General features: G+C 49.2%; 46 protein-coding genes and 1 pseudogene. 23 read left to right on the top strand and 24 right to left on the bottom strand.

Annotation, left to right across the window (positions count from 1 at the left end):
- Positions 1–1030, top strand: a 1030-nt coding sequence (prsK, locus tag P0Y67_RS13645) for an XrtA/PEP-CTERM system histidine kinase PrsK (protein WP_342392286.1), incomplete at its 5' end; no start/stop codon positions are given.
- 38 nt (positions 1031–1068) lie between these two features.
- The gene (gene prsR / locus P0Y67_RS13650; RefSeq protein WP_342392287.1) at positions 1069–2415 is read left to right on the top strand and encodes a PEP-CTERM-box response regulator transcription factor; all 1347 of its coding nucleotides are present in this window, start codon (positions 1069–1071) and stop codon (positions 2413–2415) included.
- A 318-nt stretch (positions 2416–2733) separates the two neighbouring features.
- Here prsR and P0Y67_RS13655 read toward each other — a convergent pair whose 3' ends face one another.
- From P0Y67_RS13655 to P0Y67_RS13685, 7 genes are all read right to left on the bottom strand, one after another.
- Complete coding sequence (locus P0Y67_RS13655; protein WP_342392288.1) at positions 2734–3831, bottom strand: Fic family protein; 1098 nt, start codon at positions 3829–3831, stop codon at positions 2734–2736.
- A 767-nt stretch (positions 3832–4598) separates the two neighbouring features.
- Positions 4599–5114: a lipocalin family protein gene (locus P0Y67_RS13660; RefSeq protein WP_342392289.1), complete on the bottom strand. Its 516-nt coding sequence runs from the start codon at positions 5112–5114 to the stop codon at positions 4599–4601.
- 265 nt (positions 5115–5379) lie between these two features.
- On the bottom strand, positions 5380–5781 hold the full coding sequence (locus P0Y67_RS13665) for a hypothetical protein (protein ID WP_342392290.1): 402 nt from the start codon (positions 5779–5781) through the stop codon (positions 5380–5382).
- A 226-nt stretch (positions 5782–6007) separates the two neighbouring features.
- Positions 6008–6478, bottom strand: a complete 471-nt coding sequence (locus P0Y67_RS13670) for a Dps family protein (RefSeq protein WP_342392291.1) — start codon at positions 6476–6478, stop codon at positions 6008–6010.
- A gap of 436 nt (positions 6479–6914) precedes the next feature.
- The gene (locus P0Y67_RS13675; protein WP_342392292.1) at positions 6915–7412 is read right to left on the bottom strand and encodes a hypothetical protein; all 498 of its coding nucleotides are present in this window, start codon (positions 7410–7412) and stop codon (positions 6915–6917) included.
- A gap of 249 nt (positions 7413–7661) precedes the next feature.
- Positions 7662–8213 carry a restriction endonuclease gene (locus P0Y67_RS13680; RefSeq protein WP_342392293.1) on the bottom strand — a complete coding sequence of 184 codons (552 nt, stop codon included), beginning with the start codon at positions 8211–8213 and terminating at the stop codon, positions 7662–7664.
- The gene (locus P0Y67_RS13685; RefSeq protein WP_342392294.1) at positions 8213–8602 is read right to left on the bottom strand and encodes a hypothetical protein; all 390 of its coding nucleotides are present in this window, start codon (positions 8600–8602) and stop codon (positions 8213–8215) included. Before P0Y67_RS13685 ends, P0Y67_RS13680 begins: the two co-directional genes overlap by 1 nt.
- Before the next feature lie 153 nt (positions 8603–8755).
- On the opposite strand from P0Y67_RS13685, the pseudogene P0Y67_RS13690 reads away from it, so the two are divergent.
- Positions 8756–9769: pseudogene (locus P0Y67_RS13690) on the top strand (IS110 family transposase).
- Between the two features lie 319 nt (positions 9770–10088).
- On the opposite strand, the gene P0Y67_RS13695 reads toward P0Y67_RS13690, so the two are convergent.
- The 10 genes from P0Y67_RS13695 to P0Y67_RS13740 all read right to left on the bottom strand — a co-directional run bounded on the left by P0Y67_RS13695 (position 10089) and on the right by P0Y67_RS13740 (position 20162).
- Positions 10089–11411: a hypothetical protein gene (locus tag P0Y67_RS13695; RefSeq protein ID WP_342392295.1), complete on the bottom strand. Its 1323-nt coding sequence runs from the start codon at positions 11409–11411 to the stop codon at positions 10089–10091.
- Between the two features lie 96 nt (positions 11412–11507).
- Positions 11508–11708 carry a hypothetical protein gene (locus P0Y67_RS13700; RefSeq protein WP_342392296.1) on the bottom strand — a complete coding sequence of 67 codons (201 nt, stop codon included), beginning with the start codon at positions 11706–11708 and terminating at the stop codon, positions 11508–11510.
- Positions 11709–11732: 24 nt separating this feature from the next.
- The gene (locus P0Y67_RS13705; RefSeq protein ID WP_342392297.1) at positions 11733–11945 is read right to left on the bottom strand and encodes a hypothetical protein; all 213 of its coding nucleotides are present in this window, start codon (positions 11943–11945) and stop codon (positions 11733–11735) included.
- Positions 11946–12034: 89 nt separating this feature from the next.
- Positions 12035–12997, bottom strand: coding sequence for a hypothetical protein (locus P0Y67_RS13710; RefSeq protein WP_342392298.1), 963 nt, complete (start codon positions 12995–12997; stop codon positions 12035–12037).
- 130 nt (positions 12998–13127) lie between these two features.
- Positions 13128–13436 (bottom strand): hypothetical protein, encoded by a 309-nt coding sequence (locus P0Y67_RS13715; protein WP_342392299.1) that lies wholly within the window; start codon positions 13434–13436, stop codon positions 13128–13130.
- Positions 13437–14347: 911 nt separating this feature from the next.
- Positions 14348–15514: an XrtA/PEP-CTERM system-associated ATPase gene (locus P0Y67_RS13720; RefSeq protein WP_342392300.1), complete on the bottom strand. Its 1167-nt coding sequence runs from the start codon at positions 15512–15514 to the stop codon at positions 14348–14350.
- A gap of 2 nt (positions 15515–15516) precedes the next feature.
- Positions 15517–16890, bottom strand: a complete 1374-nt coding sequence (locus P0Y67_RS13725; RefSeq protein ID WP_342392301.1) for a TIGR03016 family PEP-CTERM system-associated outer membrane protein — start codon at positions 16888–16890, stop codon at positions 15517–15519.
- Between the two features lie 55 nt (positions 16891–16945).
- Positions 16946–17953 (bottom strand): XrtA-associated tyrosine autokinase, encoded by a 1008-nt coding sequence (locus P0Y67_RS13730; protein WP_342392302.1) that lies wholly within the window; start codon positions 17951–17953, stop codon positions 16946–16948.
- Positions 17950–19506: an XrtA system polysaccharide chain length determinant gene (locus P0Y67_RS13735; RefSeq protein WP_342392303.1), complete on the bottom strand. Its 1557-nt coding sequence runs from the start codon at positions 19504–19506 to the stop codon at positions 17950–17952. Before P0Y67_RS13735 ends, P0Y67_RS13730 begins: the two co-directional genes overlap by 4 nt.
- Positions 19507–19517: 11 nt before the next feature.
- Positions 19518–20162, bottom strand: a complete 645-nt coding sequence (locus P0Y67_RS13740; RefSeq protein ID WP_342392304.1) for an XrtA/PEP-CTERM system exopolysaccharide export protein — start codon at positions 20160–20162, stop codon at positions 19518–19520.
- 210 nt (positions 20163–20372) lie between these two features.
- On the opposite strand from P0Y67_RS13740, the gene P0Y67_RS13745 reads away from it, so the two are divergent.
- The 8 genes from P0Y67_RS13745 to P0Y67_RS13780 are packed head-to-tail and all read left to right on the top strand — an operon-like array spanning position 20373 to position 30661.
- A complete protein-coding gene (locus tag P0Y67_RS13745) occupies positions 20373–21773 on the top strand; it encodes a TIGR03013 family XrtA/PEP-CTERM system glycosyltransferase (protein WP_342392305.1) in 1401 nt (466 codons plus the stop codon).
- 1 nt (position 21774) lies between these two features.
- Positions 21775–22710 (top strand): XrtA system polysaccharide deacetylase, encoded by a 936-nt coding sequence (locus P0Y67_RS13750; RefSeq protein ID WP_342392306.1) that lies wholly within the window; start codon positions 21775–21777, stop codon positions 22708–22710.
- The gene (locus P0Y67_RS13755) at positions 22643–23686 is read left to right on the top strand and encodes a FemAB family XrtA/PEP-CTERM system-associated protein (protein WP_342392307.1); all 1044 of its coding nucleotides are present in this window, start codon (positions 22643–22645) and stop codon (positions 23684–23686) included. Before P0Y67_RS13750 ends, P0Y67_RS13755 begins: the two co-directional genes overlap by 68 nt.
- 19 nt (positions 23687–23705) lie before the next feature.
- Positions 23706–24965 (top strand): TIGR03087 family PEP-CTERM/XrtA system glycosyltransferase, encoded by a 1260-nt coding sequence (locus P0Y67_RS13760; RefSeq protein ID WP_342392308.1) that lies wholly within the window; start codon positions 23706–23708, stop codon positions 24963–24965.
- On the top strand, positions 24958–26403 hold the full coding sequence (gene xrtA / locus P0Y67_RS13765) for an exosortase A (protein WP_342392309.1): 1446 nt from the start codon (positions 24958–24960) through the stop codon (positions 26401–26403). Before P0Y67_RS13760 ends, xrtA begins: the two co-directional genes overlap by 8 nt.
- A gap of 24 nt (positions 26404–26427) precedes the next feature.
- Positions 26428–28311, top strand: coding sequence for an XrtA/PEP-CTERM system amidotransferase (locus P0Y67_RS13770; protein ID WP_342392310.1), 1884 nt, complete (start codon positions 26428–26430; stop codon positions 28309–28311).
- Entirely contained in the window at positions 28311–29501 is a 1191-nt protein-coding gene (locus tag P0Y67_RS13775) for a glycosyltransferase family 4 protein (RefSeq protein ID WP_342392311.1), read from the top strand. The genes P0Y67_RS13770 and P0Y67_RS13775 overlap by 1 nt, the downstream gene beginning before the upstream one ends.
- Positions 29498–30661, top strand: coding sequence for a glycosyltransferase family 4 protein (locus P0Y67_RS13780; protein ID WP_342392312.1), 1164 nt, complete (start codon positions 29498–29500; stop codon positions 30659–30661). The genes P0Y67_RS13775 and P0Y67_RS13780 overlap by 4 nt, the downstream gene beginning before the upstream one ends.
- Before the next feature lie 56 nt (positions 30662–30717).
- Here the strand turns inward: P0Y67_RS13780 and P0Y67_RS13785 are convergent, their stop codons facing one another.
- From P0Y67_RS13785 to P0Y67_RS13795, 3 genes are all read right to left on the bottom strand, one after another.
- Complete coding sequence (locus P0Y67_RS13785; RefSeq protein ID WP_342392313.1) at positions 30718–32058, bottom strand: putative O-glycosylation ligase, exosortase A system-associated; 1341 nt, start codon at positions 32056–32058, stop codon at positions 30718–30720.
- A gap of 402 nt (positions 32059–32460) precedes the next feature.
- Entirely contained in the window at positions 32461–33927 is a 1467-nt protein-coding gene (locus P0Y67_RS13790; protein ID WP_342392314.1) for an oligosaccharide flippase family protein, read from the bottom strand.
- A gap of 12 nt (positions 33928–33939) precedes the next feature.
- Positions 33940–34899 (bottom strand): hypothetical protein, encoded by a 960-nt coding sequence (locus tag P0Y67_RS13795; RefSeq protein WP_342392315.1) that lies wholly within the window; start codon positions 34897–34899, stop codon positions 33940–33942.
- Positions 34900–35463: 564 nt separating this feature from the next.
- Between P0Y67_RS13795 and P0Y67_RS13800 the strand changes: the two genes are divergently transcribed.
- Positions 35464–37002, top strand: a complete 1539-nt coding sequence (locus tag P0Y67_RS13800; protein WP_342392316.1) for a chondroitinase-B domain-containing protein — start codon at positions 35464–35466, stop codon at positions 37000–37002.
- On the opposite strand, the gene P0Y67_RS13805 is transcribed toward P0Y67_RS13800, so the two are convergent.
- Positions 36932–38140: a GNAT family N-acetyltransferase gene (locus tag P0Y67_RS13805; RefSeq protein ID WP_342392317.1), complete on the bottom strand. Its 1209-nt coding sequence runs from the start codon at positions 38138–38140 to the stop codon at positions 36932–36934. The genes P0Y67_RS13800 and P0Y67_RS13805 overlap by 71 nt on opposite strands.
- 199 nt (positions 38141–38339) lie before the next feature.
- On the opposite strand from P0Y67_RS13805, the gene prsT reads away from it, so the two are divergent.
- The 5 genes from prsT (at position 38340) to P0Y67_RS13830 (ending at position 44928) form a co-directional block, all read left to right on the top strand.
- Complete coding sequence (gene prsT, locus P0Y67_RS13810; RefSeq protein WP_342392318.1) at positions 38340–41108, top strand: XrtA/PEP-CTERM system TPR-repeat protein PrsT; 2769 nt, start codon at positions 38340–38342, stop codon at positions 41106–41108.
- A 69-nt stretch (positions 41109–41177) separates the two neighbouring features.
- On the top strand, positions 41178–41966 hold the full coding sequence (locus P0Y67_RS13815) for a S1 family peptidase (protein ID WP_342392319.1): 789 nt from the start codon (positions 41178–41180) through the stop codon (positions 41964–41966).
- Positions 41963–42403 carry a VanZ family protein gene (locus P0Y67_RS13820; RefSeq protein ID WP_342392320.1) on the top strand — a complete coding sequence of 147 codons (441 nt, stop codon included), beginning with the start codon at positions 41963–41965 and terminating at the stop codon, positions 42401–42403. The genes P0Y67_RS13815 and P0Y67_RS13820 overlap by 4 nt, the downstream gene beginning before the upstream one ends.
- 82 nt (positions 42404–42485) lie before the next feature.
- On the top strand, positions 42486–42968 hold the full coding sequence (locus P0Y67_RS13825; protein WP_342392321.1) for a CreA family protein: 483 nt from the start codon (positions 42486–42488) through the stop codon (positions 42966–42968).
- A gap of 307 nt (positions 42969–43275) precedes the next feature.
- Positions 43276–44928, top strand: coding sequence for an AMP-binding protein (locus P0Y67_RS13830; protein WP_342392322.1), 1653 nt, complete (start codon positions 43276–43278; stop codon positions 44926–44928).
- 101 nt (positions 44929–45029) lie between these two features.
- On the opposite strand, the gene P0Y67_RS13835 is transcribed toward P0Y67_RS13830, so the two are convergent.
- On the bottom strand, positions 45030–46874 hold the full coding sequence (locus tag P0Y67_RS13835; protein ID WP_342392323.1) for a beta-ketoacyl synthase: 1845 nt from the start codon (positions 46872–46874) through the stop codon (positions 45030–45032).
- A 210-nt stretch (positions 46875–47084) separates the two neighbouring features.
- Here P0Y67_RS13835 and P0Y67_RS13840 point away from each other — a divergent pair, with 210 nt between their 5' ends.
- On the top strand, positions 47085–48062 hold the full coding sequence (locus P0Y67_RS13840; protein ID WP_342392324.1) for a GlxA family transcriptional regulator: 978 nt from the start codon (positions 47085–47087) through the stop codon (positions 48060–48062).
- A 171-nt stretch (positions 48063–48233) separates the two neighbouring features.
- On the top strand, positions 48234–48776 hold the full coding sequence (locus tag P0Y67_RS13845) for a hypothetical protein (protein WP_342392325.1): 543 nt from the start codon (positions 48234–48236) through the stop codon (positions 48774–48776).
- Between the two features lie 104 nt (positions 48777–48880).
- Here the strand turns inward: P0Y67_RS13845 and P0Y67_RS13850 are convergent, their stop codons facing one another.
- Complete coding sequence (locus tag P0Y67_RS13850) at positions 48881–49108, bottom strand: hypothetical protein (RefSeq protein ID WP_027250975.1); 228 nt, start codon at positions 49106–49108, stop codon at positions 48881–48883.
- A gap of 285 nt (positions 49109–49393) precedes the next feature.
- Here P0Y67_RS13850 and P0Y67_RS13855 point away from each other — a divergent pair, with 285 nt between their 5' ends.
- Genes P0Y67_RS13855 through P0Y67_RS13870 form a run of 4 tightly spaced genes read left to right on the top strand, consistent with a single transcriptional unit; the run spans position 49394 to position 54042 of the window.
- Entirely contained in the window at positions 49394–50923 is a 1530-nt protein-coding gene (locus P0Y67_RS13855; RefSeq protein ID WP_342392326.1) for an ABC transporter substrate-binding protein, read from the top strand.
- A complete protein-coding gene (locus P0Y67_RS13860) occupies positions 50916–51869 on the top strand; it encodes an ABC transporter permease (protein WP_342392327.1) in 954 nt (317 codons plus the stop codon). The genes P0Y67_RS13855 and P0Y67_RS13860 overlap by 8 nt, the downstream gene beginning before the upstream one ends.
- Positions 51866–52663: an ABC transporter permease gene (locus P0Y67_RS13865; protein ID WP_342392328.1), complete on the top strand. Its 798-nt coding sequence runs from the start codon at positions 51866–51868 to the stop codon at positions 52661–52663. The genes P0Y67_RS13860 and P0Y67_RS13865 overlap by 4 nt, the downstream gene beginning before the upstream one ends.
- Positions 52660–54042 carry an ABC transporter ATP-binding protein gene (locus P0Y67_RS13870; protein ID WP_342392329.1) on the top strand — a complete coding sequence of 461 codons (1383 nt, stop codon included), beginning with the start codon at positions 52660–52662 and terminating at the stop codon, positions 54040–54042. The genes P0Y67_RS13865 and P0Y67_RS13870 overlap by 4 nt, the downstream gene beginning before the upstream one ends.
- Before the next feature lie 124 nt (positions 54043–54166).
- Here P0Y67_RS13870 and secF read toward each other — a convergent pair whose 3' ends face one another.
- Positions 54167–55081 (bottom strand): protein translocase subunit SecF, encoded by a 915-nt coding sequence (secF, locus tag P0Y67_RS13875; RefSeq protein ID WP_027250970.1) that lies wholly within the window; start codon positions 55079–55081, stop codon positions 54167–54169.
- Positions 55082–55118 lie beyond the last annotated feature (37 nt).

The following is a 55118-nucleotide window of genomic DNA, read 5'->3' on the forward strand; positions in this document are numbered from 1 at the left end:
ACAAGGCCCGAACATGAAAGTGCGGGCCTGCCACAATATTGACAGCCAGCATCCGGATATTCAGATTTTACTCAGCTCAGCCGCGCTACCGGCTATTGAGCATCAGTGGATTGTTGATGTAGACGCCGCCCGGCAAGACAAAGAGCCCGCCCCCTTCCGGTTAGATGCAAGCGCACTTTCCCCTGTGGCAGAATTGTCTTATATCGTGCCTTTGTCGAGCAGCAGCGGAACCCTGGGCGTGTGCCTGCTTTCCAGGCCCACGTCGACAGAAAAAGTCAACTGGGAAGACCGTGATTTAATGAAAGCGATCAGCCGTCAGCTTTCTGTCTATCTCAATGTTTTTGAAACCAATCAGAAACTTGCTGAAAGCCAGCAATTCGATACCTTTAACCGTATGTCTGCCTTTCTGGTACATGACCTGAAAAACGTGTTAGCGCAACTGCAACTTCTCAGCAAAAATGCGACAAAACACCGGGATAACCCTGACTTTATCAGCGATGCCTTTGATACTGTCGATTCGGCCGCTCACCGGCTGACGAAAGTGCTGAACCAGCTCAATAATAAGCGGGTTGAAAGTCAATCTGAAGAAGAGATCAACATTGAAGATCTGATACGACAAGTCTGCGACACCCGCGCCGTCCGAACGCCTCCACCGCAATTTATTGAGCAGGCCGACTTGCCATTTACTCTCAAAACGGACAAAGAACGCTTCAGCAATATGCTGTCTCATCTGGTTCAGAACGCGCAGGAATCCACCAGTGAAAACGGTTATGTGCATGTGTCGACGACACGCAAAAATCACTACTACCTGATCACCATTTCTGACAATGGCAGCGGCATGAGCAGCGATTTTATCGAGCACAGATTATTCAAGCCCTTTGATACCACCAAAGGCAACGCAGGCATGGGGATTGGTGCCTATGACGCAAAAAACCTGATTGAGCAATTAGGCGGATATATAGACGTGGAATCGGAACCGGACAAAGGAACGACCCTGTATATTCACCTGCCTGTCAGTGTGCCAGCCTAATCCTCCGGGACAAAGAATTTGCCAGAAAGGAAAGCGATATGGATACATTACTTGTCATTGAAGATGATCCGGGTATTCAAAAACAGCTGAAATGGTGCTTCCCGCAGTACGAAGTCGTTATGGCCGCTGATCGAAAATCGGCCATTACTGCGTTGCGACGTTACGAGCCCAAAGTCATTACCTTAGACCTCGGACTCCCGCCTGATGAAGCCAATGCATCAGAAGGGCTCGCCATATTGCAGGAAATTCTGGCACTGGCGCCTTACACTAAAATCATCGTCATTACCGGCAATGATGACAAAGCCAATGCACTGAAAGCCATTGAACTGGGCGCGCACGATTTCTATCACAAACCAATAGATGATGACATTCTGGCCGTGATTATCGACCGGGCATTTGTGGTGGCCAAGCTGGAATCGGAAAACATCAATCTGCGCCAGTCCTCGCTGGAAGCCAATGGGTTCATCGGAAACAGCCCGCAAATACAGCAAGTGTGCCGGATGATAGAGCGCATCGCGCCTACTGAAATCACCACTTTGATCCTGGGTGAAAGCGGCACGGGCAAAGAAGTGATCGCCCGCGCCATTCATGCAAAAGGGCCAAGAGCGGATAAACCTTTCATCGCCATTAACTGCGCCTCTATTCCGGAACATCTGCTTGAAAGTGAACTGTTTGGATTTGAAAAAGGCGCCTTTACCGGCGCGCACAAAACCACGGCCGGCAAAATCGAATGTGCCGACGGCGGCACGCTGTTCCTCGATGAAATCGGTGACATGCCCTATCCGCTGCAAGCCAAAATACTCCGCTTCCTGCAAGAAAAAGTGATTGAACGTGTCGGTGGCCGCCATGAAATTCCGGTGGATGTCAAAATCATCTGCGCTACCCATCAAAACCTCGAACAAATGATGACAGATAAAACGTTTCGGGAAGATCTGTTCTACCGTATCAGTGAAATTACCATTCAGAACCCGCCCCTGCGCGATCGTGACCAGGACATTCTCATCCTGGCCCGCTATTTTTTACAGCAGGCCAATCAGCAGTCACCGCGAAAAATCAGCGGTTTCACCGACGATGCCATACGCGCAATGCTGCAGCACAGCTGGCCCGGTAATATCCGTGAGCTGCAAAACAAGGTGAAATCGGCGGTGATCATGTCGGACAACAAATTCATCAGCTCGCTCGATTTGGCGCTTCAACCTATCGAAGACGGCCCCGAGCCCATGGCGTTAAATTTACGCCAGGTCAGAGAAACCGCTGAGAAGCAGGCGATAGCGAAAGCGCTGTCACTCAGTAACGGGAATATGTCTCACACCGCCAATATACTGGGGATTACGCGGCCAACACTGTACTCGCTGATGGATAAGTACACGGTGAAGAATGGGTGAATCGGTGTGATCGTATGTCTGGGTGTGATGGTGTGTCTGAGTGTGGTGGTATGTCGCGCTTGAGTCCGGTGATTCACTTGCCATTGTCGGACGCGCGCCAGTGACTCTTTGCTGGCACAAATAGTCACCAGAAATGCCTTTGGGTTCTTTGCTGTGGTCCGGGGCGGTTGTAGGCGCTCCCGGCGCCGACAACCTAAAAATTCGTCCTGAATTTTTTCCTGGGATAGTGTCACCAATCTACATTCTCAAGCCGTCATTTCCGCGACAGGCGGGAATCCATACAGTGAGCTGGCACTATGTATGGTCCACCGATGCTTCTTATGGCAGGTGGTAGCGAGTGCTTCGTCCGCCTGACTCTGACTTCACCAGACACTTTAGTTCAACCAATGCAGCTAAGTGCCGGGTGGCTGTTGGTTTACTCACTTTCGCCACTTTATGGTACTGGCCTGCGCTGATTCCCTGTTCAAAATCGCCATCCAGCATGCGGTTAAGTACCTTAACCTGCTCGGCAGTCAGCTTTGTCTGGTCTACCGCCCGCCAGAAATTCGTCTTATAAATGGTTTGATCGATTTCTTTGAGCACCTGTGAGAAGGTTTCATCCAGGATATTGAAAAACCACTGTAACCAGGGGGTAATATCCAGTTCACCTTTCTGGGTTTGCTCTAATATTTCATAGTAACTGCTTCGATTAGCCAGAATTGCCACAGACATAGCATAAAAACGCACTGACTGCTGTTCCGCCTGAGCCAGTGCTAAATCTGTCAGTAATCGGGTGATACGACCATTCCCGTCGTCTAACGGGTGCAGCGTGACAAACCATAGATGCGTAATTGCGGCTCTTAATAAGGGATCAAGGGAAGGATCTGCTTTGGATACATTGAACCATTCAATAAACTGAGCAAGCTCCCCTTCCAGTACTTGCCTGCCGGGCGCTTCAAAGTGAACCACCGGGCGATCAATCCTGCCGGAAACAACCTGCATCGGCGCCTCTCCCCTTAGCCGGCCACCAATCACAGGGTTGAACATCGTGTAACCTTCGGGAAACAGTCTGTCGTGCCAATGTAAGATACGCGCCAACGTAAGCGGAGCGTCTGGATTCTCGACGGCATCGAGCATGATTTCAGCGAATCCGTCAGTCTGCTCTGTGGTCGGAAATGGCCTTTCCTCATTAATCCCCAGCCTATTGGCTAACGATGAGCGAACAGATAATGCGTTGAGTTTCTCCCCTTCTATCGCGCTGGAGTGAAGGATATTGGCTAACAGCGTGTCGAGCAGAGTTTGAGTGCTGTCTTGCGACTGGCTCATCATCTTGCCCAGCAAGATCCCCTGGTTCAGGCGAACCTCTCTGAGACGCGGTTCAATGAGGCTTTTATCCCACGTAAAATTCGGCCAGTCGGGTTGTTGCCATATCCACATCTGTCACTCCATGATGCAATAAAACACCTTAATCGACTCAAATTATGATTCATTTAAGGAGTGCAATCAAATCGCAAGGTGATTTGAATGGGGGTGCGTAATCGTATCATTGTGCTTTGAGAGGATGTCTGGGTTTGATGGTGTGCCTGAGTTTCGTGGTATGTCTGAGTCTCGTGGTATGTCGCGCTTGAGTTCGGTGATTCTCTCATCATTGTCTGACGCGCGCCAGTTACTCTTTGCTGGCACAAACAGTAACCAGAAATGCCTTTTTGTTCTCTGGTGTGGTCCGGGGCGGTTGTAGGCGCTCCCGGCGCCAACAACCTAAAAATTCGTCCTGAATTTTTCCCTGGGTTGCAGATCTCTTTGCGTTTCAGGATTGCTGTAAGACAAAACCGACCTTGGCGTATTCGTTACCCGGTCATTACTGCGGGTTAGGTTACGCGTTGCTATGTCTGAGTTTGATGGTATGTCGCGCTTGAGTCTGATGATTCTCTTGGCTGTATCTGATGCGCGCCAGTGACTCTTTGCTGGCACAAACAGTCACCAGAAATGCCTTTTGTTCTCTGGTGTGGTCCGGGCCGGTTGTAGGCGCTCCCGGCGCCGACAACCTAAAAATTCGTCCTGAATTTTTACCCTGAGTTGCGGATATCTTTACGTTTCGGGTTCGTTGCTTTGATCTTCATTTTGCTCTGAAGGCATAACGCCACCAGCAGTGGCAAAGTCAAAGCATCACGCTTTGCGAATCCATATTAAAGTGCCTGTGTTATTTATTGCTGCTGAACATAAATCAGTCGATTTGTATCAAATCCCCGCTCAGACGACATTTGAATGAATTTTTCCATCACCGCCGGTTCGACTGTTGGCGTTCGTGAAAGTAACCATAGATAGTCAGTATTAGGGCCAGACACAAAAGCATAACTGTAATTTTTACGATCCAATTCAAACACAACGTAAGAACCGTAAAATGGACCAAAAAATGAGACTTTGAGATAACCATCGGTTGGGCTGTTCACAAAATAAGCTTTGCCTTCCGCCTCTTTCCATTCGTTATCAGCTTCTGAATAACCCCGATTGAGTACCGAAACACCACCATCTTCTCGCATACTGTACTCAGCCGTGACCTGACTTAGCCCTCTTTCGAATGAATGGTCAAGGCGTGCCACCTCATACCATTTACCCAGATAATTATTCAGTTCAAACCCCGACACAGGTTTTACTGAGTCGGGCATACCCATACAGCCACTCAACAAAGCTGCACATATAATCAACAAGGTTACTCTCAAAATGCCTCCGAATACTTAGATGAATGATAAGGACTCGTCTTTCTCAGCTTTAGCCGCATTTGATATGTGATTCCACACACACCGGAGACCCTATTACCATCTGTCTATCATATTGATTTAGCAAAACTTAGATACAGTATCCATGACAATAATCAGCAAGACAAAATATTGATCCAAAAAATAACATGCTCGAAAGTTATCTCAGCTTTCCCCCCCACACTTCGCCAGCCAGCAGGTGCCGCCGTGACGGGCCTGGTTAGACGCATTACACCCATCCTCGCAGCCAGGCAGCGATGTATGGCGCAAAGAACGTTGTTGCAAGAACAACAGGCCAGATGTTGCCCCCCTTGAATGTGTAGGCCTCGAGCAACTCGGACAACGATTTGCCTTGCCAAAGCCCGAACGAAAACTCAAAAGCGAGTGTAAGAACAAGCCAGACCGCCCCGACAGTATAGAGTTCGAATGGCCGACGAACATGCAACCATGGCAGGGAAAAGTACGCCACGCCTATGATTAAAGCTGAGAGCAGCATACCGCTAAGCACGAGCGCGACTGGCGTGCCGAACCTGGGTACAAGTACCGATTCGCGCATTACGCCATTGGCAACAGCCAGAGCCAGGATGCCAACCCAAATGACCAGTGCCTTGAAAACGACTACCGTCAGCATTACCTGCTCCCATCGCGCCTGACAAATGACATGGCTGCCCCTTCAGGCTTCGCCAAATTTAGTCAGCCTGATTTCATTCTGGCCGGAGGTCACCATGTCACAATGTCTATGGCGTTGATTTAGCCAAACACGCGTAATACGTGACATGGTCATGATGTCAACCATACTGCGCAGCCTGACGCTATCGCAGTGGAGCACCCATTTACCGAACAGGATCCGGATGCACTTACTTCCTGATGGCCCGTAACATCCATGATGTTTTTTCATGTATCCGCATGCGATCCGAGACTAACGCTGCCGTTGATTCATCATCTGCAGACTGCGCCAACTTTAAGACCTCTCGTGAGGTTTTCACAACCTGCTCATGACCTTTTGTTAACAGGTCCACCATTTCTTCTGAACTCGGCACGCCTTCCACTTCCTTGATTGAGCTGAGTCTCGAAAACTCTTTGTAAGTGCCCGGAGCAGGTACATCTAAAGTTCGAATGCGCTCAGCGATATCATCTACAGCCGTTGCCAATTCGGTGTAATGTTCTTCAAACATCAGATGTAATTCGCGGAACTGAGGTCCGGTCACATTCCAGTGAAAATTATGTGTCTGTAAATACAAGGTATATGAGTCAGCCAAAAGGCGTTTTAAGCCTTCCGCGATTTTCTGTCTATCTTCAGCATTTATTCCAATATCAATGCTAGTCATCCGATTTTCCTCGCTTGGTGTCAAAGTTCGTCTATGACATTGATTTAACCAAACATAACTTTAGTACCCACGGCGAGGATCACCAAGGTGAGGGGTTGATCTACAGCAGCGATTTGAAGGACATCATCTGTTGCGGGTTGGTTGTCGGCGATCCCGGGACCGAAAAGCGGGAATCCATTCAACGAGTGCGATTTTTAAGGCTGAGTAAGTTTGTCGCGCTTGAGTTCTGTGTTTTTCTCAGCACTGTTGATGCGCGCCAGTTACTCTTTGCTGGCACAAACAGTAACCAGAAATGCCTTTGTTTCTCTGGTGTTGTTCGGGTCGGTTGTAGGCGCTCCCAGCGCCGACAACCTAAAAATACATCCATGTATTTTTACCCTGCTCTGTGAATAGCCAGATAAAGCGTCGGCTGTGAGACACATATCCTTATTTGCTATCACTCACTATCGTCTAGTGTAAAGTTGGTTGAAACTTTCTTGACTGTGTACTTGTTTCCAGAGTCAATGTTCTGATATTCAAAGCTTTCTTTTGTTAACCTTGTGATATTGTACGCGTCATAATTATACGGATCGCTTGGGTTAGACGGGTAAAACTGACCGTTGTCGATTGCCCCACGATACATAGAAAAGTAGATATCTCCTGCAACCCCCCAATGACCGGCTTCCGAAGATTGTTGTGTCGTGCCATCGTTCTTCGTGATCAGAAAGTCAATTCTGTATGTTCCGTCTGTCGAACGTTCGATTGTCCATTGCTTACGTCCACCTTCTTTGGTCGGCAGATCCCCATACCACTTACCGAGCATCATTAAACGCTGCTCTACTTTAGTTTCAGGTAAATCGGGCTTCGCTTCCGTTACCAGACTACTTTCGTCTTTTGCTACAACGGAACATCCAGCCAACAAGACAAAAGCCAATATTATTGCGAGATTTTTCATTTTAATCCTTGTGATTTATAACAAATGAGGAACCGCAACCGCGTCGGTATCAGGTCAAAGCAACAAAACCAGTAAACAGAGTGAATACAGAGCGGTTGTCCCAAACCTTGCATTACCTGACGCTGTTGTTGACAACCAGGGGAGTCCATGTAGCCAAGCTAAGCTGTGAGTGAACGTGTGCCAAAATAGAGCGAAGCGAAAATGGCACACGTTCACGAATTAGACTTAAGCGCCTTGTTATACCCGACGTTACGATAACTTATGGAGAGCCTTTCTTATTTCAGTGGCATTTTTTGCAGTGAATAACTTGACTTGGCTAGAATTATTATTTTCTTTCAGCCAACGATTAACAGATTTATCATACCCTGACTTTGAAATCACAATTGCTTTTGACTCATTCTGACGTGCATGCTTAATTAACTTTTCAATTGCATGTCTACTTAAAGGTTTAGAATTAGCTTTGGCCTCAACAAAATAATTATCTGAGAGGGTTTTCAAATAAAAATCGTACCCCAACTCATGCTTGCTATTTCTTATAACCTCTGCTGAATCTACCCTATTCAGATATTTTTCAACTAACCTTTCATACTCAATGTTTTCTGCGATTATTTTCGATATATCACTTTGTGACGTAGATTTACTTAATGTCACTTCTCTACTTTCACCGTTTTTCGATTTCACAAGGTATGTTTTCTCACTATTTTCATTTGATGCGAAAGCTTTTTTCGTAATGTAAAAGGTTACGACTGACACAATACTACCTAATGCGCCTACAGCGATAGACACTAGTTCAATACTCATTACACAGCCTCCTTTATAGCGCACAACCCAATACTTACTACATACATTATAGATCCAACCACTACATGGGTTGGAAAATCAGCAATAGACTGTCCACTTGAATTGATCGACAACGTACATACCCAAAACCAACTAAGCAAGCCTATCAGAAGCATAAGCCATACAAAATAAACGAACCTAGAATCTCTTTTTGATACTTTGATCCACTCTTTACCATCCGCTTCTAGAAGTTCCTCCTTAAGCTTAGTCAGCGGTACAACAAATGAAATTGCTGCTGCGGCCAATGTAGGACCCACAAACCCAAATGTATCAATATTAGCAATTGAACGGAGTAACCACTCAAAAGCAACCAATATCATTGGAAAACCAAATACTATAATCGAATGCATAACCAGATGAATTAATTAAAGAAAACTATGTGCATGATATCATACATAGAGAAATTTCCGCCACTAGTAGTGGTATAACGAATGACATGGACTCCCCCTCATCAGGCTCTGCCACACTTGGTAAGTCTTATCCTGTAACTACCGGAGACCACCATGTCACAATTTGTCTATGGCATTGATTTAGCCAAACATAGCTTTGGTATCCACGGTGAAGATCACCAAGGCAAGGTGTTGATCCACAAAACAATAACGCGGTCAAAAGTCCTTGAGACGTTTGCCAATATCCCACCCGCTATTATCGGGATGGAAGCTTGCGGTGCCTCTCATTACTGGGCCCGAGAACTGACTAAGCTCTGCCATACGCCAAAGATCATGGCATCAAAATATGTGGCACCTTTCAGGACGGGTGCCAAAAACGATCTCAATGACGCCGTTGCCATTTGCACAACTGTCATCCGTTCTTCAACGCGCTTCGTCCGGATCAAATCGGCCGACCAGCAAGCGATTTTGCTCCTGCATCGTGCGCGTGATCGTTGGGTCCATGAACGGACGGCATTGCTGAATCAGATCCGTGCCATGCTGGCCGAGTTCGGCATCATCGCCCCTGTCGGCCGCCATGCTCTCCAGCGCGCAATACCTGATGCGCTTGAAGATGCAGATAATCAACTACCTGATCTTGCCAGAGCGATCATTTCTGATTGTTTTGAACACTTACTCAACCTGAATCAATGGATTGCATATCAAGAACAGTGCTTCGATATGCTGGTTTCCCGAAGCCGCCAAGTCAAGAAAATTATGAAAGTGGCAGGCATTGGGCCAATTACAGCGACAGCCGTCATCGCCAGCATTGGCAGGGGTGAACAGTTCGATAAAGGACGGGATTTCGCCGCCTGGCTCGGGTTGGTTCCCAGCCAGTATTCAACTGGTGGTAAGCCAAGGCTTGGGTGAATTACCAAAAAAGGCGACCGATATCTGCGGACACTCTTTGTTCATGGTGCACGTGCTGTGATCGCCAGTCTCGGCGATAAAACTGACCGACTCAGCTTGTGGTGCAAAAGTCTGGTCGAACGCCGTGGCTTTAAACGGGCGATTGTCGCACTGGCGGCAAAGAATGCTCGGATCACTTGGTCGCTGCTGAGAAATGATACTGAGTACCAAACGATTTAAAACGGAACATTTTTTCAACGAAGTCACTTGCTTCACTGGGTCATTGCAATAGCCACTGATGGTGTAAGGTTCAGACCTTTTGCAGGAAAACCTGATAGCGCGTCGGGCACTTTCGATGCAGTCTACCGAATGAGGAACCGCAACCGCGTCATGTCATCAGGGTCATGGCATGAATGCCAGTTAACAGACCGAATGTAGAGCGGCAGTCCCAAACCTTGCATTACCTGACGCTGTTGTTGACAACCGGAGGAGTCCATGTAGCCGCGCTCTGCGGCAAATTTGGAGCGCAGCGGAAAATTTGTCCAACAGCAGCGCTTTGTTAAATGCTTGATATCAGGAGTTTGAGATCAAACCCATTAAACTTATGATTTGGCCAATGCTCTACAACCAAGGCGATTGTTTTACCCTCAACTTTCTCAGAATATGAATTGCAACCTGAAATAGCACTTTTCATCTCATCGGATAAAGGTAGGTTTAAACTAGAGATACTCAAGGCTTCTGCCATAGCTTCTAACTTTTCACAGGCATGATGGGTTCTGGAAGCATCATTCACGTTCACTTTAAGCTTCAGTCCTTTTGCAACGTCTTCAGAACCTTCAACATAATAAGCGATATTATCAGGGATAATACCATCGCTAAATTCCTTCATTGGGGACGATGCAAACCATTCTTCTTCGAAATATCTATTATAGAATCCAGTGCTCAACCCTTCGTTTACGAGAAATTCTTTGGCTTCGTAGGGGCTCCAACCTTGCTCTTTTGGTACTTCCTTTGGATTTTTCTCAGAATGTCTCACTTTAAATATATATTTAAAGGTATCAACCAGATCCGAGTGTGATTCTATGTTTACTTTGGCAACTTGAAATGACCACCGTTCAAGCAGACTGAGCCGAAAATTAAACAATATAAATGCATAGAGTTTAGCCGCATATCTATGGAACCGGCTCTTTATTGAAAACCTTAGACGAACAAAGACCTGCTCATATGTTGAATAAACCAACATAAAGAAAAAAAATGGTAAGTAACAGAGAGTCAACAATGGTGGAACAAAGAAGTCGTATGCAGTTTTTTCTTTCCCAAACTCACCAAAATCGGTTATTAACATGTACAAAGTGTAAACGATTAAGACTACCCCGAAAAAAGACAGGCAATACTCTAGAAAAACCTTTACCTGATGATGTTTTTTGTCCGTTTCAGCAATAGCCAGCACAGCTCCCAATAATGCTAAAACCGGAACTAGCAGTACCTCGACCAAAACAGAGAAAGTATATACACCAACGACAAATTGAAGAATCGCTAGTAGTTTCAAGTTACCTAAAACTGAGTGCTTGAAAAAATTATTATCTTTTTTGATTTTTTCAAGATTAAATAACGATATTAAACCAACAGAAACGCACCAAAAAATAGTATTTTTTAGCTGTTCAAAACCCCATAGTTCCAACTCAGAAAGCCAGTAAATGACAATCGCCATGTAAGCAATCATTAAACAAAGGACAGTCATTATTTTTGTAACAAATAAAGATGCTAGGAAACCTTTGAAGGCATTTCTGACCTCTGCCATTTTCGAGGAAGAAAAAATGTAAATCGAAATTGCCAGAAGCCATAACGCAATTGAAATTTCTCGATCATTTAGAATATCCACGAACTTCCTTGGGCATTTAACGCCTCAAGCAGAGGCATATTTTGCGTTTTGAGCGCAGCGATGCAAAATATGCCCTACTGCCTTGGATTGTTAGGTCTATTGTTCACGCCATGCAGTTATCGGCTGTGAGGGCATGGCTTTTTTAAGCATTTCTACCGCATCAGCCATTGCATGTTCATGACTAAAATAAATTGGTTTCCCTACCACAATAGGTAAATCACCGTCCTTTTGGTAGAGCTCAATGAAGTACCGATTGGAAGTTTCGTCATATACTGTTTCAACTCTGAATTGAGCCATTAGGAATCTCCACATTAATTGAGATTATTGAAAAGTTACTTTTTCTGGTGCTGCTTGAGCTATAGCAATTAACTCAAGCTTTGTTTTAGACTGGCAATTTTCTAATGTAAGACTACAGCGCTCCGTAATTGCTTTAGCAATAGCAACTAATTCAAGCTTGGTAAATTTCGAGGAATCTAATATCAAGCTTGCTCCAGCTCCGGCGATTGCTATTAACTCCAACTTAGTTTTATTCATTTTTCTCTCCTTACGTAAATGTGAGCCTTATCCACTATAAGACCTAACGCCCCAATCAGCCGTCGCAGGCGGTTGGCTGGATTGACTTGTTAAATTTCTTTTACTCGAAACTGAGCATTCCACTGCCTTGCTTTGACGCTAGTTTCTTTGAAATTTATCTCTGGATAATTTTGGTGAATAAAGTTTGTAAAGTCTTGGAAAATGGTTCGGAACTCCCGGTACAGTACAACCAAATGTTCATAGAGATCATTCTCTTCCTGATTCCTACAAAAATCCATTGGCATAGGAAAAATGAGACGGTTTGTATTCCATTGGTAATCATAGATAAAACGGCCTGCACAAATAATTTCATACCACTTGTCAAGCCACGAATGAAGCTTTAAACTCAATGTTTCATCGTGTATGTAAAAAGACGGATTTGCCCTTATTGAATTGAAGGTATCAGATTCGCAAAGAAAATCAGCATCTACTGATTTTGGAGCCATCTCGATCGCATAAGGAATACTCTCTACATCAATATACTCTAAGAGACATCTTAGATTATCGATATCTCTCTGCCTTAAATCTAAAGGAGCAGGCTGAGAGTGTCCTGATGCTGGAAACATCTGAGGGTAATGGCGCGTAACGGCATTTATGTCTTTTGTGAGGTCCTGTAAGATATCCGTCCAGAAAAGTATGCCAACAGAGAATTTTCCTTTCTGTGCTCTGTCCATTGACAATGCCCGAACATATTGTTGCAGCTTTACATCTGAAGGAGATGTTGTAGCTATAAATAAAGTGGAAATAGCTGGCTGAAAGCCCTCTGCATTTGAAACCTCTGTATTTATTAACGACTCGTTTATTGGGTTTGTAGTCAATTTACATTGAATTCCAACCAAACGGGCAAGGTCATCCCTTCCGTAAATATCGACGCCATTTTGCTTTTGTCCCTGCCGCCCATGCATTGTCAGATCACTTGTTCTCCACCTTAACTCCAAGGCACTTTTTACAATACTCTCAAATTCTTCCCAGCCGTTTGGGGGTGGAATCATCATATTTTCCAAAGTAGGCAATTTTTACTCCATTTACTCGTCATGCTGAAGTCGTTTAGAAATTTAACGCCCCGCTAAACGGCGAGCGTTAGCGAGTCCAGTGGAGGCCACGCTTTTTGTGGCCGTAACGTGTTTGAGCGGATTGTTATATTTATTTCTTGCTAAAAACATATGCAGCGACTGCTGAGCCGACAGCCAAAACTCCAAGAAATGCGCCTTTAACAAAACCTGCTTCGTGGCCTCTCTTGTATCCTTTTTCTTCGCCAGCCGCATAACCTTTTAAGTCTGCGCTGCTATCGTTCGACCAGATATATTTATTAGCTTCCTCAGAAACTTCCGGTTTTTCAAGTAATCGCTGAAGTATTTCTTTAGCCGCCATAGTTGCCAGATTATTCAACTCCGCAAACTCCTCTAGTTTGGCAGGATCATTGAGGATTTTTTGAATATCTTTTGAGTTCATTGGATTCCCTGTAAGCTTGCTTAAGAAATATAAAATTTTATTCAACGACATCATGTCGCATAACACTGTCATGTAACCATTTCAGACAACCAATCTAGCCAATTGATTTTATATAATTAAATATACATACCAGATAAACCCATCAGTTAGATATACGACACCATGTCGTGTATCGTACTCGATCTGTTTCTGCTAACCAACTGATATTCTGTACTTTTCTTATATTTTATGACTGACCCCAAAAATCAGCGACGCATAAGCTTGTAAGAAAAGCGACATCGGTCACTGACCCAGCACAAACAAGCCTCAGCATACCCACCCAGCTACAGAAACTGCACTTGTTGTATGGATTGCCGCCTGCGCGGCAATGACAGAAGTGAATAATGAATGTCTGGCTGAAAACACACTGTACAACAACAACCACAAGATCCCAGAAATCCTCTCCCCCAAGGAAAAATTCAGGACGAATTTTTAGGTTGTCGGCGCCGGGAGCGCCTACAACCGCCCCGGACCACACCAAAGAACAACAAGGCATTTCTGGGTACTCTTTTTGCCTCAAAAGAGTACCTGGCGCGCATCAACCAATGTCAAATAAGCCACAAAACCCAATGCGCGACATACCCACCAAACCACAAATGACACTAGCGATTAGCGTGAGCAGATATGCTGTAAGGCACGACCCAGGGAAAAATTCAGGACGAATTTTTAGGTTGTCGGCGCCGGGAGCGCCTACAACCGCCCCGGACCACACCAAAGAACAGCAAGGCATTTCTGGGTACTCTTTTTGCCTCAAAAGAGTACCTGGCGCGTATCAACCCATGTCAAATGAGTCACGAAACTAAATGCGCGACATACCTCCGCTGCACCAGATTCCCCAGCCACAAAAATGACACCCGCTGAATGAAATCCCCCTAGTCAGAAGACTCCATCAACTTCCTCACCCAATACTTCTCCCTCAGCCCCGGCGGATAATCCTCATTCAGGATCAGCTCGTCATCAATGCCCTCTTCGCCCGACTGTAACAGCATTTTCCGCTTGTTGATCAACAGCTGATCCAGCTTGCGGATGGTGGCTATCTTACGTTCAATCACATTATCCAGCACTTTCTCAATATCATTCAGCGCCTGAAAGGCGTGGGTGGTTTCAGACTGTCTGTCTGCATCAAAATGATTTTTATAAGGCGCGGAATACCCGCGTGACGGGTCGGGCTGAATGGGCGGATGATCACCGTCCAAATTGGCTGATGTTTTGCTTCTTGGTGCTTCTCCGGGGAGTTCTTCGCTCATCTCAGCGATGACATGTTCAACATTGATGGTATTGATGGCCGTCAGGCCTTCCATGCAGGCATAAAGAAAAATCCTGTCGGCAAGAATATTGATTTTTCGCGGTACGCCTTTGGTGTATCGGGTAATGGCTTCAAACACGCCGTCACTCAGGGTTGGATTTCCCCGCCAATTGACGCACTGTAAGCGGTGCAGCATGTAGCTTTTCACCTGATCGGGCGTGAGTGGCTGTAAATGGCAGGAGGCGATAATACGTTGCCGTAACTGTTCCATTTCAGGCAGACGGATAATACCTTTCAGCTCCTCCTGGCCTAACAGAAAGCTTTGCAGTAACGGCTTGTCATTGAACTGAAAATTAGACAGCATTCTCAGCTCTTCGATTGTTTCCGGGGGCAGGTTCTGCGCCTCATCGACCAGCAACACGGCGCGTCGGCCTTGTTGTCTCATTCCATAAAGATGTTGTTCAAACCGCTTCAGTATGTCGGCTTTACTCAGCCCTTCGGTGGGAATGTTGAATTTAGCAGCAACCAATTTCACCAGCTCGTCTGGTGAAAGCCGGGTGGTGGCAATTTGGACCGCAGTAACCGATTCATCCAGACTGGACATTAACCGATGAACAAGAATGGTTTTCCCTGTGCCTATCGGGCCTGAGACCACAATGAAGCCTTCTTCTAAAGACAGCCCGTATTGCAGATAGGACAGCGCTTTCTCATGATGAGGACTTGCGAAGAAAAAGCGTGGGTCAGGACTTAACTTAAACGGTTTATCCGTAAATCCAAAATGCGCTTCATACATAGTTAAAACTCCACCCTTACATCGATGAAAATCCGGGTTTCATCGTAATCATTTACCGAGTCCGACGATGAACGCGTGTAATATTCCACCCCTGTCTGAGCGATCAACTCAGGTCGGAAAAAATACGTCGTGTCCAGGCTGAACGAATGATAATCATCACTTTCATCACCGGTTGAAATATACGTAAAGTCATAACGCTCATAGGCATAACCAATATGGCCGGATAACACACGGGACAGCTGGTGATCCACATCCAGCTCGACACCCCGGGAGTTGTCGTCTGTCAGATCAGACAACGACTCCAGCGTTTCCCTGTCTATCTGGTAGAGAGAAAAACTGTACAGTGTGCGACGAAGCGTCAGTTCAGACAGCCAGCGCGCTTCTTTTCTCAGATAGATTTCATCAATACGTCCGCCCTCGACAAACCTGTCCCTTTCATAGCTGTCTGGTGATTCCGTGTAAGTCAGGGTATTGGTCCAGCGCCGTGTGCGATTTCGGATTTCAGCGGCGTAACTGTCCCCTTTGATTCGCTTGTCGTATTCAAAATAAAAGCGCGTTTTGTCTGTTGGGTTAAGGTTGATCGCACCGGCCCAAAAATCACTGTTCACATCATCTTCTGAGAAGTTGTAGCTCACTTCCCCGTAAGAATAGCGGTCTATAAAATAGCGGACACCCCCACCCCAGTTGAAGATTTCATTCTCGGAGGAATCCGTCACACCCTCGTAATTCTCATAATTCAGCCGCATGAATGGCGAAAATCCGCTGATGGTCTGCAGCCCTATGATTTCATTCAGCCGGGTAAATTCGGTGGAAATGCCATCGTCGCGGCCTTTACGGTAGTCATAAAAAGCCCCCAGCCGCCAGAATGCATCCCGTACTGAACGGCCATTGGCGTAAATAATATTTCCGCCCCAGCCCGTGTAATTACCTATGTCGTCCTCGTTATTGATAACGTTGGTATAGACTCTGGAGCGCAAGTCCATGCTGCTCAACGGGTTGGTTTGATAGCTCAGGCCCACTTCGGCTTCATTGCTCTGTATCGTGTCCCCGCTGATCACATCGGCATTTGCATCGGTTGCAATGTCGCTGGCGATGTTATCGATAGACGCGCTGGCATCCACCTGAAACCCACTGCGCCCCAGACCTTTGTAGGCAATAAAATCTAAATCCTGATACAGTTCATCGCTTTGTTCGCCCTCGGTGTAATACAGATACCCCAGCGCGTAATCCAGGCTGATTAATCCCCGGTTACCTTCTATGGTGCCTTCGATACCGGCTTCCAGCTCAGTAATAAAACTGCTTTGCGTATCGCTGGCGGTTCTGTCTACGTTGTCGGTAAAGGTTAATTCTGTTGCTGCGTATGGCGTTAACTTCACATCCGCCGCCTGACTGGGTTGCCCTAACAGTGAAAGGCTTCCCAGCAAATATAAACTAGGATTGATCCTCTGTAGCGCCATACTCATGTCCATGTCTGTATTGACCAAATACATTGCGCACGGCTTTGTTCATTACAAATCCGATTGCCATATCCTTATTCAGTTGAGACACCGCGACTTCTACATCGTCCAACCTTGATCTGTCCTGCTCCACCACCACCAGTGCCTGTCCCAGTAACTTAGACAAGGTCATGGTTTCGACTATGCCAAGCAATGGCGGGCAATCAAATATCACCATGCGATCCGGATACCGATGTGCCAGTTCATTCATCAGTTTTTCCATCTTGTTACTGGCCAGTAACTCATTGCTCAGATGGTGAGGCTTACCGGCAGGAATCAGGCGCAGATTGGGAATAGATGTGGGGTAAATAATCTCCGACAAGTGAGTGACGTTCCCTTGCAAGAAATCAATCAGCCCGGCCTGTGCCTGTATGCCCAGCATGTCACTGACCCCTGGTTTCAGTACATTCGCATCAACCAGTAACACCGTCTTGTCTTTCTCGGATGCCATGCTGAGCGCCAGATTCACTGCCGTAAATGTTTTGCCTTCCCGCGGCGAGGCACTGGTCACCATCAACAGATTGGCTCTTTGCTGGAACTGAGCCCCGCTACCGAAAGCCGTGTGGAACAATTTCTGTTTTATGGCCCTGAACTCATTGGTGATGCCTGAATTGACCTGTTTATCCGTATGCGAAACCATGCCTAAGTCTCTGAGCCGTTCGCTATCTATCTCTATGGTTGCCGGCCGGCGCCAGGCTTGCGGAAATCCGTCTGACATCACAGGCTGATGAACGGGTTTAAAAAAGGCATCCTGTTCAATGTTCTGGCTCAGGCTCAGGCTCTGAATGTTGGCAGAGTCGGTTTCATGAACTAAATCCTGAATCAGTGACTGACCCGACAGCAACTCTGAGCTCGGAGGCAGGTCATTGTCTGATGACGACTTCACCGTTTTTTTGCTCAGACTGGCCGACTTTTTCTCCATCGCCTTTTGAATAATACTCATATCCAACCCATCTCCTGCATGATTAGCGTATGAATTGAAGTCACGACATTCAACGCCATGAAACCCAGGAAACACACGACAAGTGCGGTACTCACCCAGACAAAACGCCATTTTTCTTTACGTGCAACAGCGGCAAGGCCGGACTGCTCTGTCGGTGAAACGCCGCCCAGCACGGGTATTCCTGTCAGTTGGTACAATTGGTTGGCAGAGGTGGCAACCGGATAGAGCTGGCTGGTCAGGAAAGCCAGTGCAACCCCCACCCCCAAACCTGCAATCAGTACCAGGACTAAAAACAATGGGCGGATTGGCCCGGATGGCTTCAGTGGGGCTCGCGGCGGATCGACAACCCTGAAGGTAATATCATCCGAGGCCGCGCCCACTTTCTGGGATATCAGCGCGGATTCGCGACGGGATAGCAACTCTTCATATTTGTTTTTGGTGATGTCGTAACTCCGGGTTAACCCTGTGAGTTGCGCCTCTACATCTGGCATCCGCACCAGTTTGTCTTCCAGGAACAATGCTTTATCCGTTTGTGCTTTTTCGCGAACCTGCAACGAGGCGACTTCGTTCTCTAACTGACTGATCAGCAATTTCAGATTCTGAAAAAACTCAGTGCTTCTGAAATCACTGTTGCCATCATCGGTCGACAACGCCAGCCATTCGCGCTTTTGCCGTTCCAGTTCAGCGATCTGACGCTTGGTTTCTTTCACATCCGGATGTTTGTCGGTAAAGCGGAATAACAGGCTGTCCAGCCTGACCTGAAGGGCATCCAGTCTGTCATCGTATTCAGTGCGCTGTGCACCCTGATTTTTGGCTGCCAGTGCCATTTCCTCGTTCAGCTTACGTTTGGCCGTTTCCAGTTGCGTCCGGCTTTCCTGCAGCTCAAGCTGAGTGTCCTCGATATCGCCATTCACTGCATCCAGCTGGCCTCTGAACCCCATTTCAGAACTGGGTAAGTAACCGGCATGTTCGCGCTTGAAATCAGCCAGCTTTAACTCTGCATCAGCCAGCCGCTTTTCATAATCGGATAGCTGACGCGCAATGAACTCGCTGGCTTTATCCGTATCCTGCCGGTTTTTACCCAAGGTGTTTTCAACAAACACATCCAATGCCGACTGAACGACGTTTTTGACATAAACCGGATCGGTGCCGCTGTAGCTGATACTGAACAGGTTTTCTCTGCCAGCGGACTTGATCTCTATGTTTTCTTTCAATTCAGCCAGAATATCTTCATATTCCTCATTGGTGGTGGCTTTGAGATCTGCATCGGTATAGCGGGCAATGGTTTCCAGGTTCTGCCGGCTCAGCAGGGTTTTCACCATCAGGCTCAATTCCTGATTCGAATCATTCGGAATAGCCAGGCCTTTCAGCAAAGGTTGCAATATCGACCGTGTGTCCGCGTACACTCTGGCTTCAACTGTGTATTGGTTTGGCCAGATTGTGACCACGGCCCATCCAAGGGGGCAGATTACCCAGGTGGCTATGATGATCCACTTGCGGCGTAGCCACACACTGTGCAGATACTCAATCAGGTTCTGAAATTGTTCCTGCATGTAACCTCCAATTAGAACCAGGCTTCCGGAATAATAATGATGTCACCAGGCAGTATGTCGACGTTGTCCCCAATCTCGCCATCACGCAGCAGATTTCCCAGATTCAGCCCATAGGCCATTTGCTGGCCATTCACCACGCGGATCAAGCGAGCATCATTGCCGTCTGCGAAATCCGTTAATCCACCAACGGCCACCATTACATCGAGTAACGTCATGTTTTCCCGATAGTTAATGGCCATAGGTTGTTGAGCTTCCCCAATCACCCGCACCTGTTCGCTGTAAGGCCCGACAAACCCTTGTACGATCACACTAACAATGGGATCCCGGACGTATTCCGCCAAACGGGCTTCAATACTGCCAGCCAGCTCAGTCGGCGTACGCCCCGATGCAGGAATATCGTCCACCAGAGATGTTGTTAACATGCCGTCCGGACGGACAATATAGGCACCGGATATTTCAGGGTTCCCCCAGACAAAAATGTTGAGGGTATCTCCTGGGCCTATCAGGTACTTGTATTGATTGATGTTTTTTGTCAAAGAAGGCTGAGGGGTAGCCTTAGGTAAAGAGGGCAACGAATTTGACGTACAGCCAGTCACTAGCACCATGGCGGCTGCCGTCAAACAGGTTAACTTCAATAGGTGACCACTTCTTGTCATATCAGCATCCATCCTGCGTATAAGTCCGTGTCTCACATACCTTTTCCAAGGTTCAGAAGCGTCCAACTAAGTTGCAATTACAGCAGGCAAAAACGTCATTGAACTAATTTAACTATATATGATTTTTTTATTTTGCAGATTTTTTATGCTTGCCGATACTCAATACAGGAAGGGGCACTTTATTTATTTACACCTGGGACAAGGGTGATTATGGCTTACTCAAGATTTCACGATTTAAATTTAAGCAACGCTGTGCTTATTTTTGCAGATATATTAATGCTTTCGGGCACTTTTGCAGGGACTCAACTATTTCTTTTTTATTTCAATCCGGAGTATTTATCGCAGCCGGGCATCATAATAAATGTACTTAATCTCATTTATTATACACTTCCCATTCAACTGGCTCTGCTAGCTGTCGGGCTTTACAATGAAAAACTCAGAGAATCATATAGCGGCATCACAGTCAGAATATTGGTTGCCATTAGTTTGGCGTACATGCTGTCCACCAGCCTGTACCTGATCACTCCCCTGCCTTTTCCTGCCGGTTTTAGCCGTGAGTGGATGTATGGCGGCGCGCTGGTGGGCTTGATGATCGTACGCTTTATCGCCATCCGTTCACGCTACCAAATGCTTGGCAGGCTTAAAGTGCTCATTCTGGGTGCAGGCGAACGGGCCAGCCTGATCAATCGTTGCATGAGACGGCAATCCGACCGGGTCCATGTTGAGCTGACTGGTTATGTGCCTATGCCTGGTGATAATCGCGAGAATTCAAACGTGACACCCGTTCTCGACATTTCAGGCTCGCTGGAAGCCTTCGTGCAATCCAACCATATCAAAGAAATCATCATTGCTGCTGATGAACGCCGGGGTAACCTGCCCACCGACAGTCTTTTCCACTGCAAAATGGAAGGGGTGCAAGTCATCGATATCATTGACTTCATTGAGCGGGAAACCGGGCAAGTCGCCGTCAGCCATATTCATCCGTCCTGGGTGATCTTCAACCCTCATGCGACCGGCAACAAGATTGGGCGAAGCCTGTACTGGCTGTTTAATTGTGCCATTGCCACGCTGCTGTTACTGATCACCTGGCCCATACTGATCGCCATCGTTGTGATGATCAAATGGGAAGACGGTTTCCGCGCCCCGGTACTTTATTCTCAGGAGCGAGTCGGGCTGAAGGGGAAGCGTTTCTCAATCTACAAATTTCGCAGCATGAAAATTGACGCCGAGTCGCAAGGTGAACAAATGGCCAGCCGTCGCGATCCCCGCATCACGCGAGTCGGCAATGTGATCAGGAAATACCGGCTGGATGAGCTTCCTCAGTTGATCAACATTGTTAAAGGCGATATGAACTTTGTTGGCCCTCGTCCTGAGCGTCCTAGTTTTTCCAGCCAATTTGAACAGCAGATTCCCTATTATAATCACCGCTTATATGTAAAACCCGGTTTAACGGGCTGGGCTCAGTTAAAATACCCCTATGGTGATAATATCGAAGATACTATTGAAAAGCTCAAGTTCGATCTCTATTACATCAAACATAAAAGCGTAATACTCGATATATTAATACTGATCAGAACCTCTGAAATCGTACTGTTTGGTAAGGGGCGATGACATGAAAGATATTCACTCTCCCGTTCGCCGTTCAATCGTCAATGCAATGACTGTTGATGTCGAAGATTATTTCCATGTTTCTGCCTTTTCATCCATTATTAAGCGAGAGCAATGGGGGAAATCTTATCCATTGCGCGTGGACTACAACACCAGAAAAATAATGGATATTTTCGCTGAACATGATGTTAAAGCGACCTTTTTTATCCTCGGCTGGGTGGCTGACGCTTGCCCTTCCCTGATAAAAGCCATTTCAGATCAAGGTCATGAGCTGGCATGCCATGGTTATCATCATGTAAAAGCCAACCAGCAAACTGAGAAGGAATTTTTTCAGGATGTCAGCCGCAGTAAGTTTTTGATAGAAGACCTCTCTGGTAAATATATCAATGGTTACCGGGCGCCCAGCTTTTCCATTGACGACACTAATCTGTGGGCATTCGATATTCTTCATCGTCTTGGTTTTACTTTCAGCAGCAGCACATACCCTGTCAGGCACGATCATTATGGCAACCCTGACTGGCCTCGCTTTCTTCATCAGCGAAATGAAGGTTTGGTTGAAATACCGATTCCAACCTATCAGGCATTCGGCACCAACCTGCCAATTGGCGGGGGCGGTTATTTCCGGCTGTATCCTTATGCTATCAGCAAACACCTGATCCGGCGTTTTACTGAGCAATACCAGCAACCGTTCTGTTTTTATTTTCACCCCTGGGAAATTGATGCGCAGCAGCCCCGAATGACTCAGGCATCATTCAAATCGCGCTTCCGGCATTATCTCAACCTTGAACAGATGACAACACGGCTTCACCATTTGCTGCAGGATTTTCAGTGGAGCACTGTCAGCCAGGCCTATCAACTGAATGGACATGACGATGAAACAGGAATTGACGATCCGCAAGCTGAACCGGAACGACTGCATAGCCTGGGACCACTACGTTGATGCGCACCAGGACGGCAGCTTTTTTCATCTAACCGGCTGGCTGGATGTCATCAAAGAGGTGTTCGGTCACCAGCCGCACTATTTGCTGGCACAGCAACACGAAAAGCTGGTTGGCGTGCTGCCATTATTCGAGCAGAAAAGTGCCCTGTTTGGTCATGCGCTGATTTCGACCCCTTTCTGTGTCTATGGCGGCGTATTATCTGATGATGAAAATATCAGATACCAGTTAGAAACGGCGGCCTTCGAGCTGGGTTGCTCGCTTGAAGTTGATTATATTGAGCTGCGGGATCGCGAAGCAAAACCTTGTGACAGACCCTGGTTTCACCATTGCCATCATGCCACGTTCAGGAACACGCTGGCCGACAACCCGGAGGACGTTCTCTCTGGCATCAAGCGCAAACAAAGGGCTGTGATCCGCCATGCGATAAACAACAAACTGAGCTGGGACGACCAAGATAACCCGGAACTGTGTTTTGATCTCTACGCGGAAAGTGTCAGAAACCTCGGTACGCCTGTGTTTCATCCCGCCCTGTTTCAAAAGCTCAAGCACACCTTCGGACGGCGCTGTCACACACTGGTGATCCGTGATGCAGCCGGGCTGCCTGTTTCCGGGGTGCTGAGTTTTTACTATAAAAACCAGGTGCTTCCCTACTACGGTGGCGGCACGCAAGCTGCCAGGGAATTAAAAAGTAATGATTTCATGTACTACCAGCTGATGCTGCTTGCCCGATCGAAAGGGGCTGAAGTGTTTGACTTTGGCAGAAGTAAAATTGATTCAGGCGCCTACCACTATAAAAAGCACTGGGGCATGGAAGAGCAGCCGCTGCACTACCGTATCGCGCTGGTGAAAGCAAAGCGGCCACCCAATCTGTCGCCCAATAACCCGAAATATCGTTATTTCATCAAGGCCTGGCAAAACATGCCTGTTGGCATCAGCAAGCTTATCGGACCGCGTATCTCGAAGTACCTTGGCTAAGCGACAATGGAGCAGGACAATGAAACCAGCAGTGCTATACCTTTGTCACCGAATTCCATATCCGCCCAACAAAGGCGATAAAATTGCCAGTTATCATTTACTGAAATTTCTCAGTCAGCACTTTGATGTCTATCTGGGCTGTTTTATCGACGATAGGCATGATCAACAGTATCGCCATAAGGTTGAAGCGCTGTGCCAGGATGTGTGTTTCATTACGCTTCATCCGGCGTTGGCCCGCCTCAAAGGCTTGCAGGCGCTGTATAAAGGGCAGCCTATTACGCTGCCCTATTACTCTCATCCGGCAATGACCGACTGGGTGAATCGCACCCTGAATCAGCATCCCATTGAGCGTGCCCTGGTGTTCTCCAGCAGTATGGCTCAGTACCTGCTCAATGCGCGTCCTTCGCTGCACAAAGTCATGCATTTCGTGGATGTAGATTCAGAAAAATGGCGTCAGTATGCACAAAAAAAACAAGGCGTTGCCAGCTATCTGTACCAGCGTGAGTACCGGACACTCGCAAAGTTTGAAAAAGCGATCTGTGCCGATTTTGATGTCAGTTGTTTTGTCACTGAAACAGAGCGGCAGTCGTTTGCGGCCATGGTTGAACCCGCATTACAAACTAAAATTCATACGCTGGAAAACGGCATAGACAGCCGCTATTTCTCTCCGCAGGCCGATTTCAGCCCTGTGACCGAACATCCGCTGCAGCACGATAACTATGTGGTTTTTACCGGCGCCATGGACTACTGGGCCAATGTGGATGCCGTGACCTGGTTTGCCCGCAAAGTCTGGCCGAAGGTGCTTAAAGAACACCCTTACAGTAAGTTTTACATCGTCGGTTCATCGCCTTCGGCCAGCGTCAGGGCGCTGAGCCGGCTGCCCGGCATAGTTGTCACCGGTCGGGTTGACGATGTGCGTCCGTATCTGTTTCATGCCAAAGCCGCCATCGCGCCTATGCAAATCGCACGCGGTATCCAGAACAAAATACTGGAAGCGATGGCGATGGAAAAACCGGTTCTTACCACACCCCAGGGTATGGAAGGGCTTGAGCACTACCCGGGCAATTATCCTGCCAAGGACAAAGTACCAGGGGACAACGTAATAGGACAGACACTGTATGTGGCAGAAGATCCGCAGGATGTCACTCACTGGGTATGCGAACAATTAGCCCGCCCTGTTCGTGCAGCCACACTGTCAAGACAGTGGATTGAAGACAATTTCAGCTGGGATGCCAAGCTATCACCAGTACTGACGTATCTTGAGGCTAAACATGTCTGACCGGATCGGGTTTCGCCTGGCACTCCCTGTTATCGGCTGGTTATGGCTGTTCTGGCCGTCACTGAGCAATATGGTGAATGTCTGGGCCCATTCGAAAACCTATGAGCATTGCTTTCTGGTTGTGCCAATCTGTCTCTGGCTGGTATGGCGAGAGCGCAAAGCCATTACGCCATTGCGCCCGTCTGTCAGCTGGCTGGCGGCAGCATTGCTTGCCGTATCGTGCTTCCTGTGGCTGTTGGGCCGGGCGGCAAGTATCGGGTTATTTGAACATATTGCCGCCATTGTGAGTCTTCAGTTATTGCTGTGGGCGGTATTAGGCACCGCCATCATTCGCCGGTTTTGGTTCCCTTTGCTGTATTTACTCTTTGCTGTCCCCTTTGGTGAAAGCCTGATTCCCCAACTGCAGATCATCACCGCCGATCTTTCTGTCTGGCTGCTCAATATCAGCAATATCCCTGTCTACCGGGAGGGCTTATACCTGACCATTCCCAATGGCCGGTTTTACGTGGCAGAAGCCTGCTCAGGCATCCGTTTTCTGATGTCCAGCGTGGCATTAGGCACGTTATTCGCCTACTTACAGTTCACCAAAGTCCACAAGCGCACGCTCTTTGTGGCCTTTTCGTTTATCTTCCCGATCATTGCCAACGGCATCCGGGCTTATGGCATTGTGATGATTGGCTATTTCAGCAACATGGAATATGCCGCCGGGGCGGATCATCTGGTTTATGGCTGGCTGTTTTTCAGTGTTGTCATTCTGGTGATCTTTTTTACCGCCAGTCTGTTTTCCGATCAACAAGCCCCATATGTCAAACCGCCGCAGCAAACGTCTGCGCTATCAGCTCGCCAAACATGGGGGGCACTTGGCATGGTTGCCCTGATTTTTATTGCGACCGCCTTGTGGAAGCAGCAGCTTGACCAGGGCCAGCCCCTGCTGTCCAGCCAACAAACTGACGCCATGAATCCACAGCCTGCCATGCTGACCGAATGGGGGATCTCTTTTCCTCACGCCGAACGTAGCCAGCGCCAGAGCGCTGCGGACGGAAAAGCCGAGCTCTATACCGCCCGCTATAACATCTGGCAGCGTGACGGCGAGCTAATCAGCAGTAGCAATCAGCTGTTCAATAAAGACATCTGGTCGGTCGACAATAGCCAGTCAGTGACGTTACCCGCCGGTATTCATGCCAAGTCGATGACTGTATCCAATGCGAAGGGAAGCAGCATGCGGGTGATCTATTGGTACTGTGTGAATGCGTTTTGCAGCAGTAATCCGCTGGCTATCAAGTTGATGAAAGCATCTTATCGCCTGGCCGGACAGCAAGGCGTCTCTGATGTCTTTGCAATCGCCAGCACTGAGCTGACTGATAACCAGATAAAAGACATTATCGATGTCGGCACAAACAAGCACAGCGTGATCTTAAAAAACAGCCACCAGCGGTGATCAAACCACATCAGGGAGAGGGTTATGTGCGGTATTGCGGGTATTTTCAACGTGCAGCATTCAGGTATTATTGACATTCGTCTGTTGCAGCACATCAACAGGATACAGCACCATCGAGGCCCGGATGATGAAGGTTATTTCGTCGATGATCTTGTCGGGCTGGCCCATCGCCGTCTGTCGATTATCGACCTGTCCGGCGGGCATCAGCCGCTGTTTAACGAAGATAGTACGGTCGCGGTTGTCTTTAATGGCGAGATTTACAATTTCAAAGCCCTGATCAAAGAGCTGAAAAATCTGGGCCATCAATTTCGTACCGTCAGTGATACCGAGGTGATAGTCCATGCCTGGGAGCAATGGGGAAAAGACTGCGTCAGCCATTTTCGTGGCATGTTTGCCTTCGCTATTTGGGATAAAAACAGCTCGACCCTCTTTCTTGCCCGGGACAGGCTGGGCAAAAAACCGCTTTTTTACAGCCAGACAGCCAAAGGGCAACTGGTTTTTGCCTCCGAGCTGAAAGTATTGCTTGCACATCCTGATGTATCCCGCACCCTGCGCGACGAAATGGCCGAAGAATACCTGATGTTCGGCTATATTCCTGACCCGTTCACCGCTTATAAGCACATATTCAAGCTCCCTGCCGGGCATTACCTGCAGCTGACACCGGGTGCCGCTATTACGGCCAGCGCCTACTGGGATCTCAGTGCACCAGCAACAGTACTCAGCTGGCACGATACGCAGGAGGCACTGGTCGATAAACTGCTGGACGCTGTCAGAATCCGCATGGTGTCAGATGTGCCCCTCGGGGCCTTCTTGTCAGGCGGGGTGGATTCCAGTGCTATCGTAGCCCTGATGTCGGGCCTGCAATCCAATTCTGTCAACACCTGCGCCATAGGGTTTGATCAGGCTCAGTTCGATGAAACCCGCTATGCCCGCAGTATTGCTGAGCAGTATCAAACCCGGCATCATGATCGCCAGATCAACGCAGACGATGTCAGCTTAGTGGAAGTGCTGGGGCGGCTGTATGATGAACCGTTTGCAGACGATTCAGCACTGCCGACCTACCTGGTATGCCAGCTGGCCCGACAGCAGGTCAAAGTGGCTTTGTCCGGCGACGGCGGAGACGAAATCTTTGCCGGCTACCGTCGCTACCGCTTTCATCTGGCCGAGCAGAAAGTCAGGGGGATGATACCCTCTTCCATTCGTGAACCGGTGTTTGGCATGTTGGGTCAGATATACCCCAAAGCCGACTGGGCGCCACAGCGCTTCAGGGCCAAAACGACCTTCCAGTCGCTGGCGATGAACAGTGTCGATGCGTATGCCAATACGATCTCAAAACTCAGGTTCGCTGACAGGCAGCGGCTGCTCAGTCCGGCGTATCGTCATCAGCTCAATGGCTATACAGGGAGTGAGATTCTTCGCCGGCATGCCCTCAATGCGCCTACCGACGATCCGCTGAAATTGATCCAGTACCTCGATCTGAAAACCTGGCTGCCCGGCGATATTCTGACCAAGGTGGATCGCGCCAGCATGGCCAATTCGCTTGAAGTACGTGCCCCCCTGCTCGATCACCAACTGCTGGAATGGGCATTTCAAATTCCGAGTCAGGATTTGATCCGCAGACAGGAAGGCAAATTCTGCTTTAAAAAAGCCCTGGAACCTTATCTGCCCAGAGATATTTTATATCGCCCTAAAATGGGGTTCAGCATGCCGCTGGCCCACTGGTTTCGTACCCAGCTCCGGCCGATGCTGCATACGCAGATCTTGTCCCCCACCATGCTGGACTGTGGCTATTTTAATCCGCATCAGCTGCGAAACCTTGTGGCTGAGCACGAAAGCGGCCAGCGCGATCATGGTGTCGTGCTCTGGAGTTTACTGATGTTCGCCCAGTTTATGGAGAGGCAGGCATAGTGAAAATTCTCACCATTTCAACGCTCTACCCGAACGCGAGCAATCCCAGGCACGGCATTTTTGTTGAAACCCGGCTGCGCCAGTTAAAAAAACATTACCCGCAGACAGACATTACTGTGATAGCGCCTGTGCCCTGGTTCCCGTTCAGTCACCCTGTGTTTGGACAATACAGCGACTATGCGTCTGTCCCCTTTACTGAGAGCCGCTATGGCATCCGCATTTATCATCCGAGATATCTGGTTATCCCTAAACTGGGAATGTCACTGACCCCGTCGACGCTGGCCCGTTCCCTGCACAAGCAGATTACCCGCTTAATGCAGCAAGGGTTCGACTTTGATCTGATTGATGGCCACTATTTTTACCCCGACGGGGTGGCCATTGCTTCGGTCGCCAGCACCTTAAACAAACCGTTTACCATGACGGCAAGAGGGACAGACATCAATCTGATCCCCGCCTATCCCAAAGCCCGAAAACGCATTCAGCAGGTCCTATCGGTCAGCAACCATAACCTTGCGGTGTGTGAGGCACTGCGGCAAAGCATGATCGAATTAGGCGCAGTACCGGATAAAGTCAGCACACTGAGAAACGGGGTGGATTTGGAGCTGTTCAGTTTCAGCGATGAAAGCCAGCAACCCGCACTCAGACAGGCCCTTAACCTGCCGGTCAATGTACCCATTATCTTATCCGTCGGCCTGCTTATAGAGCGCAAAGGTCACCATTTGGTCATTGAGGCTCTGCGTCACATTCCGGATGCCCTGTTATTGATTGCCGGCACCGGCCCCAAAGCAAAAGCACTGTCCGCACTGGCCAAACAGCACGGTGTTGCCCAGCGGGTACGCTTTCTGGGCAAGCTCAGTCAGGAAGAATTATCCGCCTATTATGGCGCAGCTGACTTACTGGCGCTGGCTTCTGACAGAGAAGGCTGGGCAAATGTGCTGCTGGAAGCCATGGCTTGCGGCACACCCGTTGTGGCCACCAATATCTGGGGAACACCAGAGGTCGTCCGCAAGCCCCAGGCAGGCACATTGGTTGAGCGCAATGTCACTGCCATCGCCGAGGGTATCCGCCAGTTGCTGAAAAAACCCTTTTCCCGTGCAGACACTCGTCATTACGCCGAGCAATTCGACTGGTCTGCCACCTCTGAAGGTCAGTATCAGTTGTTTAACCGTTTGATCAAGGACGCATCATGAAAATTCTCTATCACCACAGGGTCGCCTCCAAAGATGGTCAGTATGTTCATATTGATGCCATCATCAGTGCTCTTCGCCAGCAAGGCCACGAAGTGGTGGTGGTCGCACCGGCTGTGTCCGATCAGGCCGAGTTTGGCGCTGACGGCGGCTGGGTCAGCAAAGTGCGCCAGATGCTGCCCCGCTTCTGCTGCGAAATGCTGGAATTTGGCTACAGTGCTTATGATTTCGCTAAGCTGTGCATCACTTTGTACCGGGAAAAACCGGATGCCATCTATGAGCGCTACAACCTGTTTCTTCCCTCCGGGATCCTGGCGAAACAATTGTTCAATGTGCCACTGGTATTAGAGATCAACGCCCCGTTGTTCGATGAGCGCAATGCCTACGGCGGATTATCGCTCACCTGGCTGGCCCGCTGGTCAGAACTGTTCACATGGCGCAATGCCGATCATACCCTGCCGGTCAGTCATGTACTGGCCGGCTATGTTCAGCGAGCAGGCGTAGCTGAACAGGCAATCAGTGTTATTCCCAATGGGATAGACAGCCGCTTGTTTCACCCTGCTAACGACAAGGAAAAACGACCTGAGTTTTCGGGTAGCCTGGTGGTTGGTTTTGTCGGCTTCTGTCGCGAATGGCATCAATTAGAGCACGTTTTGTCACTGATCGTTGATTTTAACCGGCAGCGAAACCTTGACGATCCGGAAGTGAAATTCCTGATCGTCGGTGACGGCCCGGTTCTGGATACGCTCAAAAAACAGGCACGCGATCTCAAGGCCGAGCACCAGATTCACATCACAGGATTAATTGATCGCCAACATATACCTGGCTGGCTCTCTCAGATAGACATTGCCCTGCAGCCGGCCGTCACCCCCTGGTGTTCACCGCTCAAGCTGATCGAATACCTGGCGTGCGGTAAAGCCATTGTCGCGCCCGATAGCGACAACATTAAAGAGCTGCTGACAGATGGCGACAATGCCCTGCTGTTCAAAGCAGGCCATTTAGCCGATATGCTGGAGCAGATTAAACGTTTGTTGTCCGACGAAGCACTGCGCCAGCAGTTAAGTGACAATGCGGCGGCCAGCATTGCCAGGCAGCAACTGACCTGGCCGGACAATGCACGAAAAATCGTCAGTATTTTTGAGTCGTTGATTGTCAAACCCTGAGTGGTGCCGGGATAACACCACAGGTAACGCAACTCATTGGTCGGATATTCAGAGCATTAAGTGGAGGACATGCCCTGTAACTGAGAAACCGGTTTTCTTCGCGCTTGCTGGCTGACCATCACTCTCACCTGCATACTTAAGGCCGCCATTGCTGCGGCTAATACCCAGAAAAGCTCAAGATACGCCAGCGAGAGCGCGGCCCCTGCCGAGCAATAGCCCAGTAAAGACACTTGCATCATGCGCGCCAGATCAACCTGCCAATGGTGAGTCTCATTCCATGGCGCTCGCCCCAGCGTCACAATAACCCAGCGCATTTTCAGAAACAGCAGCAGAATAACCAGCATGAACAGGGTGAACCCGACAAAACCGTGATCACCCAAAACCTGAAAATAAATACTGTGGGCGGCCCAGCTTTCTTCTCCCGGGGGCGGCGTTTCAATAATATCTATTTTATAAATATCCAGTGCGAGTCTGTCCCACACCGGCTGAAAATAGGTAGCTTTAAATCCGGCTCCCAGTACCGGCCGTTCCAGCGCCATCAAAGTGTGGATTTTCCACGAAGTCAGACGGTTAGTGAAAGAAGAATCCTGAGTCGCCGTTTCAATCGTTTCCATCCTGTCATACCACTTATCCGGTAACAGCAAGACAGAAACTGAAACGATAATTGCCACGCCAAATAATGTCAGAACTTTTTTGTTGCTTCTGAACCAGAAGTAACAGCCAATCACAGCCAGAGCAAGCACCCCTCCCCTGGAATAAGTGCCCAGCACAGACAATACACACAGCACTAACATAACTATCAGCCCTAAACGGATCCACTTTTCCTGAACGGACTTCAACTGATAGATGCATAAAGGAATCACCATGCATAAAGCAGCGGCAAGGTGGTTATTGTCTGAGATCAAATGACCGGTTGGCCCCTGAATTTTATGTCCGCCCAAGCTGGCCAGGAACTTCAGCCCTTCCACGGCACCAAAGAAACCCACTGACATCAATATCCCCCACAGCAGCATGTCGAACTCATGCTTTTGCCGGATGATTAATGCAATCATGATGAACAACAGGAAAATCTTGGAGAATTTCTCCCATTCCGGCCAAACCAGTTCAGGAAAAATAATGGTGTTGTAGGTGGTTAAACCAGTATGGAGCCAGAACAAAACAGCAATGAAGACAACCCCGTCAAAAATAACCGCGGGCTTCTTCCTGGCAAAAAGGTAAGTTATCAGCGTCAGCAGGGCAAACACAGTGTTGTAACTGATCGGCTTGGCAAACCCGTAAACCCAATAGGCCGGTACAAATAAACCCGACCACAGCCAGAGCGACACCGCGATGTAAGAGCGTCTCAGAGCAAAACAAGCCAGGATCAGGAAAACGCTGATTAAGACGACATCTCTCATTTTCCAGCTCCCTAACGTCGATGTTTAGAATTATTTTGCTGTTTTGCTTTGTATTCTTTGTATTCTTTGTCCTGCCTTATTGAACGCACACAAAGATACACCAAGACAAACAGACCCATCGAGAAAAGGATTGATTCCACTGTTCAACTCCTTATCTGAGCATGTGAAAGGCTCAGATTATCTGGGCTTCCAGCTGGCGTATTTAACCGATATTGTGACTTTTTTAACCACTCCTTTCACTATAGATCCTGATTAAGGAACCAACAAAATTTTGACTATGAATAATTTGTCATCAGCGACCCGAACAGATCTTCACAGTTGCAGCAGCATTGTTATGCAATCGATTAAGTAAACCTCAATCACTACAGTGAAAATCCATAAGATCTTCTGCCGTTAATGACGTTAATCAAACATAGGCGTTCGGATTATTTTTCCTATTTTAGTTTGTATACTCCGATATTCAGGAATCACTCTGATTGAAACCGGCAACAATACCAGCATAGCAACCGAATACACCAATACACCTGTTACTATACCCAGGAGTAACCCCCAGAAATGACTGTCTATTTCAGACACCACAGCCATCACGCTGAAATACATCAATACTGAAACAAAAAATGGCACCAAAATAGCGGGCAATAAACGGCTGGCCTGCAACCTGATCACAAACAAGAATACAATTGTCACGCACACCAGAAATATACCGCCAACCAGTAATCGAACAAAAGACAGGCTGTCAGGATCGTCGTAGCCGCTACCATAAAAACTGCCAATCACTAACAGGATTGCCAGACAATCGCACTTAAATAACAGCGGCATCCTGGATTTTAAGATCAATACCGTTTGTATTAACATATACATAGTCATCACAATCATTAAAAATGACAAATTCTGCATGACTGGAATAACATCAATCCATTTTTCTCCGAGAACCACATAGACAAAATCTTCCGCGATGGCGCATACGCCAAAAGACACTGGCATAGCAAGAAACATTAACAATGCCATTTGTGAATACAATCTTTCTTTCAGTAAGCTGTCTTGATCTTTCAGTTTTGAAAAAACGGAAAATGCTCCGTGATTCATCGGTGCCAGAAAGTCAGTAAAAGGCAGCCAGGAAAATTCCTGCCCCATATTATAAAAACCGACGTTGCGGCTGTTAAGAATATTACCCAAAAGCAACATATCTACTCTGGATCGCATATAACCAGACACAGAAACCAGATACAGCCATTTAGAGATAACCCACTGCTCTTTCCAGTACTGTGTGCACCAGCGGGGCCGAAAAGGACAAAGAATATAGCTGGTGATCACTTCAATCACGGCCATCAATATAACACCGGCAATTAAAGCCCAGTAATTACCGATAATTAACGCAACCGCTATGGTACACATACTGCCGAGTGTTTTCGCTACCATCAGCATCATGGTTTCCATTTTAAAGTTGAAGTTTTTTTCGAACAGATCCATGCCGACATTATGAAAAGCAAGAATAACGGGAATAACGCTGACAACACGAATGACCACAGCTATCTCTGGTTCATTGGTGTAAACCGCCACCCAGTCTGCCGACAGAAATAAAAAAAACGCAGACACGATACGAAACAGCAGATTCAAAGACCAAATACTGTGCAATTTATTTTCATCAGTCATATCTTCCATCAGCACATATCTTTTGGTCCCCACCGTCGATAGCGCAATGAAAAAATACACAAAAAACATAGTGAACCCGGCGATGCCATAATCTTCCGGCGACAGTAAACGCACAAGCACTAAGGTGCTGACCAGCCCGATACAGCGGTTATACCAAATAGTGATCATCGACCACTTAGCACCTGAAAATATCGCCTGGGAATACTGATCCGCCATAGGTCTCTGCCTTTATCCCTGGCTCAATGCCATGTCTTTCGCCAGGACAACTTCTCCGTTCAGCTCCCGCTGGAACCACTCGATATACCTATGTGTCGTGTATTTCAGCCGTTCGCAGTCTTTAGACGTAGGTACATAGGGAGTCATTCCTGCCACCAGACTGGGCGAGTGAAAAGACAGTACAAACACGTCTTGCCCTATTGCCATCTGAGCTTGCGTGATGGCCTGAAGCTGGGAGAGATCATTGCCTTCCGGCGACAGGCGGTGCCTGCTCAGACGAAAAGCCTTTGCGATGAAACGGGTAAAACGCTTGCTATTGATGGTACGGCACCAGGCCGGACACAGATTGGCTTTCTTTTCTATCCGCTTGGAAACGGATAACCAAGAGCTGGTATGCGGTATATGCTGAACCGCATTGTCAACAAAAGGCGCATTGGTATATTCACTGAAGTCAGGCCCTTGCTGATGGCTGAAATCACAGTAAGCACTGATACTGAGATCAACCTGATAACCTAATGCGCGTAAATGCTCGCTGGTAACAGGGCCAAAACCGTATCGTCCCGCCAGATACGTAACCGGAGAGACCCCTGACACCGCGTGTATTTTGTCTGTCAGCCTGCTTATTTTTTCATACTCAAGATCCGGCGCCAGATTACAGGGATAAGATTCAAAATCGGTCACAGACTGACCATGAGTGATATCGGGCGGATTCACCCAGGGGTGTAAATGCGCGGCAAATTCAACACACTGCGCCGCGTTTTGTTGATAGTGGGCTATCACTTCCCTGCCGCCGGCACTTTCCACAAACGGATAGTCCATGGCCAGAGTGATCTTAGCGCCAGTCTCAATCAGTTCCCCCATAAAAGGGATCAGGGCATGATGGTGTGTAACGGCAGTATTGCGACTATTAAATCCCTGATCCCAGTCAAATTCTTCCTCAGCATGGATCACTACCAGTAGTTTAACGTCCATATTTTCTCCTGATTCGCTGCAATGCCAGCCTGCAACGACACCCTTTCTGAACTCACCAAACACTTTGCACGAAAGCGGCATTACGCTAATGCAGTACGCTGATAATTAGGGGTTCAGCTAACGGTGTTTCCCCAGACAGCCTCCGGGGGCTCGTTACAATCAGCCTCAGTATCTTGCAACCTCAGTATCTTGCAACCTGAGTAACTTGCAGCCTGAGTGACTTGGGATACCTCTGTTAAAAATGGCACATGAAGCACAGAGCCACCATGCCAGATCATAAAATTGTCTTACCCGCCGCCTGAATAATTTAAAAAAGGCTATCTGAGTGTCACTTCAGGCAATCTGGCTAACTGCTTCTATTTCCGGTTTTTCTGCTTTTCTGCTTCCCTGATCTCAGGGCTGAAGCCAAAACGGCACCCACATTCAGTCTGGTAATACCGACTAACTATGGCGGATTTGTGGTACTTGCTTCACCCGATGTCAACATTCTTACCTATACTCGATCTTGAATATTGTTTGACGTTAATCACACTTTTAAAGCAGATATTAGCCGGGAGCTGACTGATGATTTCGAAAGGAATAAAAACATATCTCGCGACAATCGGTGTTCTCGCTCACGTGATCATCCTTGTTGCCGGTGTGTATCTGGTTAAACACTGGAGCGAACAAAATCAGACTCTGCCCGCCGCTTTGCGCCAGTCAGTCAGCCACATTGAACAAGAGTTTCCGATCCTGACACCTGTCAATCAGGCCGTTGCCAGTGTGGCCAGCAACCTCGCCAGTCCTTCCTATTTCTGGCGCGAATTTGATACAAGATACTGGCCATCAGTCGGGCCTGACTGGTCATCAGCAGGCCCTCAGCCAGAAGCGATCAAGCCCGCTTCGCTCGGTACTCTTTGGGTATCCGATGAACAAAGCTTTGAAAAAGCACTGGAAGAGGTGTTACCCGGCCAGGACATAGTCGTGAAAAAAGGCACCTACTTTTTCAGCAGCAAGCGCCTTAATATCAGCCAGGTTACGCCCTCTGCATCGCGTCCTGTGGTCTTGCGGGCAGAAGAGCCGGGCACCGTTCTGCTGCAGCTCGACGGACTGGAAGGCATAGTGATTAATCAGCCCTACTGGACGGTATCAGGGCTGACCTTTAAAGGTGTTTGTCCAACCCCTTCCGATTGCGATCACGCACTGCACATTGTTGGCGATGCCGATCACAGCCTGGTTCAGAACAATGTCTTCATCGATTTCAACGCCGCCATCAAGGTCAACCGGATGGCGGACAAGTTTCCGGATAACGGCACCATTCGTCGCAATCACTTTTACAATACTCAGCCAAGAGACACCTCGAGATCTGTCACGCCCATCAACCTGGACCATGGCAATGCCTGGAGTATCGATCGCAACATCATTCGTGATTTCATCAAATCCGGCGGCAATCAGGTCAGCTATGGCGCGTTCATGAAAGGCGGCAACGAGCAAGGGGTCATAGAAAACAATCTGGTGATCTGTAACAGCACCAGCCGGAAATATGATGGTTATCAGATTGGCCTGTCATTAGGTGGCGGCGGCATGGAGCAGGAAAACCGGCGGGGTCAGATTGCTTTCGAAGGAGATAGCCATACAGTGCGTAACAATATCGTCCTGCACTGCAATGATGTGGGCCTGTACATTAATAAATCCAGTAATGCACTGGTCAACAACAACATTCTCTATCACACTTCCGGCATCGACGTCCGGTTTGCGCAATCCAGCGCCGAGCTGATTAACAACATTGTGAGCGGCAAAATACGGGAACGCGATCAGGGTAAAGCGTCAGCCTCCCACAATCTGATTCTTTCCCCTGACTATCTGACCGAAAAACAAAAACTGGACGATTGGTTTACCTCGCCAGCAATAGGTAATTTTTCACCCAAAGACGATGCTATCAAAGCCAAATTAACCCGCAGTGCCACTGAGTATCCCGTGACGGCGAAAGGGAGCAGTGTCTCGGACTTTTGTGGTAACCCGATCAAGGCGCAAGACACCTTTGCCGGTGCCTTTAAGGACAGTCAGAACTGCTTTCGGACAACACCCGACGTTTCAGGGCATGACGCTTCAAAGCACGAATAGCTTTCTTCACTGAATAGGTAAAATGCGGATAGCGGAACTGACTGATCGCCAACCGGCATTCACGGTTGGCGAAGGTTTTTTTATAGCGGGCAATCCCACCCATAAAATCGTATCCCAGCGCCCCTTTTTCCCAGGCTTCCTGGATCAGCAGATAGTGCGCAACCAGACCGGGTTTCAGGTGATTATCGCCCGAGCCATAATTCAGCGCACTTAAATAGAACAGCACCCAGTTGGCATGGTGAAAATTATAAATCACCCCCAGATCGTCTTCCCCGGCCTGCAGGTGGTGAATGGCAATCCGCCCCTGAGGCAGTCCGCGACGAATCAGCTCATGGTGAAAATGCAGAAAACCGGGATTAGCAAAACCACTTTGTTCTGATTTGCTGCCCCAACGACTGAGGTGATAGTCCGCCGCATGATTGAAAAGCTCGAGTCCCTGAGTGACAGAAGAAGCCGTGGTGATTTTCACTTCGCCCAGCGCATTGTACTTATTCAGGCTGCGCTTTATCTGATATCTGGCATTTCGCGACAAGAAGCTATCGAGCGTCTGATTCTTGTCCTTCAGCGGGCCAAAATCCAGCGCAAAGCCGACCGACTCCCACACTACCTCTTTTTCTGCAAGTGCCAGCCCGGATAAGACGGCCTGATTGTCAGCCCTTTCGTTACCACAATGCCCCGCCACAGACTGTGGCCCGTTACTGACAAAATCCACGTCCCGACTGGCGCCAATCTCAAAGACATCTGTCCCGTTCATTTGCGACATCACACAGGCTGTCATTAACGGACGAACGGTATTGGCCAGCGCCTTGTCCATCAGAAAATCGTTATATTCAATCCAGATTTGATCCTGTGAGGGAATACCTGTCCGGTGAAGGCAAAACTGTCTGCCATAAGACAAACCGGCGATTTTTTTCTCTTTAATCACGATAATGCCCAGACCGACAATATTGTCCTCTTGCCGGGCAAGAACAACACAGCAGTTGTCCACAAAACAATCCAGCCAGGTCCCGATCCAGAGCCAAGACAAAAACAGGTTCGGTTCAGCCTGCTCCTCAAGCGCACGCCAGTGTCCTGCTAACCACTTATGGTCGGGATTAACAATCCATTCGCACTGTATCGAACTGTTTTTGCTTTCCATTTTTTTACCCTGCGCCGTGATTTATCCGTTCGCATCAAGCATAGCAGAGCAACGGGCAACGCACTTTTCAGGTACTGTCATGGTTATTTTTATGACCACGGTGAGTGCAACAGACGTTTTATGTCAAAGCGATTAGTCGCAGTGTCAAAAATGTGACTATCCTAAAAAAGTCCATCTGAAAATTCTGACAGGGATGATTATGGCTTTTTTACCTCGCACCACCTTTCATGTGCTGGCACTCGCTGGTGTTGTCGCTGTCACACTCACAGCCTGCGGTGAACAGTCTGTTGATGAGTACATGGCCAAAGCCGATACTTATCTCAGCAGCAATCAAATCAATGCTGCGGTTATTGAGCTGAAAAATGCCATACAGCAACACCCTGATGCCAATCAGGCCCGGCTTATGCTGGGTAAGATTTACCTGAGCCAGGGCGATTATGCCAGTGCCGAAAAAGAATTGTATAAAGCACTCAGAAGCGCCGACGAGCAGGACGCAATTGAGCCACTGCTTGCCCAGGCCTATCTGGGTCAGAAAAAAACAACGGATATCATTGACCTGGCCAAACGTCCCCGCAGCCAGCAAGCTAAAGCACTGGCAGATATTTACGCGATAGAAGCACTGGCTTTGTTGCTCGATAACGATCCGGATGGCGCTGAACAAGCCTTTCAGCGAGCCGAAGCAACCGGACAGATCACGCTCTATACCCGCCTTGCCAGAGCCAGTTTAGATGCCACCAGGGAGCTCAATGATACGGCGCTGAGCCAGGTCAGCAACATCGTACAAGTGTATCCCGCCAGCAGTGACGCCTGGCTGCTGAAAGGTCATATTGAAACCAGCATGGGTCATAACAAAGCCGCAGCAGAGAGCTATCGCAAAGCCGTAGACACCGCGCCGAAAGCCTTACAAAACACCCTGTATCTGGCACAGGCGCTGGTGAAAACGGAGCAGTACCAGGAAGCAGAAAAGTATGTCGATAATCTGCTGACAGTATTAAGCGGTCACGTACTGAGTAATGAATTGAAGGCCACCATTCTTTACGCCGAAGATAAACAGACTGAGGCAAAAGTCCACGCCGACTTAGCCATCCGAAACGGTTCAAGAAACCTGCCCACTTACCTGATTTCGGGGGTCGTTGCCTATAACCAGGGAAATTATGAACAGGCCAATGAGCGATTTGAAAAAGTCGCGCCTTTTGTCTCGCAAAACCATATGATCCAACGCCTGTACGCCTCCAGCCAGCTTAAGCTGGGCGACATTGAAGGCGCCATGCAAACCATGAATCAGTTCGATGCCTCAGACAAGGCAAGCAGCGACTTTATCTCAGATATGAGCCTGGAACTGGCCAAAGTCGGCCGTAATGATGCCGCTATGTCTCTGGCTGAAAAAGCCAATCAAAACCCAACCACCAGCAAGCAGCTGCGCTTAGGACTGCTTCAGTTAGCCAGTAATGATACGACTGGGGTCGACACTCTTCAGCACATTCTCGATACCGATCCAACCCTCGCCGAAGCGAATTTGGGGCTTGCCTATTATTACTTAAAACAAGGCCGGACCAGCGAGGTCAAACAGCTCGTTAATACCTGGCTTGAACGCAATCCGGACGATCAGACTGCCCAGATGCTTAATGCTCTGGTGCTGCAAATTGAGAAAAAGCCCGATCAGGCGCAAACAATCTATCAGCAGGTACTGGCAAAAGACCCCAAGAACGTGCAAGCCACTTTGGGGCTTGGCCAGATTGCCGCCAACAAAAATGATATGGACACCGCTTTCGGTTATGCCCGCACCGCCTATTCCCATTACCCGGGAAAGAATCTGACCACCCGGACACTGTACAAATATGGCCAGCTCAGCGGGCAACTGGACCAGGCTGTGTCTCTGGTCGCTGCTCAGGTCGAAGCACACCCGGATAATACCGCACTGAAATTAGATCTGGCTCGCGGTTATATGCTGCAAAAACACCCGGATCAGGCACTCAGTCTCATGACTAGTCTGACACCCCAGCAGCAAACCGCACAAAGCTGGCGGCTGCTGGGTGATATCTATTTCAGCCAGCGCGACTACCGTCAGGCCGAGCCTGCCTACACCAGATGGCTGGAGCAGGATGTCCTCAGCCAGCAAGCCTATATGCGCAATATCCAGATTAAAGAATTAAACAACAAAATGAGAGACAGTCTTCTCCTTGCCGAAAAAGCCGAGCAGTTATTTCAGAAAACGGCGGTCTTTTCGCTGATGAAAGCCGGGCTGCAACTGAAGCTGGACAATGCCAGCGCCAGCCAGGCCACGCTGGATGCTCTGCCGGACAACGTAAAGACACAAGCGTATTTCATGCGATTACAAGCCCTGAATTACCTGCAGCGCAAAGACTTTACCCGGGCTGTTGAGTGGCAACTGAAACGCTATGATGCCTCACCTGGGATCGCCAGCGCCAACGATGTGGCCACTGCTTATTCATTAAACCAGCAACCTCAGGAAGCCATTGCATTCTTGCAGGGGGTCATCAAAGAATACGGTGATAAAGCCGCGCCCTTGCGCCTGACACTGGCCCAGCTGCAATTTGAACAGCAGCCTGAACAAGCCATTGCGCAGTATCGGCACATTCTGGAGCAACAGCCTGATAATGTCGTGGCTTTGAATAATCTCGCCTGGCTGTATTTGTCTCAGGAAAAGTATCCGCAAGCCTGCGACAGTGCGTCGAAAGCCTTAGGATTGGCTCAGGAGCACCCACAGATTCAGGATACCTACGGTTATTGCCTGCTGAAATCAGGACAGGCCGCCAATGCGCTGCCAATGCTGGAAAAAGCCTACAAACAGGCACAGACTAACCCTGAGATCGCCCTTCACTATGCAGAAAGCCTGCTGGCAAACAATATGAAGGAAAATGCACGAGAAATTCTCATTGGCGTGACGACGTCCGATCCTAAACTGCTGATGCTAAAGAGCAAACTGGAAGAACAAATCCGGCTGTAAACTCAACGCCCCGCAGTGCGGGGCGACAGGTTCACCCTATTTTCTGCCAGCGTCAAAGGACAAAAAATCATGCTTTTCTGTACCTGTCGAGTCACTCTGCTCATCGTACGAACTCTGCTCTGCCTCGGCTGCATGCTGCTGGCCACCGCGAACACACAAGCCGCATTGCCAGATGTTATTGCGAAAATTAAACCTTCAGTTGTCGGAGTCGGCACTTACAACAAACTGGCAACGCCGCGGGCGAATCTCATCGGGACTGGCTTTGTCGTCGGCGATGGCACACTGATTGCCACCAATAATCACGTTGTGCCCACTTCCATCGAAGTGGATACAAACACCGGCTTTGTTGTCTTTGTCGGGACAGGCACTTCACCGGATGTCCGCACCGCAACAGTCGTTGCACGTGACAGTGAGCACGATCTGGCATTGCTGAAAATCACTGGCAGCCCCTTACCAAGCTTACATCTCTCTCCGCGCCCGGTGCGTGAAGGTGAAATATACAGCTTCACTGGTTTCCCGATAGGTGCAGTGCTCGGCCTGTATCCGGTGACACACAGAGGCATGGTATCCAGCATTACGCCGATTGCAGTACCGGCCCGCACCGCAAAAGAGCTTTCCGTCGCTCGCCTCAAACACCTGAAAAATCCTTTTGTCGTCTATCAGTTTGATGCCACGGCCTACCCCGGAAACAGCGGCAGTCCGGTCTACCATCAGGACACAGGTGAAGTCATCGCCGTTATCAATAAGGTCTTAGTGCAAACCAGTAAAGAAAACGCACTGAGTCAGCCGAGTGCCATCACTTATGCCATTCCCGTTCGGCATCTGAATCAGTTGTTAAGCTCACGCTATAAACCATGAGAAAGCATGCTGAACCTATATCACTGTATGTTTCGCTGAAAGAGCGGCAATTACTGATATGGATATGGCTGCTATTCGGCTTATATGCCGTTTTTATCGCAGGACTTACCTTAATGCCGGCCGCAGAGAAAGGGTCACTGGCCGACTTAGACAGCTACGGCATATCCGGCCTGGATAAACTGCTTCATGTACTGACTTATATGTTTTTCGCCATGCTGGCACTGTGTGTCAGCCAGCAATACCGTTTCTACTTTACCTTGCTGATCGGGCTGATGATTTTTGCCAGTCTGCTCGAAATTTTCCAGGGCATTCTTGATCTTGGGCGCGAGAGCTCTTTTTCCGATGCCGTGGCAAATCTTTCTGGAGTCATGCTGGGCGGGTTGCTATCTTGGTACCTGGAACGGCATGCTGCCACAAAAAGCGGCAGAAAACGCTAAATGTACGCACAATCCGCGAGAGCGTGATTATTTTCCGGACACCGTTCCACTCACTATTCTTACAGAACAATGGAGACTTTGAATGAAGCGCGCTCTGCTCTTTTCTGCCATGATCGCAGGAGCATCCTTACTGGCAGGCTGTTCAGACAACGAAGTCGGTGACGTCAGTCTGGGCGTATTTACCACTAAAGACATCAAACTGAATGTGCTCAGTGATCCGCTGGTACCTGGCGTCACTTGCCACATTGCCAGTATTGAAGCGGATCTGGATTTTTCCGATCCCAGTGATTCATCCATTTCCTGCCGGCAAACCGGTGAAATTACCCCGGAAATGATCGCCGCGATTGATAAATCGAAATCGGGTGATGTGGTATTCAAGAAGTCAAAAAGTGTCTTTTTCAAAACCATGAAAATTCGCCGGGTCTTTGACCACGACAGCCAGACACTGATGTATTTGTCTTATTCCACCAAAGAAACATCAGGCAGCTATAAGCACAGCCTGTCCACAGTGCCACTCTGGGGTACCAAAGCGTATCAGGCACCTGTCACACCACAAGCACAGTAACTGAAATCCTTCATTCAGGTTTCTGTTTACATTCAGTAACAAAAACACATGCATACTGCATCGCAGCTCTGACAATTCACAGAGCTGCTGCAGGTGCACGGTTAGCCCGTATCTCTTTCAGCTTTCTCAATGACTTAAACCGCTATTTTTGATCTCTAAGTTAGATTTTTACCGCAAATTCAATACAGTGATATCTTGACGCTCCACCTAAAGCCGCATTTAATTATTTAACAAGATAATAACAACCACGGAATGGAACATTACAATGACTTTGCCTTTACAGCCAAACACATTAAGGGATTCGCTCATGACGCAGGCATTACCTCATGAACGCATGTTGACATGGGCAGAAGAGCGCCCGGATGACATTTTTCTCCGCCAGATCATTAATCGGCAGTTTACCGATTTTACCTACGCTGAAGTGGTCGACAAGGCGCTGAGCCTTGTCAGCGCATTACGTGCACAGGGCCTCATGCCCGGCGACAAAGTGGGTTTGATCTCGAAAAACTGCGCTGAATGGTATATCTGCGATCTGGCCATGATGCTCGGCAGTTACATCAGCGTACCTATCTTTCCTACTGCGGGTGCAGACACCATAGAGTACTGCCTGACTCACAGTGAAGCTAAGCTGGTTTTCATTGGTAAACTGGATGATAACCGCGCGATCAATACCGTCTGTCACAATCTTGAAGAGATGATCACGGTCAGCTTCCCCTACCCGAATACGCCCGAGTGCCAGCATTCACTCAATGAGTTAATTGACTCGCACACCCCGAGTGAAGAGCGTCCTTCCCATCAGGACAACGATGTGATGTCGCTGGTGTACACATCCGGCACATCAGGATTACCCAAAGGGGCCATTCTCTCTTACGGTGGCTTTGCTTTTTCAGCGCAGAACCTCATCGAGCATATCGGCATCGTCGACAATGAACGTCTGTTCTCCTACCTTCCCCTGGCTCACATCACAGAGCGTGTCTATATCCTGGGCACATCAATGATGGCAGGTGTGCAGGTTGCTTTTCCTGAATCACTGGATACTTTCATTGAAGATGTGAAAATGCACCGCCCGACATTATTTATTTCAGTTCCTCGCCTCTGGACCGTGTTCCAGCAACGAATTCTGGAAAAATTGCCGCAGGCAAAACTGAACATTTTGCTGAAAATCCCCTTTGTGTCCGGCCTGATCAAACGCAAACTGGCTGACGGACTGGGCCTGAATGAAGCGCGCGTATTAGGCTGCGGTTCGGCACCGGTTTCACCGGCCCTGCTGCGCTGGTATGAGAGCATCGGGCTTAATATCACCGAAGCCTGGGGGATGACGGAAAACTATGCCTATGGCACACTCAATCTTCCGTTTCGTAGCGACAAAATCGGTACGGTAGGCAGTGCGGGGCCGGGAGTGGACATCAAGATCGCCGAAGATGATGAAATTCTGGTGCGCAGCAAAGGTCTGTTTTCTGGTTACTACAAAAACGACATCGCGACCAGAGAAAGCTTCAATGATGAAGGCTGGCTGCATACCGGCGACCTTGGCAGTCTGGATGAAGAAGGCTTCCTGACGATTCAGGGCCGGAAAAAAGACAACTTCAAAACAGCGAAAGGCAAATTCGTTTCACCGGTTCCGATTGAAAAACGCCTCTTTGAACTTTGTGGCATTGAAATGATGTGTGTGGTGGGTTCAGGTATGCCCGCCCCCATACTGCTGGCGGTAGCGCATGCTTACCCTAATTTTGACCGGGACAGATATGCGAAAAAAGTGAGCCGGGCAATCGACACTATTAATAAAGAATTGGAATCACACGCCAAGATCAAAGGTGTTCTGATGATCAAAGAACCCTGGAGTATTGAGAACGGTATTCTGACCCCTACGCTGAAAATTAAGCGTCATGTACTGGAAAAACAGTATCACGATACCGGCTGTCAGTGGCCAAAAGATCAGCTGATCCAGTGGGAAGAATAAAGACCGCAACTGTCATCGCAACAGCAAGCGGTTATTCACAAATGCAATAATAAACGGGCAGCTTAAAGCTGCCCGTTTTTTTGTTAAAGACAACGAATGGGTTATTCGTAATCGGCGTACGGATTTGCCGTTGGCAATGCAATGGCCTCACCAAAGGCCGACAGTGTCAGGCTGTCCTGTGTCATTGTCACCGAGGTTTCATCCATCACAGACTCACCAAAGTAATAGCGGATTTCTTCCTGTCCCTGACAAGCCTGCTGATCATGCTCAGCGGAAACGCCACGCACCTTGACATTACGTGCAAGATATTCAGCGATAGCAAGCTGGCCGTATTTCTTTTGCAGCATCGCCAGGGTTTTCTGCGGCGACAGCACCAACGCTGAGGCATTGTTGCCACCAAAACCTTTGGCATTAATGATCACCCCCTGCATATCATCACCCGCTGTGCCGGCAAAGTAATGATCCATAAGAATATTCAGATTAGACTGATGCACATCATCGGCAATATGATCAATGGTCTTGATGCCCGGAATCCAGCCGTACTGCCAGACACCCAGAGAAGCCATCAGCTGATCGCCGGCTGCCGCACTCATAGAATGACCGACATAAGATTTAATCGCCGTCACCGGCCAGTTTTCAATGCCAAAAGTCTTTGCCACTTCGTTGAGTATGTGGCTTTCCGTAACTCGGTTTTGCGGTGTACCTGTACCATGGGCCTGAACAAAGGTTTTCTTCACACCGTCCGGACCAAGAATGGCCTGTGCCAGCGCCGCGGCCTTGGCAACAGTGACATAGTTGCCTACCCCAGGCGCAGAGATAGATTTCTTATTGCCATCGGCATTGATAAACACATCGGCAGCAGAACCATAAATATTGGCCCCCAGTTTCAAGGCCAGCTCTTCTTCCATCAGCACCACAAACTGGGCTGACTCTGCCATGGTAAATCCGGCGTTATCAGAAAACGGACGACAGGCACGGCGGTTATCTACGGTTTCGCTATCATCCAGCGCGCAGATTTGTGCGTCTTCGGCTAGCGCCCCCATCACGCGAAAACCTTCCATGATTTCAGAGACCACAGGCGCTTCGGCGTTTCCGACAATCGCCACTTTGGCCGCACCACTTTGGATGTCTTGCATGCCTTGACGCAAATTGTACAGGAAGGTTGCACAGGCTCCCATGTTGGTACCCGTTGTCCCCACGCTGTTAATCACATAGCCGTTGATGAAATCGGCCGGCATTTCAGCCAGCGATAAAGCCATCATTTTCGAGCTGACCCGACCGCCGGTAAGCGGTGCGGCAACCATACCGGCTATGGATTGATCATCAATCTGCGCCAGCGCACTACCGGCATACACGGCAACTTCGTCTGGACGGATATGGGTCAGTATTTCCGACCAGTCGACCCCCAGGGAATTGAGCGCATCTGAGGCGCCGTAAATGGTCAGTTGCAGTCCGCGCGGATGAAACCGTGAGTTATACAGCTTACCCGGTTCAAAGCCACGGGGAATGTTGCCGCCACTGCTGACAGGGAAAGTGACATGATCGGCCAGCAGCGCATCCAGCTCACCGGTTACCGTGATATGGACTTTGCTGCCCTCTTCTTCCAGGTGCCAGTTCTCCGGCACATGAGCAGGCAGCTTTGATTTGCGCAGTGTGAAACAGATCTGTTCATTACCGCCTGAAATCGCTGTTTTATATTGTTGCAGTACACGATCAGGATCGAAGGTTTCAATGCGGCGAATCAAAGTGCCGTCCTTGATAGCCTCAATCACAGTGTCAGTGACGTCACCGTCTGCCAGGCCCATTCGGTGCGCCAGATCTTGCCAGGTTGAATGCATATCGCTGGCCGGCAGTATGTCTGCCAGCATACGTTTATAGCTGTGAAAACCTGAACTACGACCTGCGGCATTGATGCCGCCCATTCCGACAATCAGAGGTAATTTCATTGTATGCTTCTTGCTTCATGATTTATTTGTCTATCAGATTACCAAGTTCCACTGGCATTTCACCTGGCTTTTACGCCATAATTACTGACATAAACGCCAAACCTACTCAAGATGACAAATTTGTGTCGGGATGAGCTGCCGGCTTCAGCTCAGGTTCAGAAAAAATCGCCCCGTTTCTGTCTCCATTACGTTTAAAACAGAGCGCTGACCATGAAGATTGCCTTTGTCCTTTATCCGCGTGCATTAATCACGGGTATTTCTCTTGCTGCAGAGATGCTGAGCAGTGCTGCCAGCCTGAGGCCCAAACAGGATCAGAGGTCAAAACCCGTGTCAATTTCGGTTGTTGCAGAGAGTCTTTCACCGCCAGCGGTCAAATCCGGCCTGCGGTTACAACCGGAACTGACGCTGAAAGCTTCCGGGCAATTCGATTTTGTGATTCTGCCGCCCATCTGGGGCAACCCGATCTCCGCGCTGAAGCAATGCCCGGAACTGGTGTCATGGCTGACTCACCAGTATCAGCAGGGTGCCAAAATTATCGCAACCGGCACAGGCGTCTGCTGGCTGGCCGAAACCGGACTGCTTGATCAGCAAGTCGCAACCACGCATTGGTACTATTACGATAAGTTTGCCGCACGCTACCCGGCGGTTGTTCTGAACCGCCAGGCATCCATTACTGTTGCCAATGGTTTGTATTGTACCGTCAGTATTAACTCGCAATCAGAACTGATCCTGTACCTGATTCGCGAGCATTTTGGTCAGAGCGTGGCGAAAACGGTCGAAACACATTTCGGGCATGAGATCTCGCAGTCTGATCAGCAACCCTTTTATCAGATAGGCGGAGAGGTCCAGTTTGACGAATCCATCGCGCTGGCGCAGGACTGGCTCAAACGCAACTTATCCCGGCCGATCACGGCAAAAGACGTTGCAGAGCAGTGCGGCTTGCCATTGCGGACTTTTCAACGCCGATTCAAAACCCAGGTCGGCCAGACCCCGCATGAATATTTACAGTCTTTGCGCATGGAAGCGGCACAAATCCTGTTGCGGGACTTTGGATTGTCTGTTCAGGATGTTGCAGAGCAGGTCGGTTACCGTGACGCCCATCATTTCAGTACCCGTTTCCAGCAACAGTTTACACTGAGCCCGTCTCAGTACCGTCATATGGTCAAAGCGAAGATCTACCAGGCCTGAATTACTCACTTATGAGATTCCGCATCACTTAATTGCCAGATCAATAACTTAGCTCTATCCACTGCCCCACTGATAGTCACCCAGTCGCTATGCTATTAGTAACGAACAATTCAATAAGGTCTCGAGTTTAACTGGGGTAATACCTGTCTCGATGAACTGGAAAATCAAGTGATGTATGGTCGTCTCCCAGTATTTTTCATGCTGTTCGTAGCCTACTCTGCTGCCAGCGCCCCTCCTCAGCCTCTGCCGACCAGCACCACAAAACTGGATGATCGCTCCTGCCGGTTAGACCTGTACCATCTGGCCAGAAATCAGTACAACAACATTGAAGCGGATTTTCAGATTGCGCTCGTCGCGGATCACGGCTTTAACCGGCGGTATGTCGCACTGAAAGCCGATATCTCTTATCCAGTTGGCTTTGAAAACTTCAGTTATTTTCGTACCGGTCAGCCTGTTGAGATTTTTACCGCGGACTGGAAAAAGTATTACGGCAATCTGAACCTGTCAGACGCTTCCCGCAGTTACAGCATTGCCCATTTGGTCAGATTAGGCAGCACGAGTCCGAGGCAAGCTTTTGACCTCTTAGTCAGGCTGATCGCAGAAGATGAAGGCCGTTTTGAGTTGCACAGTGCCAGCAAGCACTATCGATTCTATCTGGAGGACGGTCATCTGGGTGATTTTTTGGATTGCCTGAGAAACCAGGTGACAAAATAAGAGAAACAGCAGCAGGGGAGTTATCTCGGGGTTAACATCACAGCCACTGAAAGAGCAAACGCCAGCACTGTGTGCTGGCGTTCAATGTCTGGCATGTGTGAATCTTATCGGCTTTGAACCGGCTCGTATTCACCTTCAATAACGCGCCCTTTTGGCGTCGTATTATCAGCTTGTGCTGCATTGAAAGTGGCAAATTCTTTCGCTAGCTTTCGCTTGAGGAATGGCTGAGCAATAAATGCAATCAACGCCATCGTCAGTCCCATGACTGCCGCAAAGGTCAACGCAAAGAAACCTATAACCAGTGCGATCACACCAGTAAGGATATTTTTCATCTGTCACCTCATTATCAGGTACAGGAAACAGGACAATACCTGTATCCAGACACTCAGCCTCGCACAACAAAGTTGAATGGAGCTTGAACAGACCATGAGTTATTAGCATTTATTCGCTTACCACTAGCACGAGCAGCCGCTTCAGACATACCGGCATGACCTGATTTCAGCTGTCAGTCTTCGAGATCATTCACTTTTCTTATGCTCCATAAAAAATCCACTGGACATGAAAACCTTTCTCATGCTGCAATGTTGTTATGTTATAACAAAACAATTTAAAGGAACATGAAAAAAATCTTATTACTCGCCTTAGTGGCGGCGGCTGGCATCCTCGTCTTTTGGCAACCGTCTTCGCCGGCCCACCAGACTCTGGCCATTTCCGGCCCGTTTGAATTTAACAGTCAGGATCTGTCGAAAGACGGATTTCTGTTTTCCCGCCTGCAAGTGGTGGAATCACTGGTCGGCATCAATGAACAGGCAGAACTCTATCCGCTGCTGGCAGACAGCTGGCAGCAAAGTGCAGACGGTATGAGCTGGGTATTCAACATCCGGCCGGAGGTTAAATTCCACGACGGCAGCCTGCTGACAGCCGAAGCAGCAGCGCAGTCACTCAATCAGGCACTCGCTAAACCGGGCGTCATTCGCCAGGTGCCGATACAGTCGATTCAGGCCAGGGATAATCAGGTGATAATCACGCTGGAGCGCCCGTTCCGCGCGCTGCCTTCTGTTCTGGCACACTACTCGACCGCTATCGTGATCCCCGGTTCTTTCAGCGATAACGGTAAGATCGTGGCACTTCAGGGCACAGGTCCGTATCAGATTGCAGAGCTGCAGCCGCCGCACAAAGCCAAAGCCAGCCGTTTTGCCGACTACTGGGGCCGGAAAGCGCACATTGAAACCATTGAATATCTGGCGGGCCACCGTTCTGAAAGCCGGGCGTTACTGGCGCAAAGTGGTCAGATGGATCTGGTTTACACGCTGGATCCTATCAGTATTGAGAGTCTGAAAGCTGCCAACAATCTGCAGATGCATGTAGAGTCCATGCCGCGTACTGTGCTGGTAAAACTCAACAACGCACATCCGTTTCTCAACCACAAGTCCGTACGTCAGGCATTGAGTCTGGCGCTGGATCGGGAAGGGATTGCGCAATCGGTGCTGCGCTTACCGGGTTCGGCAGCCTACCAGCTTTTTTCCCCGGCATTAGGGGCCTGGCATATCGATCAGCAAGCCACGGCCCAGCGCAACCTTGAACGGGCCAGAGACCTGCTCGCGGAACAAGGCTGGCGAGCTAACGATAAGGGTCTGCTGGAAAGAGACGGCAAGGTTTTCCGCATTCAGCTTGTCACTTACGCCGACCGCCCTGAGCTGCCGCTGATCGGCACCGCGCTCCAGGCACAATGGCGTGAGCTGGGCATAGATGTTCAGATTTCTATTGATAACTCCAGCGCGATCCCGGCCAAACATCATGACAACAGTCTGGAAATGGCACTGATCGCACGTAACTTCGGCACTCTGGCAGACCCATTGCCTTTGCTGATGAACGACTTCGCCTCCGAAAAAGGCTCAGACTGGGGACCGATGCACTGGTCTTCACCAACCTTCAGCCACCTGCTTGCACAGCTGGCGGCGGAGCCAGACTCAGCGCAATACCGCCAACTGGCCCGACAGGCAGCCGGCTTACTGGCCGATGAAATGCCGCTGATTCCGGTAACCTATTACCGTCAGATTGTTGCGGTAAACGATAAGATCAGCGGCTTCTCATTCGACCCGTTTGAAATCAATTACCGGGTGTCGGAGATGCAGTTCAATGATTAAGATTCTGTTTTCTCGACTCTGCCAGGCGCTGTTTGTCGCCTGGTCAGTCGGCACGCTGACCTTTGTGCTGATGCGCCTGATCCCGGGTGACATCGCTTATCGTATTGCAGCAGGACGTTATGGCTACGACTACGTCGATGCCGAAGCGGCGCAAGCCGTTCAGAGTGAACTGGGGCTGGATCGCTCCGGCATTGAGTTGTATTTCAGCTGGTTGTGGGATCTGCTGCACTTTAACCTGGGTAACTCTTTGGTCAGCGGCGAACCTGTGGTTCAGGCGCTGTCTCATCAGTTAGGTCACTCATTGCTGCTGGCGGCGGCAGCCACTGGTTTATCGCTGTTCATTGCGATTCCGGTCGGCCTGTACTGCGGGCGCCGCGTTAATCAGTGGAGCGACCATGCTGCACTGTTCAGCGCCATTATCATTAAAGCCCAGCCGGTCTTTCTGATTGGCCTGCTGCTCGTTCTGGTATTCGCCTTACATTTCAACCTGTTCCCTGTGGCTGGTTTCGGCAGTCCGGAATATCTGGTATTGCCTGCGCTGTCACTGGCACTCAGTATGGCAGCCATGTCGAGCCGTATGATCCGCAACTCAACCCATCAGGTGCTGAACGCGCCCTACTTTCAGTTTGCCAGACTGAAAGGGCTGAGCCACGAACAAGCATTTAGCCGCCACGGCCAGCTGAATATTGCGCTGCCCGTCATGGCTTTCGTCGGCATTCAGGCTGTCAGCCTGGTGGAAGGTATTGTGATGATTGAATCGCTGTTCTCCTGGCCCGGTATCGGCCATGCTTTATCCCACGCGATTTTTCGTCGCGATATCCCGATGATCCAGGGTGCCGCCCTGCTGATGGGCCTGTTGTTTGTTGCCATCAATACACTGATCGACATCTCACAGTACCTGCTTGATCCGCGCCAGCGGCTGGCTAAGCAGCAGGTGATGGTATGACAGTATTCACATCACTTTCCCGCAGCCAGTGGCTGGGTCTCTCTGTGCTTGCCACACTGGTACTGTTCACCGTAATCGAAACACTGGTTTACCGTGGCGATCCGGCGCAGCAATCGCTGTCTCAGGTTTTTGCCGCACCAAGCTGGCAGGAACCGCTGGGCCGCGACCATTACGGGCGCAGTAACTATGCCCGCCTTGGCAGCGCCATTACAACATCCTTGCTGATGGCACTGGTGAGTGTGGCAACCTCTGCGGCGCTCGGCCTGCTGACTGGCATCATCGCAGCATGGAAAGGCGGCTGGTGGGATAAAACCCTGTCCTGGCTGGTGAACATCTTGCTGTCGTTGCCGGGTTTGATTCTGGTGCTGCTGTTTGGCGCTATGGTACCGGGCTCCTTTATGATCTTGTATCTGGCGATTTCACTGATGCTCTGGGTTGAATATTTCCGGGTAGTTCGCAGCCGTACGCTGGTGCTGCTGCGCTCTGCGGAGATCGAAGCCTCCCGCCTTTATGGTTTCGGCGTGTGGTACCAGTTCAAACGCCATCTCTGGCCAGAGCTGAAAACGGATCTGTTCACTCTGGGATGTTTCGGCGCCGGTAATGCCATTCTGGCACTGGCTTCGATCGGTTTTCTCTATGTCGGACTCAAGCCGCCCGAAGCCGAGCTGGGCCTGATGATGGTGGAATTGTTCCGTTACTATCAGCAGGCACCCTGGGTACTGATGCAACCCATCGCGGTAGTCTTTTTATTGGTGATGAGTTTCCACCTGCTGGCACAAGGTAAGCAGTCATGAGCATACTATTAAATGTCGAACACCTCTCGGTACAGGCGCAGCAGCAAATGCTGGTCAATCCGCTGTCCTTTGAATTGCGACAAGGTGAAGCCGTCACTATTCTCGGTGAAACCGGCTCAGGAAAAAGCCTGTTAGCCAATGCCATTATCGGCACCCTGCCCGGCACACTGTCGATGCAAGGGCGCATTAATCTGTTCGGACAGGCTCAGCAGGATTTGAGCCTGTCCGAACGGCAGAAACTGTGGGGAAAAAAACTCTCGGTGCTGCCGCAAGAGCCCTGGTATGCATTGAGCCCGCTGATGGCCGTGGGTGAACAGGTCCGTGAAGTGCATGAGATAGTCAATAATGACCCAGCGCAGGCACACTCACAGACCGAGCGCGCGTTCACCAGCGTGGCGCTGGAACAGGATATGGCAAAGTACCCGCACCAGCTCTCCGGTGGCATGGCGCAGCGGGTGGCGTACCTGTGTGCAACGCAGGCAGGCGGTGAGCTGCTGATCGCCGATGAACCGACCAAAGGGCTGGATGCCAGCCGCAAAGATCAGATCATCGATCAACTCGTCAGCCATAAACAACGAGGCGCCGTGCTGACCATTACCCACGATATTGAAGTCGCCCAGCGCTTAGGTGGGGAAATCATTGTGATGAGAAAAGGCGTGATTCAGGAACGCGGCCCGGCCGGGCGTCTCCTGCAACAGCCGGTATCGGCTTACGCCAAAGCATTGATCGCCGCCGATCCCCGTTTCTGGCCGCAGGCAAAGCTGCCCGACACAGGCCAGCCGCTGATAGAGGCCGAATCCCTTACCATGCAATTTGGTGATAAAACCCTGTTCCGCGATCTGAGTTTTACCCTGGCAGCAGGTGAGATTCTCGGCATCAGCGGTGACAGCGGCTGTGGTAAGTCAACACTCGCAGATCTGATACTGGGCTTACAGAGCCCCTCAGCGGGGTGCATGACGTACAAGCAGCGGCTCAGGACAGGTGATGCACTGAAACTGTATCAGGATCCCCCCAGCGCCCTTGCCAAAAGCGCCACGCTGCAAACTCTGCTCAATGATTTGTGCCGTCACCATCAGCTGGATACCCGCAATATTCAGCCGCTGATGCAACGACTGGCACTTTCAGACGATCTGCTGAGCCGTAAAGCGACTCAGGTCTCTGGCGGTGAACTGCAGCGCTTTGCCGTTCTGCGGGCATTGCTGATGAAACCTAAACTGCTGATCGCCGATGAGCCCACATCGCGTCTCGATCCCATTACAGCTGCCAGTACGCTCCAGCTGATTGTGGAACTGACTCAGGAAATGGGTTGTGCTTTAGTGCTTATCAGCCATGACAAAATAGCGCTGGAGAAAACCTGTCACAAGATCATTGCGTTGTAGAGATAAACCGACTCAGGAAGATTGAGACAGGTGCCGAAGTCTGGCTATAACAAGGGCAAATCAGATTCCAACGGTAAAGCAAAAAAAGAGGTCAGCGTGAGCTGACCTCTTTTTATCTGCTAAATTAAGGCGCCGAATCGACCTCAGCCGGCAGATAATGTTTCGGCTCCAGCTTTAACCATTCAGGTAAAACAGTCCCAATCGAAATCGATGACCAGGTACCGGAAATGATGCCGATAAACATCGCGGTCGCGAAACCTTCCAGGGGTGTCCCGCCCATCAGCCAGAGTGCGGCAACAGTGATCAGCGTAGTGCCAGAGGTCACCATGGTGCGTGAAAACGTCGCGATCACTGCCTGATCATTGATATCCGGCGTCGGCGTTTGCTGTTTCGCCACCAGCATTTCGCGAATCCGGTCTGCAATAATGATCGAATCATTCAGCGAATAACCCAGAATCGCCAGCACTGCAGCAAATACCGTGAGGTTAAATTCCATCTGGGTCAGCGCAAAAAAGCCCAACACCAGGACGACGTCGTGAATCAGCGCCAGCAAGGCCCCGCTGGCCAGCCGCCACTCAAAACGGAAGCAGAGGTAACCCAAAATACACAGGATGCACACCAGCAGTGCTAATCCTCCCTGCTCGACCAGATCCTGTCCGACCTGAGATCCCACCATGCTGTTGCTGATGATCTCCACCTGGCCGGACACCTGATGCAGCAACTGTTCGACATCAGGAACTGTCTGTCCTGCCTCTGCTCCTTGTTCAGGCAACGCGTAGCGAATCACCCAGCGCCCGTCAGCCCCGGACCTCGTCACTGAGGTGGAATCACCCAGCGCCGGTTTCAGCACCTCCAGCAGTTGGTGGCTGGTGACCGAGCGGCTGATCGCCGTCTCGGTCACCATACCGCCGGTAAAATCCAGCCCCATGTTCAAACCTCTGATGGCAAAAGCTGCCAGCGAAATCACCATCAGCGCGATAGACACAATACTGGTGATGTAACGGATATTCCGAATCCGGGATTTCAAATAACTAGCCATCTTTACACCCTCACATCACGACGGTTGTCGCGTCCCA

Source organism: Photobacterium sp. SP02 (assembly GCF_038519165.1).
In the GTDB taxonomy this organism is placed as follows: domain Bacteria; phylum Pseudomonadota; class Gammaproteobacteria; order Enterobacterales; family Vibrionaceae; genus Photobacterium; species Photobacterium halotolerans.

What these genes read in the sequence shown, in the direction of transcription:
- prsR (WP_342392287.1), top strand. Translation starts at nt 1,069, where the DNA reads ATGGATACATTACTTGTCATTGAAGATGATCCGGGTATTCAAAAACAG.
- P0Y67_RS13655 (WP_342392288.1), bottom strand. Translation starts at nt 3,831, where the DNA reads ATGTGGATATGGCAACAACCCGACTGGCCGAATTTTACGTGGGATAAA.
- P0Y67_RS13665 (WP_342392290.1), bottom strand. Translation starts at nt 5,781, where the DNA reads ATGCTGACGGTAGTCGTTTTCAAGGCACTGGTCATTTGGGTTGGCATC.
- P0Y67_RS13670 (WP_342392291.1), bottom strand. Translation starts at nt 6,478, where the DNA reads ATGACTAGCATTGATATTGGAATAAATGCTGAAGATAGACAGAAAATC.
- P0Y67_RS13675 (WP_342392292.1), bottom strand. Translation starts at nt 7,412, where the DNA reads ATGAAAAATCTCGCAATAATATTGGCTTTTGTCTTGTTGGCTGGATGT.
- P0Y67_RS13680 (WP_342392293.1), bottom strand. Translation starts at nt 8,213, where the DNA reads ATGAGTATTGAACTAGTGTCTATCGCTGTAGGCGCATTAGGTAGTATT.
- P0Y67_RS13685 (WP_342392294.1), bottom strand. Translation starts at nt 8,602, where the DNA reads ATGCATTCGATTATAGTATTTGGTTTTCCAATGATATTGGTTGCTTTT.
- P0Y67_RS13700 (WP_342392296.1), bottom strand. Translation starts at nt 11,708, where the DNA reads ATGGCTCAATTCAGAGTTGAAACAGTATATGACGAAACTTCCAATCGG.
- P0Y67_RS13705 (WP_342392297.1), bottom strand. Translation starts at nt 11,945, where the DNA reads ATGAATAAAACTAAGTTGGAGTTAATAGCAATCGCCGGAGCTGGAGCA.
- P0Y67_RS13715 (WP_342392299.1), bottom strand. Translation starts at nt 13,436, where the DNA reads ATGAACTCAAAAGATATTCAAAAAATCCTCAATGATCCTGCCAAACTA.
- P0Y67_RS13720 (WP_342392300.1), bottom strand. Translation starts at nt 15,514, where the DNA reads ATGTATGAAGCGCATTTTGGATTTACGGATAAACCGTTTAAGTTAAGT.
- P0Y67_RS13730 (WP_342392302.1), bottom strand. Translation starts at nt 17,953, where the DNA reads ATGAGTATTATTCAAAAGGCGATGGAGAAAAAGTCGGCCAGTCTGAGC.
- P0Y67_RS13735 (WP_342392303.1), bottom strand. Translation starts at nt 19,506, where the DNA reads ATGCAGGAACAATTTCAGAACCTGATTGAGTATCTGCACAGTGTGTGG.
- P0Y67_RS13740 (WP_342392304.1), bottom strand. Translation starts at nt 20,162, where the DNA reads ATGACAAGAAGTGGTCACCTATTGAAGTTAACCTGTTTGACGGCAGCC.
- P0Y67_RS13745 (WP_342392305.1), top strand. Translation starts at nt 20,373, where the DNA reads ATGGCTTACTCAAGATTTCACGATTTAAATTTAAGCAACGCTGTGCTT.
- P0Y67_RS13750 (WP_342392306.1), top strand. Translation starts at nt 21,775, where the DNA reads ATGAAAGATATTCACTCTCCCGTTCGCCGTTCAATCGTCAATGCAATG.
- P0Y67_RS13755 (WP_342392307.1), top strand. Translation starts at nt 22,643, where the DNA reads ATGAAACAGGAATTGACGATCCGCAAGCTGAACCGGAACGACTGCATA.
- P0Y67_RS13760 (WP_342392308.1), top strand. Translation starts at nt 23,706, where the DNA reads ATGAAACCAGCAGTGCTATACCTTTGTCACCGAATTCCATATCCGCCC.
- xrtA (WP_342392309.1), top strand. Translation starts at nt 24,958, where the DNA reads ATGTCTGACCGGATCGGGTTTCGCCTGGCACTCCCTGTTATCGGCTGG.
- P0Y67_RS13770 (WP_342392310.1), top strand. Translation starts at nt 26,428, where the DNA reads ATGTGCGGTATTGCGGGTATTTTCAACGTGCAGCATTCAGGTATTATT.
- P0Y67_RS13780 (WP_342392312.1), top strand. Translation starts at nt 29,498, where the DNA reads ATGAAAATTCTCTATCACCACAGGGTCGCCTCCAAAGATGGTCAGTAT.
- P0Y67_RS13785 (WP_342392313.1), bottom strand. Translation starts at nt 32,058, where the DNA reads ATGAGAGATGTCGTCTTAATCAGCGTTTTCCTGATCCTGGCTTGTTTT.
- P0Y67_RS13790 (WP_342392314.1), bottom strand. Translation starts at nt 33,927, where the DNA reads ATGGCGGATCAGTATTCCCAGGCGATATTTTCAGGTGCTAAGTGGTCG.
- P0Y67_RS13795 (WP_342392315.1), bottom strand. Translation starts at nt 34,899, where the DNA reads ATGGACGTTAAACTACTGGTAGTGATCCATGCTGAGGAAGAATTTGAC.
- P0Y67_RS13800 (WP_342392316.1), top strand. Translation starts at nt 35,464, where the DNA reads ATGATTTCGAAAGGAATAAAAACATATCTCGCGACAATCGGTGTTCTC.
- P0Y67_RS13805 (WP_342392317.1), bottom strand. Translation starts at nt 38,140, where the DNA reads ATGGAAAGCAAAAACAGTTCGATACAGTGCGAATGGATTGTTAATCCC.
- prsT (WP_342392318.1), top strand. Translation starts at nt 38,340, where the DNA reads ATGGCTTTTTTACCTCGCACCACCTTTCATGTGCTGGCACTCGCTGGT.
- P0Y67_RS13815 (WP_342392319.1), top strand. Translation starts at nt 41,178, where the DNA reads ATGCTTTTCTGTACCTGTCGAGTCACTCTGCTCATCGTACGAACTCTG.
- P0Y67_RS13820 (WP_342392320.1), top strand. Translation starts at nt 41,963, where the DNA reads ATGAGAAAGCATGCTGAACCTATATCACTGTATGTTTCGCTGAAAGAG.
- P0Y67_RS13825 (WP_342392321.1), top strand. Translation starts at nt 42,486, where the DNA reads ATGAAGCGCGCTCTGCTCTTTTCTGCCATGATCGCAGGAGCATCCTTA.
- P0Y67_RS13830 (WP_342392322.1), top strand. Translation starts at nt 43,276, where the DNA reads ATGACGCAGGCATTACCTCATGAACGCATGTTGACATGGGCAGAAGAG.
- P0Y67_RS13835 (WP_342392323.1), bottom strand. Translation starts at nt 46,874, where the DNA reads ATGAAATTACCTCTGATTGTCGGAATGGGCGGCATCAATGCCGCAGGT.
- P0Y67_RS13840 (WP_342392324.1), top strand. Translation starts at nt 47,085, where the DNA reads ATGAAGATTGCCTTTGTCCTTTATCCGCGTGCATTAATCACGGGTATT.
- P0Y67_RS13845 (WP_342392325.1), top strand. Translation starts at nt 48,234, where the DNA reads ATGTATGGTCGTCTCCCAGTATTTTTCATGCTGTTCGTAGCCTACTCT.
- P0Y67_RS13850 (WP_027250975.1), bottom strand. Translation starts at nt 49,108, where the DNA reads ATGAAAAATATCCTTACTGGTGTGATCGCACTGGTTATAGGTTTCTTT.
- P0Y67_RS13855 (WP_342392326.1), top strand. Translation starts at nt 49,394, where the DNA reads ATGAAAAAAATCTTATTACTCGCCTTAGTGGCGGCGGCTGGCATCCTC.
- P0Y67_RS13860 (WP_342392327.1), top strand. Translation starts at nt 50,916, where the DNA reads ATGATTAAGATTCTGTTTTCTCGACTCTGCCAGGCGCTGTTTGTCGCC.
- P0Y67_RS13865 (WP_342392328.1), top strand. Translation starts at nt 51,866, where the DNA reads ATGACAGTATTCACATCACTTTCCCGCAGCCAGTGGCTGGGTCTCTCT.
- P0Y67_RS13870 (WP_342392329.1), top strand. Translation starts at nt 52,660, where the DNA reads ATGAGCATACTATTAAATGTCGAACACCTCTCGGTACAGGCGCAGCAG.
- secF (WP_027250970.1), bottom strand. Translation starts at nt 55,081, where the DNA reads ATGGCTAGTTATTTGAAATCCCGGATTCGGAATATCCGTTACATCACC.